The 42,821-nt window shown below is 67.0% G+C and carries 38 protein-coding genes and 1 pseudogene (1 of these 39 cut by a window edge); 17 read left to right on the forward strand and 22 right to left on the reverse strand.

Annotated features, from left to right (window positions below; genetic code table 11):
* Positions 1 to 851, reverse strand: partial view of an ROK family protein gene (locus MRBLMI13_RS18175; RefSeq protein ID WP_367824412.1) — the 5' portion only. 52 nt of this gene lie to the left of the window's left edge; only the first 851 of its 903 coding nucleotides appear in the window; the start codon lies at positions 849 to 851; its stop codon lies off the left edge, out of view.
* On the reverse strand, positions 848 to 1,408 hold the full coding sequence (pyrE, locus tag MRBLMI13_RS18180; protein ID WP_367824414.1) for an orotate phosphoribosyltransferase: 561 nt from the start codon (positions 1,406 to 1,408) through the stop codon (positions 848 to 850). The genes MRBLMI13_RS18175 and pyrE overlap by 4 nt, the downstream gene beginning before the upstream one ends.
* A 37-nt stretch (positions 1,409 to 1,445) precedes the next feature.
* Between pyrE and MRBLMI13_RS18185 the strand changes: the two genes are divergently transcribed.
* Positions 1,446 to 2,294, forward strand: coding sequence for an exodeoxyribonuclease III (locus MRBLMI13_RS18185; protein WP_367824416.1), 849 nt, complete (start codon positions 1,446 to 1,448; stop codon positions 2,292 to 2,294).
* Positions 2,295 to 2,332: 38 nt separating this feature from the next.
* Positions 2,333 to 3,142 (forward strand): Cof-type HAD-IIB family hydrolase, encoded by an 810-nt coding sequence (locus tag MRBLMI13_RS18190; protein WP_367824418.1) that lies wholly within the window; start codon positions 2,333 to 2,335, stop codon positions 3,140 to 3,142.
* Positions 3,143 to 3,163: 21 nt separating this feature from the next.
* Here the strand turns inward: MRBLMI13_RS18190 and MRBLMI13_RS18195 are convergent, their stop codons facing one another.
* Positions 3,164 to 3,397: a hypothetical protein gene (locus tag MRBLMI13_RS18195; RefSeq protein WP_367824420.1), complete on the reverse strand. Its 234-nt coding sequence runs from the start codon at positions 3,395 to 3,397 to the stop codon at positions 3,164 to 3,166.
* A gap of 306 nt (positions 3,398 to 3,703) precedes the next feature.
* On the opposite strand from MRBLMI13_RS18195, the gene MRBLMI13_RS18200 reads away from it, so the two are divergent.
* Positions 3,704 to 3,976, forward strand: coding sequence for a hypothetical protein (locus MRBLMI13_RS18200; protein WP_367824422.1), 273 nt, complete (start codon positions 3,704 to 3,706; stop codon positions 3,974 to 3,976).
* 614 nt (positions 3,977 to 4,590) lie between these two features.
* Here the strand turns inward: MRBLMI13_RS18200 and MRBLMI13_RS18205 are convergent.
* From MRBLMI13_RS18205 to MRBLMI13_RS18225, 5 genes are all read right to left on the reverse strand, one after another.
* Positions 4,591 to 5,055, reverse strand: coding sequence for a hypothetical protein (locus tag MRBLMI13_RS18205; protein ID WP_367824424.1), 465 nt, complete (start codon positions 5,053 to 5,055; stop codon positions 4,591 to 4,593).
* Positions 5,056 to 5,250: 195 nt separating this feature from the next.
* A complete protein-coding gene (locus MRBLMI13_RS18210) occupies positions 5,251 to 5,517 on the reverse strand; it encodes a hypothetical protein (RefSeq protein WP_367824426.1) in 267 nt (88 codons plus the stop codon).
* 72 nt (positions 5,518 to 5,589) lie between these two features.
* Positions 5,590 to 5,721: a hypothetical protein gene (locus MRBLMI13_RS18215; RefSeq protein ID WP_367824428.1), complete on the reverse strand. Its 132-nt coding sequence runs from the start codon at positions 5,719 to 5,721 to the stop codon at positions 5,590 to 5,592.
* A gap of 25 nt (positions 5,722 to 5,746) precedes the next feature.
* Entirely contained in the window at positions 5,747 to 6,013 is a 267-nt protein-coding gene (locus MRBLMI13_RS18220) for a hypothetical protein (RefSeq protein WP_367824430.1), read from the reverse strand.
* A 4-nt stretch (positions 6,014 to 6,017) separates the two neighbouring features.
* The gene (locus tag MRBLMI13_RS18225; RefSeq protein ID WP_367824480.1) at positions 6,018 to 6,824 is read right to left on the reverse strand and encodes an RHS repeat-associated core domain-containing protein; all 807 of its coding nucleotides are present in this window, start codon (positions 6,822 to 6,824) and stop codon (positions 6,018 to 6,020) included.
* On the opposite strand from MRBLMI13_RS18225, the gene MRBLMI13_RS18230 reads away from it, so the two are divergent.
* Positions 6,721 to 7,077, forward strand: coding sequence for a hypothetical protein (locus MRBLMI13_RS18230; protein ID WP_367824483.1), 357 nt, complete (start codon positions 6,721 to 6,723; stop codon positions 7,075 to 7,077). The two genes, MRBLMI13_RS18225 and MRBLMI13_RS18230, sit on opposite strands and share 104 nt — an antisense overlap.
* 475 nt (positions 7,078 to 7,552) lie before the next feature.
* On the opposite strand, the gene MRBLMI13_RS18235 is transcribed toward MRBLMI13_RS18230, so the two are convergent.
* From MRBLMI13_RS18235 to MRBLMI13_RS18260, 6 genes are all read right to left on the reverse strand, one after another.
* Entirely contained in the window at positions 7,553 to 14,107 is a 6,555-nt protein-coding gene (locus MRBLMI13_RS18235) for an RHS repeat-associated core domain-containing protein (RefSeq protein ID WP_367824432.1), read from the reverse strand.
* 24 nt (positions 14,108 to 14,131) lie between these two features.
* A complete protein-coding gene (locus MRBLMI13_RS18240) occupies positions 14,132 to 16,840 on the reverse strand; it encodes a LamG-like jellyroll fold domain-containing protein (protein ID WP_367824434.1) in 2,709 nt (902 codons plus the stop codon).
* Positions 16,841 to 17,069: 229 nt separating this feature from the next.
* Positions 17,070 to 17,528, reverse strand: coding sequence for an RNA polymerase sigma factor (locus MRBLMI13_RS18245; protein ID WP_367824436.1), 459 nt, complete (start codon positions 17,526 to 17,528; stop codon positions 17,070 to 17,072).
* A gap of 196 nt (positions 17,529 to 17,724) precedes the next feature.
* Positions 17,725 to 18,351, reverse strand: coding sequence for a dihydrofolate reductase family protein (locus MRBLMI13_RS18250; protein WP_367824438.1), 627 nt, complete (start codon positions 18,349 to 18,351; stop codon positions 17,725 to 17,727).
* A 70-nt stretch (positions 18,352 to 18,421) separates the two neighbouring features.
* Positions 18,422 to 18,700, reverse strand: coding sequence for a winged helix-turn-helix transcriptional regulator (locus tag MRBLMI13_RS18255; protein ID WP_367824440.1), 279 nt, complete (start codon positions 18,698 to 18,700; stop codon positions 18,422 to 18,424).
* Positions 18,697 to 19,101, reverse strand: a complete 405-nt coding sequence (locus MRBLMI13_RS18260) for a VOC family protein (protein ID WP_367824442.1) — start codon at positions 19,099 to 19,101, stop codon at positions 18,697 to 18,699. The genes MRBLMI13_RS18255 and MRBLMI13_RS18260 overlap by 4 nt, the downstream gene beginning before the upstream one ends.
* A gap of 110 nt (positions 19,102 to 19,211) precedes the next feature.
* Between MRBLMI13_RS18260 and MRBLMI13_RS18265 the strand changes: the two genes are divergently transcribed.
* The 6 genes from MRBLMI13_RS18265 (at position 19,212) to MRBLMI13_RS18290 (ending at position 25,931) form a co-directional block, all read left to right on the forward strand.
* Positions 19,212 to 20,534 carry a sensor histidine kinase gene (locus MRBLMI13_RS18265; RefSeq protein WP_367824444.1) on the forward strand — a complete coding sequence of 441 codons (1,323 nt, stop codon included), beginning with the start codon at positions 19,212 to 19,214 and terminating at the stop codon, positions 20,532 to 20,534.
* Entirely contained in the window at positions 20,531 to 21,259 is a 729-nt protein-coding gene (locus MRBLMI13_RS18270) for a response regulator (protein ID WP_367824446.1), read from the forward strand. The genes MRBLMI13_RS18265 and MRBLMI13_RS18270 overlap by 4 nt, the downstream gene beginning before the upstream one ends.
* Before the next feature lie 25 nt (positions 21,260 to 21,284).
* The gene (locus MRBLMI13_RS18275) at positions 21,285 to 22,457 is read left to right on the forward strand and encodes a benzoate/H(+) symporter BenE family transporter (RefSeq protein ID WP_367824448.1); all 1,173 of its coding nucleotides are present in this window, start codon (positions 21,285 to 21,287) and stop codon (positions 22,455 to 22,457) included.
* Between the two features lie 114 nt (positions 22,458 to 22,571).
* Complete coding sequence (locus MRBLMI13_RS18280; protein WP_367824450.1) at positions 22,572 to 23,768, forward strand: hypothetical protein; 1,197 nt, start codon at positions 22,572 to 22,574, stop codon at positions 23,766 to 23,768.
* A gap of 172 nt (positions 23,769 to 23,940) precedes the next feature.
* The gene (locus MRBLMI13_RS18285; RefSeq protein ID WP_079113706.1) at positions 23,941 to 24,837 is read left to right on the forward strand and encodes an ABC transporter ATP-binding protein; all 897 of its coding nucleotides are present in this window, start codon (positions 23,941 to 23,943) and stop codon (positions 24,835 to 24,837) included.
* Positions 24,834 to 25,931 (forward strand): ABC transporter permease, encoded by a 1,098-nt coding sequence (locus tag MRBLMI13_RS18290; protein WP_367824452.1) that lies wholly within the window; start codon positions 24,834 to 24,836, stop codon positions 25,929 to 25,931. The genes MRBLMI13_RS18285 and MRBLMI13_RS18290 overlap by 4 nt, the downstream gene beginning before the upstream one ends.
* Positions 25,932 to 26,028: 97 nt before the next feature.
* Here MRBLMI13_RS18290 and MRBLMI13_RS18295 read toward each other — a convergent pair whose 3' ends face one another.
* On the reverse strand, positions 26,029 to 29,526 hold the full coding sequence (locus MRBLMI13_RS18295; RefSeq protein ID WP_367824454.1) for a proline dehydrogenase family protein: 3,498 nt from the start codon (positions 29,524 to 29,526) through the stop codon (positions 26,029 to 26,031).
* Between the two features lie 147 nt (positions 29,527 to 29,673).
* On the opposite strand from MRBLMI13_RS18295, the gene MRBLMI13_RS18300 reads away from it, so the two are divergent.
* A complete protein-coding gene (locus MRBLMI13_RS18300) occupies positions 29,674 to 30,627 on the forward strand; it encodes a LysR substrate-binding domain-containing protein (RefSeq protein ID WP_367824456.1) in 954 nt (317 codons plus the stop codon).
* A gap of 61 nt (positions 30,628 to 30,688) precedes the next feature.
* Here the strand turns inward: MRBLMI13_RS18300 and ppk2 are convergent, their stop codons facing one another.
* Entirely contained in the window at positions 30,689 to 31,516 is an 828-nt protein-coding gene (gene ppk2 / locus MRBLMI13_RS18305; RefSeq protein WP_042536803.1) for a polyphosphate kinase 2, read from the reverse strand.
* 263 nt (positions 31,517 to 31,779) lie between these two features.
* Here ppk2 and MRBLMI13_RS18310 point away from each other — a divergent pair, with 263 nt between their 5' ends.
* Positions 31,780 to 32,367, forward strand: a complete 588-nt coding sequence (locus MRBLMI13_RS18310) for a nitroreductase family protein (protein ID WP_042536804.1) — start codon at positions 31,780 to 31,782, stop codon at positions 32,365 to 32,367.
* Positions 32,368 to 32,456: 89 nt separating this feature from the next.
* On the opposite strand, the gene MRBLMI13_RS18315 is transcribed toward MRBLMI13_RS18310, so the two are convergent.
* Together MRBLMI13_RS18315 and coaBC are read right to left on the reverse strand one after the other, a co-directional pair.
* Positions 32,457 to 34,679 carry an ATP-dependent Clp protease ATP-binding subunit gene (locus MRBLMI13_RS18315; RefSeq protein WP_367824459.1) on the reverse strand — a complete coding sequence of 741 codons (2,223 nt, stop codon included), beginning with the start codon at positions 34,677 to 34,679 and terminating at the stop codon, positions 32,457 to 32,459.
* Between the two features lie 78 nt (positions 34,680 to 34,757).
* Positions 34,758 to 35,972: a bifunctional phosphopantothenoylcysteine decarboxylase/phosphopantothenate--cysteine ligase CoaBC gene (coaBC, locus tag MRBLMI13_RS18320; protein WP_367824461.1), complete on the reverse strand. Its 1,215-nt coding sequence runs from the start codon at positions 35,970 to 35,972 to the stop codon at positions 34,758 to 34,760.
* Positions 35,973 to 36,042: 70 nt separating this feature from the next.
* Here coaBC and MRBLMI13_RS18325 point away from each other — a divergent pair, with 70 nt between their 5' ends.
* Positions 36,043 to 36,744, forward strand: coding sequence for an NRDE family protein (locus tag MRBLMI13_RS18325; protein ID WP_367824463.1), 702 nt, complete (start codon positions 36,043 to 36,045; stop codon positions 36,742 to 36,744).
* Between the two features lie 85 nt (positions 36,745 to 36,829).
* On the opposite strand, the gene MRBLMI13_RS18330 is transcribed toward MRBLMI13_RS18325, so the two are convergent.
* Entirely contained in the window at positions 36,830 to 37,804 is a 975-nt protein-coding gene (locus tag MRBLMI13_RS18330) for a GlxA family transcriptional regulator (protein WP_194286050.1), read from the reverse strand.
* A gap of 91 nt (positions 37,805 to 37,895) precedes the next feature.
* Between MRBLMI13_RS18330 and MRBLMI13_RS18335 the strand changes: the two genes are divergently transcribed.
* Genes MRBLMI13_RS18335 through MRBLMI13_RS18345 form a run of 3 tightly spaced genes read left to right on the forward strand, consistent with a single transcriptional unit; the run spans position 37,896 to position 39,230 of the window.
* Complete coding sequence (locus tag MRBLMI13_RS18335; protein WP_367824465.1) at positions 37,896 to 38,057, forward strand: hypothetical protein; 162 nt, start codon at positions 37,896 to 37,898, stop codon at positions 38,055 to 38,057.
* Between the two features lie 54 nt (positions 38,058 to 38,111).
* Positions 38,112 to 38,630 carry a hypothetical protein gene (locus MRBLMI13_RS18340; protein WP_367824467.1) on the forward strand — a complete coding sequence of 173 codons (519 nt, stop codon included), beginning with the start codon at positions 38,112 to 38,114 and terminating at the stop codon, positions 38,628 to 38,630.
* A gap of 15 nt (positions 38,631 to 38,645) precedes the next feature.
* Positions 38,646 to 39,230, forward strand: coding sequence for a hypothetical protein (locus tag MRBLMI13_RS18345; protein WP_367824469.1), 585 nt, complete (start codon positions 38,646 to 38,648; stop codon positions 39,228 to 39,230).
* A gap of 9 nt (positions 39,231 to 39,239) precedes the next feature.
* On the opposite strand, the gene MRBLMI13_RS18350 is transcribed toward MRBLMI13_RS18345, so the two are convergent.
* Both MRBLMI13_RS18350 and MRBLMI13_RS18355 read right to left on the reverse strand, forming a co-directional pair.
* Positions 39,240 to 40,460 (reverse strand): glycosyltransferase, encoded by a 1,221-nt coding sequence (locus MRBLMI13_RS18350; protein WP_367824471.1) that lies wholly within the window; start codon positions 40,458 to 40,460, stop codon positions 39,240 to 39,242.
* The gene (locus MRBLMI13_RS18355; RefSeq protein WP_367824473.1) at positions 40,457 to 41,683 is read right to left on the reverse strand and encodes a glycosyltransferase; all 1,227 of its coding nucleotides are present in this window, start codon (positions 41,681 to 41,683) and stop codon (positions 40,457 to 40,459) included. Before MRBLMI13_RS18355 ends, MRBLMI13_RS18350 begins: the two co-directional genes overlap by 4 nt.
* Positions 41,684 to 41,803: 120 nt before the next feature.
* On the opposite strand from MRBLMI13_RS18355, the gene MRBLMI13_RS18360 reads away from it, so the two are divergent.
* A complete protein-coding gene (locus MRBLMI13_RS18360; RefSeq protein WP_042536809.1) occupies positions 41,804 to 42,394 on the forward strand; it encodes a hypothetical protein in 591 nt (196 codons plus the stop codon).
* Positions 42,395 to 42,606: 212 nt separating this feature from the next.
* On the opposite strand, the pseudogene MRBLMI13_RS18365 reads toward MRBLMI13_RS18360, so the two are convergent.
* Positions 42,607 to 42,821: pseudogene (locus MRBLMI13_RS18365) on the reverse strand (hypothetical protein); the annotation flags it as partial.

A 42,821-nucleotide genomic window follows, 5' to 3' on the forward strand; every position in this document is an offset into this window, starting at 1 on the left:
CCCGAGCGCACGACTCGGGTGCGACGCGAGTAGTCGTGCGCCGCGCTCGCGGTGAGGGCCTGCTGCACGAGGTCGATGTAGTCGGCGGAGACCCGAGAGAAACCGCCGCCGATCGCGACGGTGTCGAGGTCGACGAGGGTCGCGGCATCCGCCAGGGCTTCGCCGACGGCCTTCGCCGAACGTTCGATGGCAGCGCGGGCGATGGTGTCGCCCGCCGCAGCATCCCGCGCCAGGTCCTCGCCGGTCGATCCCGTCCAGCCCTGCTGCTGCGCCCAGACGGCACTCGCCGGGCCGGAGGCGATCTCCTCGAGCGTGAGTCCGCCCTCGCGGCGCACCTGGCCCAGGTGTCCGGCATTGCCGGTGGCGCCGGGAATGTATGCGCCGTTGACGACGAACCCTCCACCGACTCCGGTCGAGACGACGATCGACAGTGAGGCGCCGGCGTCCTGCGTGGCACCGAGCCACGACTCGGCGAGCGCGAGCGCCCCGCCGTCGTGGCCGAGAATGGTCGGCACCTCGCGGCCGAGCGCAGCGGATGCCGCAGAGCGCACCGATTCCGCGAGCCCGAATCCCCGCGCAAGCGGCATGTTCACCGGCATGATCGCGCCGGCGCCGCGGTCGATCGGGCCGGCACTGCCCGCTCCCGCACCGACGAGTTCCGCGTCAGCGGGGAGAGCAGCCAGAGCATGCGTGACGATCGCGATGACGGCCAGGTCCAGCGATTCGAGCGTCGCCTCGCGTCCGGTCGCCTGACGCGAGCGGCTGCCGTCGACCAGCACGCCGTGCTCGCTCACGAGCGCGGCCTCCATCTTGGTGCCGCCGACGTCGACGGCGAGTGCGTAGCGGGTCACTGGGGGTCGAGTCCGAGGTCGTCGAGGTCGAAGGCCGCGCGCCATTCGAGACCCTCGGCTTCGATCGCGGCCTGAGCGCCGGTCTTGCGGTCGACGATCACGGCGACGGCGACGATCTCGGCGCCCTCCTCGCGCAGCGCCTCGACGGCCTTGAGCGCGGACTGGCCGGTGGTCGAGGTGTCCTCGAGCACCACGACGCGCTTGCCCTTGACGTCTGCGCCCTCGATCTGGCGGCCGCGGCCGTGATCCTTCGGCTCCTTGCGCACCACGAAGGCATCGAGCGGCTTGTCGGCGGCGACGGAGGCGTGCAGCACCGAGTTGGCGATCGGGTCGGCGCCGAGGGTCAGGCCACCGACCGCCACGACGTCGAGGTCGCCGATCAGGTCGAGCATGATGCGGCCGATCGCGGGAGCGGCGCGGTGGTCGAGGGTGAGCTTGCGCATGTCGACGTAGTACGTCGCTTTCTTGCCGCTCGAGAGCGTGAAGTCTCCGTGGAACACGGCCTCGTCCTTGATCAGGTCGAGGAGGGTCTGGCGGTCAGCGTCGAGTGCGGTCACGGCATCCAGTGTAGGAGGTGGGCCCTAGGCTTGACGCATGCGCTTGGCCACCTGGAACGTCAACTCCATCCGCACCCGCGTCACCCGCACCGTCGAGTTCGCCGTCAGGGAAGACATCGACGTGCTGGCGATGCAGGAGATCAAGTGCAAACCCGAGCAGTTCCCCTATGCTCCGTTCGAAGAGGCCGGCTACCACGTCGAGGTCCACGGACTGAATCAGTGGAACGGCGTCGCGATCGCGAGCCGGCTGCCGATCACCGATGTGCGCACGGCGTTCGACGGCATGCCGGGCTTCGCCAAGGGGCATGAGGGGCCGGATGCTCCGCTCGAGGCTCGCGCCCTCGGTGTGCTCGTCGACGGCGTGCGCGTGTGGAGCCTGTACGTGCCGAACGGCCGCTCGCTCGACGACCCGCACTACGCCTACAAGCTGCACTGGCTCGAAGAGCTGAAGAAGTCGACCGCTGCCGAGCTCGCGGCGAACCCCGATCTGCCCCTCGCCCTGGTGGGCGACTTCAACATCATCCCGTTCGACGCCGACAACGGCGACCCCGACATCGTCGAGGGCGTCTCGACGCACGTCTCGCCGCAGGAGCGCGAGGCCTTCTTCGCGTTCGGCGACGCGGGAGTCACCGACGTCGTGCGCCCGCTGCTTCCTGAGGGCTACACGTACTGGGACTACCAGCGCCTGAAGTTCCCTCGCAACGAGGGCATCCGCATCGACTTCATCCTCGGCTCGAAGACGCTTGCAGAGGCGGTCACCGGCGCATCCATCCACCGGGAAGAGCGCAAGGGCGAGCAGCCCAGCGATCACGTTCCCGTGGTCGTCGAGTTCGACCTCGGCGGTGCCGACGAAGACGACGACGACCTGCCGATGATCTTCTCCTGACTTCCCCGTCGTTGAGCGAGCGAAGCGAGACGTAACGGATGACTCTGCGCCTGATCGCCACGGACCTCGACGGCACTCTGCTGACGTCGGCATCCGAGGTGAGCGTGCGCACGCGCGCGGCGCTCGACGCGGCGCGGGCACGCGGCATCCACGTCGTTCCGGTGACGGCCCGTCAGCCGATCGGCTTGCGCACTCTCGCGAGTGATGCGGGATTCGACGGATGGGCGCTGTGCAGCAACGGCGCCTACGCGACCCACCTCGTCGACGGACGGATGCTGTTCGCCGAAGAGCTACCGGCAGAGACCATCCGCACCCTGGCCGAGGCGCTGCGCGCCAGCATCCCCGGGCTGCTGTTCGCGAGCGTGCGGGAGGGCGGCGAGACGTTCGTGCCCCAGCACGGCTACGCCGAGATCGCCGACCTCGCCGACCACAAGCGCGATCCGCGCACGATGGGCGGCGTCGCCCTCGACCACGTGCTCGCCGCACCGAGCCTCAAGCTGGTGATCCGGCATCCCGAGCTCGCCCCGACAGCGCTGTTCGACGCACTGTGCGCGCTCGAACTCACCGGCTTCGAGGCGACGCTGTCAGGCGCCCCGTTCCTCGAGGTCATGGCCGACGGCGTCACCAAGGCCACCGGGCTGGCTCGCCTCTGCGAGCACCTGGAGATCGAACGCCGCGACGTCATCGCCTTCGGCGATGCCCTCAACGACGTCGAGATGCTGCGCTGGGCCGGCCACGGCGTCGCGATGGCCGGAGCGGCGGACGCCGTGCGGGATGCCGCCGACGAGACCACCGCGTCGAACGACGACGACGGAGTGGCGAGGGTGATCGAGCGGGTGCTCGACTGACCTGAGAACCGGGCAGGCAGGTCAGTCCCGCAGCCACAGAACGTCGAAGATGTTGAATAGGCCAAGCAGCACCATGACGATCCCCGCGAGGACGATCAAGCCGGGTGCGGTTCGCTGGAAGACCATATCGGCAAACGGCTCACCGTGGAATCGCTTCAGACCGGAATGGATCAAGCGGGGAAGCCGTCTCCTGGCGAGAATCAGCGCGGTGCCAGTAAGCACAAGGATGCCGCCAGCGATCAGCGTGGGTTCCATAAGTGTTGACCCTCCCGATCAACAACAGGATCGACGTCGATACTACATCCGCCGCCCACTATGTCACTTTCGATCCAACTGAGATCCCTTCGATGCGTGCAACCCTGAGCAGAGCTCAGTCTCCTCTTCGAAGATGCCGATGCTCACAGCCCACCGCGACCTAGCCGGCACGCACAGCGCCATAAGACGACGGCGACCGCGACGGCGGTCGGATTGATCATCCGCGGCCCGAATCGATTCTCAGTTCATGTCGGAAACGAGCATGAAAGCTCCGAACAACACGAACCCGACGCCGACTATCAGCACGTGGACTGGCGCGGAACCTGGCCTCACCGCGTCGTCAGCGACCGGTTCGCCGAGGAAGATTCGCAGGCCAGCACGAATCAGTTTTGGAATCACTCGGTGGAGGCTCATCAGGACAACGCCAACCAGAATCACGAGAATTCCTATAACACCTTGAGCGGAGATCTCAGGCTCCTTTCTGGAAACATCCCCTTGCTCGGCAGGGTCGAGTCACTCATATTGCCTCCACTCGAAACAACACTCATCACGAACGTCGCGAATCGGGCCGAGCCCTGAACCGAGAGTCATTTCGTTCCGGGGGGTTCGGCGGAACTCGCACGCTCACGTCGAACGATGAGGGCATTGAGAACGAGAAACACGAACATACCCGATGCCGCAAGTGGCGCTAGAGCGAAGAGAATCGTGATGCGACTCCCTGGGGTCTCTGCGATTCCATAAGTCTCGACTGCGCGATTTAGCCAGATCGAAACTAAAGCAAAGCTTGCCCAAGTACCGAATATCAGCCACAGCCGAAGTGGCCATTTTGGAGTTGCAGAGCTCCATCTAGAGATCAAAAATGCGACAACAACGGTCAGGACGCAACCAATCACGGCCAGAACTAGATCATTTCCCAGGCTGGAAGTGTGCCCTTCGGACACCTTCTCCCACGCCAAGCCTCCGGCGGCAGCGAGAGCAATCACAAGACTGGACATCGTCACAAGCGCGCTTACCAAAACCCAAGCGAGCATCTCTCGAATTGGAACGACCCTCACCACGAGCATGCCGCCGAGAACTGATCGGATTCCCAGACTCGGCCCAATGCACCACCGGACCACCCAGGATTAGATGGCCGGGAGGATTCGAGATCCCATGTACCATTCCCGAACGCTTGCTTATTCAACATTCGCCAGCTACCCGGCTTCACAGGAAAAGGTGGCGCCTTCAGCCTGATTAAACCGGACGACTAGGTCTGCCCCCATTTCAAGGGCGCCGTCACGCCACTCAAGAATCACGCCGTCCGCCCCGAACCCAGTACCAGTTTCCTCACGCAACTCCCAATCCTGATACAGATAGATGCGTTCGTTCTGGTCAGAATCGGATACCACTCGGCGTTCCCAAATCACAGGAATTGTTGCGGGCCAACTCTTTGATTCGAAGTCGTATCGAAGATCGTCATTTTCGGCGCTTGCTTCGCAAAGCGTGAACGATCCCGTGTGATCGTCCTTCAACTCGATGATCGAACGGCCGTCCGTCGATACCCAGTTGCCCACATAACTGGACGGTGCTCCTCCTGCGAAAGCACTGCAACCCGACAGAAAGACGAGCGCAACGGACGCCGACCCAATCGGTACGCTGCGCCACATCGACTTAGCCATCTGCATCGTCTCCGTCGGTGCGCAGGAATCGCACGACGTTCTCTTCGCCAGCATCCTCGTCAGCAACGAGGTAGATGATCATGCTCTGCTCTCCGCTGGAGTTGCGCTGAAAATAGATCGGGATGAATGGGCAGGCCGCCTCCGGGGCGAGATAACCGGAGTATGAGGAGTTCTCGAACGTTCGCCATTCCCCCGTCAGAGACACTCGATCAGTCCAGTCCACATCGGCGATACCGACGGCCTGTCCTCGCGGCAGAGCGATGCGGGGAGTTCAGCGTCGAACCTGCCGTCTTCCTGGATCCGAATCGTCGCCGACTCATGATCGCCTGCACGCCACGTTCCCAGTCCGTCCGCACTCTCGAATCCGTAGTCGAAGTCAGAGTTCGCGCTGGCGCACCCAGCGAGGGTAAGCAACGACACGAGGACGATCGCGAATCTCCGCTTGTCGATCGGGTGGTTCATGGGCCGGAATCCTCGCCTTCCAAGTACAGCTGGTTCTGACACTCGAGTCTGGGAAGTTCACCAGCGGCTCTATCAGCCATCATCACTCAATGGCGACCGCAGGGCGAAGTCCGACTCGTGCTCGCCACAGAGATACCAGGAGGGATCCATCCAGTCGAACTCGCCGAAACGACCGATCTCGGCGTGTAGTTCGCCTTCGTTCACGATGGAATCGTAATGCGGAGCACTCTCACGCGCTGACCATCTGCATAATCCCAACCATGCCGAACGTGAACATTGCGACTCCGAGAATCGCTGTAAGAACTCCGACGATGCCCATCATAAAAGGCGTCTGACGACCCGCCGATACACGCGCTGCCTTTTCTCCGAACATTCTTTTTTGCGAGTTATACATGTATTCGTTGAGTGCTCTACGTTTCCAAACGATCGCTATTCCCACACAAAGCAGGCCAATCCCTACGATCAGATTCGGAACAATTGTATCAATCGACACCATTTATCTACGACCCAAATCCTGCGTCAGCCGAACATCCCAAGCCCGCCCCTGCGAAGAAGCCGCCTCCGCCATACGTTAAGGGGCCGTTCTGCTGTATTCCGCCGCTAACGTAGATTCCGGCGGGACCCGCAGAAGCGGCACAGGACCCACCCAAGTATAGACCTCCTGGGGATTCCGATGAAACGCCAGCAGTAAAGGACACACCTGCCTCCAATCCGAACCCTATTCCAATTCGACCCGAGCCATCGTGCCCAAGTGAAGCATTAAGACAAACCCCTGCGCAAATTGACGCTCCAAAGTCAACCGTCCCTTTGTTCTCAGGCTTCCACTCGATGAGTGGCCCCCATTCTGGTCGCGGAGGCTTTTTGTTCGATGTTGTGGGTGTCGGAACCGCCGCCGCCCTGGCAAAGTCGCTGAGCGAGGTGTAGTTGAAGTTCGGCTTTAGCGGCGCGGGGCCCCATGTCGAGTTCGTTACAAGACGCGGTTTGTAATCCGGATTCGGGCGCCGTTGGTAGATAGGCGTTCCATCCGAGAGCGTTTGCACCACCACGTTGACGAAGTAACTTGGCGGCGGGGACGACACGGGCCTCTTACTGCAGTTGACGCCCCACCCGCATCCCTGGTCGAGTCGGAGCCCTGTCGGGTCCATGTACGTGGTCGGGTTGTTGCCCGAGTACGTATAGCCCGTGTTCTGCTGCGGCAGGTTCGTGTCGATCACCGGATCCACAGACAGGAACTTCCCCAACACAGGGTCGTACGTGCGGGCGCCGACCGTCGTCAGCCCCGTCGACGCGGTGACGGGCTTGTTCATATACCCGGTGCCACTCGACCACACACCGTTCGACCCACCGATCGGAGCACCATACGGATCACGCAACATCCGAGTCGTCGTCCCGACGGCGTTCGCGACGGTCTGCACGTCCACCGTCCCCTCCAAGTTCGAGAACAACCACGTCAGCGTCGTCCCCGTGGTCCCGGTCTTCGCCGACTTCTCCGCAATCGGCTTACCCTCCGCACCAGAATATGTCCGCACACCCGACACCACCGAAGAACCCGGCGCCTGAGACGTCGGTTAGGACGCTTTATTCACCCAGACGATCTGCTCATCGGACGCCGTGTCTGGATCTCTCACAGAACCGAGAAAAAGCTTGAGACGGAGGCCGCCGAGGTCACCCACCCACACATCCGAAGACCACGACCCGAGGTCGCAATCACCAGGATCGGGTAAGAACATCAACGAGTAAACTCGATCGTCTTCCGGCGTCTCCCACGTTCCAGAAATCGTAACCGTGTCCGCCCAATCGAGATCATGGATAGTCTCCGCGCCGGGTTCCTCGCACATAAGGTTGGCAGGCCAGTCCTCTGCCACAAAGGAACCGTCTGGATCGAGTGTCAGAGTCAGGCCCTCTTGCGCTACCCACTGGCCAATAACCTGATCCCTCGATACGTCGAATGCAATCTGCGCGGAACACGCGGAAAGAGTGCCAATCAGAATCAGTCCGGCAGCCGTTGACGCAGCCGCACGGCAAGTCAAGCTAGTCACCAACTGATCGTCTCCGTCCAAGAGAATGTGGTCGATACCTCCGAGAAGGCTCCGGTGTCTCCCGGGATGGAGTTCGCGTAACTTCGTATTGGCGAAAGAAGTGAGCCGTACGTCATGGTGTTCCACGCGGTGATCTGCACAACCGCGGAGTTTTCTGTCGGTCGGTCAATCACAGTTCCGAAGTATTGATGTGATCCCGTGAGGGCGAGAGATCGCTCCCAGTTTTCTGCGTCCCCCCACGCGCTTACGGCTACGACATCCCTCTGCACGTTCGGGTTATCCAATCGGAATCCGCCCGCGTCGTAGTACCAGCCACCAACAGGCCTTCCCACGGCGAGCGCCGCCTTGATGCGGCTTCTATATGATGCCGCGGCGGGACCGTCCTGCAGACCTTGTGTGATCAGCGAACTGGAGTCGAACGAAATCGACTTCGGCAACCGCCCTAAGGCCCAAGCACTGAACAACTGGCCCTGCTGGGTCTGCAGGAACCTGCCGGCGTCATACTTGATGTACCCGTCAAGGTGCGCCAGGGTCTCACGGGCCGGGCCGGTAAGCGGATTGAACTTGTTCTGTTTCATCTCCTTTTTCCCCTCCCGCACCAGTTGATTTCCGAACTTGCGAGTCTGATCCGCGCCTGGAATCGCCGTCACCTTCTTGGTACAGCTCACACCCCAACCGCACCCCTGGTCGAGTCGGAGCCCTGTCGGGTCCATGTACGTGGTCGGGTTGTTGCCCGAGTACGTGTAGCCCGTGTTCTGCTGCGGCAGGTTCGTGTCGATCACCGGATCCACAGACAGGAACTTCCCCAACACAGGGTCGTACGTGCGGGCACCAACGGTCGTCAGCCCCGTCGACGCGGTGACCGGCTTGTTCATATACCCGGTGCCACTCGACCACACACCGTTCGACCCACCGATCGGAGCACCATACGGATCACGCAACATCCGAGTCGTCGTCCCGACGGCGTTCGCGACGGTCTGCACGTCCACCGTCCCCTCCAAGTTCGAGAACAACCACGTCAACGTCGTCCCCGTGGTCCCGGTCTTCGCCGACTTCTCCGCAATCGGCTTACCCTCCGCACCAGAATACGTCCGCACACCCGACACCACCGAAGAACCCGGCGCCTGCGACAGCACCGTGTCACCGACGAACAACGACGCACCCTCCTTCGAGCTCTTGCGCAGAAGAAGACTGCCATCGACGTTGTACACGTTGTCTTGCGTCACCGACCCGGTGACGACCTTCGACACCTTGCCGACGTCGTTGAACGTGATCGTCTGCCCCGGACGACCCGTCATATTGCCCGCCGCGTCGTAGGTGTAGGAACCCGGTCCCGTGCCCGCAGGACCCGTCACCGTGTTCACCGAGTGCGGGCGGTCCCCGCCTGCGGCAGGATACGTGTACGCCGCCGTCGATACCGCGCCCATCGTCGACCGCTTCACCAGGCTCGTGCGGTTGCCTGTCTTCGTGTCATAGGTGTAGTCGTGCCAGTACGGCTCCAGCCCGCCCATCGCGCCCGCCGAGGGAGCCGCCGTGCACGCCGTGGCCGCACTCGGCGTCCAGGCTCGCGTCAACTGCCGCAGACCGTCGTAGGTGTAACAGGTCTTCTGCGTGCCGTTCGTCGGCAGCACCGAGTTCATCGTTGCTGACGTCACGTTGCCCACAGCATCCCGCGTATATGCGCGACTGGCGACGCTATGCCCGGTGCCCCCGAAGACAGCGAGGTCGTCGATCGCCATCACAGCACCGGTGGCCTGGTCATAGGCGTAAGTGGAATACGCCGTGGATGTCGAGCCGTTCATACGATTCAACTGCGAGAGCTGACCGATCGGTGAATACACCGTGTTCGCGAGGATGATCGAGGTGCCTCGCACGCCGCTCAGCTTGCCCCAGGTGTCGTAGCTGTATCGGATGAGCTCCGACGGGAGCCCGCCCATCGCGGGCATCTGCTTGGCCTGCAACGACGAATCCGGGTTGTAGTACAGCGTGGTCTTGTAACTCGTCCCCGCGAACGCCGGGGCACCGGCGGGGATCGACAGCGTCGTGTCGAGCGGGTTGCCTGCCGCATCGTAAGCGCCCACCGTCGTCGCGTATGCGAGGCCGGGAGTTCCGGGTGCCGACCCGGTGTACGACGTGGACGTCGTGACCAGACCCTTCTTCACCGAGTCATATGTCCACGACGACAGCATCGACCCCGAAGCCGTGCCGGCGTAGGTCGCCTTCTTGCGATTGAGCTCGTCGTACGTGGTGGTCACCGTCTTGCCACGTGCATCGGTCGTCGACGTCATGTTGCCGACGAGGTCGTAAGTCGCCGTCGAGACGCCCGAGTCCGCATCGTCCTGGCCCACGCGGTTGCCGAGAAGATCGAACGTCCACGTCCAGGCATTGCCCGCAGGGTCGGTCATCTTGGTCATCCGGTTGCCGCCGTCATACGCGAACGTCGTCGACTGCCCCGTCCCGCTGATGGCACCGGTGAGGTACTGCACCAGCTTCGTCTTATGACCCAGAGTGTTGGTGAAGGTGCTTGTCGCCGTGCCGCCGATCGGCGGAGTGGTGTCGACCCGGTCTGCGCCGGCGTATGCGTTGACCGTTTTTGAGTGCAGGGAACCCGTCGTGTTGAGCGTCGAGGTCAGGGGCCGCCCGACAGCGTCGTAGGCCGTGACCACCTGCGACGGCACGTTGTCCTCGGTCACCGGGGTGAAGAACGCCGTTCCGGGTGAGATGGATGCCGTCCAATAGTCGTTGTCGACGAAGTAGACGCGCCCCTGGTCGTCGTAGTTCGTCGTCTTCACGACCGTGCCGCCGCCGACCGCGAGAGTCTGCGTCTGCGTGGCACGCCCGAGCCCATCGAAGAGCTCGAACTTGTCGACAACGCCACCACCCGTGAGTGTGCTGGTCTTGATCGCGTTCGGCGCGGTCTGCGACAGGGTGTAGGAGAACGCCATCGAGGGCGAACTCGGGTTCGTCGCCTGCGGACGCAACGGCAGCCAGACGTTCGTCGTGCGCCCCAGACCGTCGATGGCGATCGTCGTGGTCGAGCCGTTCGGATCCACGACCTTCGATGTGGCGCCGGTGGTCGGCTCGAACGACGTGACGGTCTGCCAGGAGAAGGGAGCGGGTTTCGTCTCGGTCGTCGACAGCAGCGGCTGAGCTGCGGCTGGCGTGTATGCCGTAGAGGTCGTCCGCCCCAGCGCATCCGTCTTCGTGAGCGCTCGCCCGAGCGCGTCGTACGTGCTGGAGCCGGCGTTCACCCAGTGCGGCTGACCGTTCTCGTACTTGTCGACCACCTGCGATGACGTCGCAAGGCCCTTGCTCGGCGCCGCACCCCACGCCAGACCGTCATACGTCGTCTTGACGTCGCTGACGAGATCGCGGGGGAACTGCGCCGCCGCAAGATCCGCGCAGGTCGTGTTGACCGCGCGCTCCTGGCTGGGCAGGCCGATGATCCAGGCCGAGGTGTTCGGTGCCGCATAGGTGGTCGTCACACACTTGCCCGTCGCGTCGGACGGGATCGTGGACACAGTGAGCGGATAGCCATAGGTCGAGTCGAAGGTCGTGCGGGTCTCGAGCGTGCGGTTGCCGCCGGTGGAGAGCGGCTCAGTCACGATCGTCTTCTGAACACCCGTCTTGCGCGCCTGCCGGGTGCCGTCGTTGGCACTGATGCCCGATGCCCACGGCGTGCTGATCTGGTCGGTGACCAGCGCGCCACCGACGCCGTTGAACGTCTGCTGACGATATGTCTGCCCGGCGAACCATCGGTCGTCGGGGATGCTGGTGCCGGTGACGTTCACGGCCTTCGTGCCGCCGGTCGCCGTAGCGCGGTCGCCGTTCATGCCCTGGTAATAGGTGTATTTCGACACCTTCTGCGCGGCAGGCGTGGCGGGGTTGCCTTCGCGGACCTCGACGGCGTCGACACCGGCGAAGACGTTCCACGTTCGCGCGTTCGCGACCGTGAGCGGCGAATCGTTGTAACGCCACTTCGGGGTGCCGTAGAAGTACTGCGTCTGCTGCACCTGACTGAGTGGACCGCCTGTCGCCCCGTTCACGAGGATCGACGACACCGGGTACTTGTGGAACAGGTCCTGTCGACCACCGAGCGGGATCGTCGACTGCGGCACCCACCATTCGGGGAAGCACCATCGGGTGTTGTTCGCGAGGTCAGCGAGGATGGCTGGCGCCTGCGCTGCCGTGCACTGCTGCGGACGGTAGTTGACGCTGATGGCGGCGCCGAGACTCGTCTTGATCGAGGTGAGTCGCCACTTGTCGAGAGGAGCGAGACCATCGACGACCCACACACGGTTCTGCATGGTGGCGCCACTGAAGAGGGTGGGGGGCTCCGCGATCGCTGCCTGACCCGCGGCCGTTCCGGTGCGCTGCACCTTCGTGAGCCAGAGAGCGGCAGAGGTGTTGTCACCTGGGTCGGGGAAGGAGTGCGACAGGACCCACGAGTCGACTGTCGAATAGGCACCCGAGACCTTCGCCTGCGACGTGACCTTCGCCAGGCTCGCGTTCGTGAAGAAGGTCGGCACGATCTGGGATGCCGAACACGATGTACCCGTGCAGAGCTGATCCCAGGGTACGTCGGGGTACTTCGCCGGGTTGGCCGGCGCGACCGCGCCGTCTAGGGTGCCCGTGGTGCACGTGGCACCGGACGCGTCGTTGCACCGCCCCTTCGCGTCGTAGGTGAAGAGCACGCGGTAGCCTGCGGCATTCGCCGCGAAGATCTCAGTCGAGCGGAATCCGTACTCGATGCGGGTGAGGGCACCACCGCGGTGGTATGCCGTGGCGCCGGAACCACCCTTGGCGTACTTGTTCGTCTCCGCCGTGTAGTACATCGTCTGGGCGTTGCCGTGCACATCGACCACGTAGTCGAGGTTCCATCGCCACGCCTGGTTGCACGAGGACGTGGCGAAAGTGGCGGCGTGACACGGTTCGCCCGCATCGTTGCCGAAGACCGGAACGGTCCAGGTCGAGTTCGTGGTCGGCTTGCCGCTCGACCACCCCGGCAGCTGGTTGAGTCCGAAGAAGTATCGAGTGCCGTCGGTCGTCGTCATGCGCCAGCACTCGTTGTTCACGGTTCCGTTGGGCGCACAGCCCTGGGCGGTGCCGACGAGACGCTCGAACCGGGTGCCGTCGTCGTTCTGCAGACGCCACACGCCTGACGCGGCATCCTTGATCAGCGCTCCCGACCGACCTGCCATCGAGACCGTCGCGTTGTCGGTGCGCCAGCAGAGGTCGCCGGACGTCGCGACAGCGCCGCTCGCTCCGTCGTCTTTCGCGCAGGGGATGTAGCTGCGCTCGATGAACCCCGCTCCGGTGAGCTCCCATCCTTCACCGACTGCGGACGGCTGATTGTTCGTGGACGCCGTCAGCCCGTCGACGGAGTGGGAGTTGTACGAGAGCCCGACTGACGGCACCGGTCCTGCTCCGGCGCTCGGCACCCCCATCTCGTAGTTCCATGTGAACGCGCCCGTCTGTTCGGCGACATCCCACGTCGACGACGACTTCAACGGCGTGGCGGCGTAGGACCCGGTTCCACTGCTCGAGCTGGCTCCCGCGAGCGCCGCGAGCAGCATGGGCTCTGCCGAGACCGCAGGCGTGAGCACGAGGCCTTCGTCGGTCGACGCGGTCGCGACGCTCACGGACTCCTTGCGAAGATCCGAGGCCTTCGTGTCGGCCGGCACCTGCACCCATTCGAGCCTGCTGTCGAAGTCCGCCCCGTACGCTGCAGAGAGGAGCTCGTTCGGGAGACGGACCGCGACAGAGTTACCCGTCTCGGGGGCATCGGCGCGCGTCAGTGACAGGACGAGACCGTCCAGGCCTTTCTCGGTTGTCGCCTTCTCATCGAGGACCTCGACGGCGAGCGCGGTAGGGGGCTCGACCTCATCCTCAGCCGCGTCCGGCATCTCCTCGTCCGACTTCTCCGCGTCCGGCTTCTCCTCGTCCGGCTTTTCCTCGTCCGACTTCTCCTCGTCCGACTTCTCCGCGTCCGGCTTCTCCGCATCCGGCTTCTCTTCGTCCGGCTTCTCCGCGTCCGGCTTCTCCGCATCCGGCTTCTCTTCGTCCGGCTTCTCCGCGTCCGGCTTCTCCGCGTCCGGCTTTTGCTCGTCCGGCTTCTCCTCGTCCGACTTCTCTTCGTCCGACTTCTTTTCGTCGGGTTTCTTATCAGGTCGCACGCCCGCCGGCGCAAGTGCGATGCCCGTATCAGCGAGCGGAGTCCATTCACCGATCACGGTCGCCGCGGTGCTGTCCTCTTCCCCTTCCGTGGTCACGCCCACGGAATCCGACGGCGCGAGGGACACCTCTGTGACCTTCAACTGCGGCAGCTCCTGCGCGCTGGGCGTGGCGGCGGTCGTCGACGAGGCAGCATCCTCGCCTGTCTCGACGTCGCCGAGGACACCGCCGGGAACGGGATCTCCGAACACCGGGGTAGGCACAGTCGGGGTCGCATCGGCTATTGCAGCGCCGGGCGCGGCGACCAGTACACCGCAGACCAGCACAGCGGCCACGGCGACGCCCAGAACACGTCGCCCCAAAGAGTAAGTCATCATCGGCTCCGAATAGGTCGAACGTCGTCAGTCGGAAAAGGGGATCTCGAAGGCAGCAAGGCGCGCAAGCTGGAAATGGTCGATCACTCCGGGGACTAGCACCGGATTCGTGAACAGCCCCTCCCACCGGCCGGTCATCGGCGCGGGACCGAACACCAACGGGCCGTGCGCGGACCTGTCGCCCGCGCCGAGGATGTGCCCGTTGATCGCCGTCGGGCTGATGGAGTTGCCCACGTGCAGCCGCAACTGCTGATTCACCGCATCCCACACGCCTGTGACCAGCTGCCACTGCCCCGTCATCTTGCCGCCGGTGGCGCAGTTGCTTGCACGATTCGTGCTCGACGACGACACGTTGTTGTCGCCGAGACAGAAGGCGTAGGTGCCCTCCGGTGTGACTTGGAGCTGGATAGACCCCGCCGCCCCTCCGCCTTGAATCGCGATCTTCTGCGCCGAGCCCGTGCCGGAATATCCGCCCTTGAGCCAGACGCTGAAGGAGAAGCTGTTCGTGGCGTTCACCGGTGGGAGCACCGTGCTCACCTCGAATGCAGTCCCCCCTGCAGTCGAGAGCACGGGAGACACCAACGGCGGATCCGGGAGATCCGTCGACGTCCTGGAGCTGGTCTCGGGGACGAGCAGATCGATCCCGTTCGCCCCGATCCACGGGTTGGAGTCGGGGATCGCGTCCGGGAGCGGACTCGACATCGACGAGAGCTGCCACGCGTGTCCCGCGTCGAGGTTCGCAGAAGCTGCCGGGGTGGTGTCGTTGCCGTTCGGATACAGCGGAAGTCCGACGACTGCGCTCTGATTGCCCGCCCTGTCATATGCCGAGACCCACAGGGTCGACAAGGAGTCAATGGGCGCAACGTTCATCGTCGCCGGTGTGGCTCCGCTCGCGCATTTCCACCGCACCGTGGACCCGGCTCCGATGTTGCAGTCGGGGAGTGCTGCAGCCACGTTGATCGTGCCGTCGACAGGTATCGCCGGCGACGGAGATGTGCGTCGTGTCGGAGTGACCCACGAGACGTATCCGGCAACGTCTGCGGCGGCGGTCAAGGACACCGACACGCCCTTGCCAACGACGTAGGTCGCGCCTCCCGGGGCGGTCACCGCAGGCGCGGCGGGCTTCGTCGTGTCCACCGTGAAGTAGCACCACGCCGTGAACCCGACTCCGTCGAGTCTGTGGTCGCTTCCCCGTGCGCGCCAGGCATACACCTCACCGTTGGTCAAGCCTGTGAATGTGACCGACTTCAACCCCTGATCGCTGAACCCCCCTGCTTTGTCCTGGATCTTCACGCCCAGGTTCGAGGCTTTCGCGAGGTGGAAGTTGGTGTCGACGTTCCCAGGGTCGGGGTCCGTCTGGTGCACCTGCACGACGACGTTCGCCTGGCCGAGAACCGCGGGAGACCCGGCCGTGCCGCACTGCCGGCTCGGCGAGGTGAACACAGGATTGGTCGGGACATTGGGTGCAGAGTTGTAGGTCACGTAGAGCGTCGCCGCCCTGCTGAAGTGGCGGCGAGACAGCGCGTTCTCATCCTGCGGCGCGAGCCCGAGCTGAATGGCGTGCGCTCCGAGACGAGAGCGGACACCTGCAGTGACGTCCCATCCCACGGACTCAGGACCGCTGTTGCACGAGCCCGGATTCTTGGTGTCCAGAACCGGGCCCCACAGTGCGTGGTTTTGCTGGTTCCACCTGAAGCCTGCGGCCTGGAGACCGAAGGTGCGCACCTGCACAGGGCTGTTCGGGCACGCAGCCCACGTGAGTTGCGTCGCACCGAGCTGCGCGGCGACGATCTCCTTGCCGTTCAGTGCGCTGAGGGGAAACTCGAAGAAGGCGTTTCCACGGTTCGTGCTCCACCGCCCCATGCGCAGAACGTCTGAGGCGCTGGCGTTGAGGTATGACTGATTCGGGAACGCCGCATCCGTGTACCAGGACTGGACGCTTCCGGCCGCCCAGTCCGGATCTACGAAGATCGGGTAGGTGACGTCGTCTCCGTCGCGTCGCTCCTCGGCTGCCACCGATGCACCGACATCCAGGGCCACATGGTCATCGCCCACGTCGTGCGCAACCGGCAGGATGGGCTCGATTCCGCCTGGCTCCCGGTATGTGCCGCCGTCCGACGAGTCCCACCACAATGGCTGGCCGGCCACGACCTGCGAACCATCTGCCAGCTCTGCCTCGACGGTGCCGTTCGGGGTCGTGGTGAGGTCGGCATCCTCGATGATCACGTGGAGGTCTTCGAGCTTCGCAGACCGCGCGGCCTTCTCTGTCTTGACGACGTAGATGGATGCCTGGCCGGTCTTCGTGGCGACCATCTTGAGGTCGACATCGGGAAGCACGTCGGGGTATGTGGCGGTGTCGCCGTCGATGATGGGGGCGGGAAGCGTGCCGTACGGCCACCGTTCGGTGATCCACTCACCCGTCTCTGTCTGAACCTGGGCGAGTTCGTCAGTGCCGCCGGGCGAGAACCGCACGGGCGCCGCCGAAGCGACGGGCTCGACCCAGTCTCCGACGCGCACGAGCGTGGTGTCGATCGCGACCCACTCGCCGTTCCGCTCGACGCGCACGGGCACGGTGGTTGCTTCGTACACCATGGTTCCGTCGGGCATTGCGAGAGTCTGCTCGGTCGGCGTGGTCATCCCGTCGACGGCGACGCCTTGCCCCGTAGCCGCGGCCGCGGAGCTCGCCGCGCTGATGGCAGCGCGCTGAACATCGCGGAACGAAGTCGCGGGAGCCATTCTGCTGGCTCCCACAGCAGTAGAGATCTGTGCGGCGGATGCCGAGATCGGCGCACCGGCGAACACGATCACAGCCGCGCATACAGCCGCGATGAGACGAACAGATCCAGAGGTGGTGCGAAGGCGAGTCACATACCGAAAGCTATGGTTGCGCTGAGAGCTGCACCAGTATTTAGCGCTCATCAACGATGTTTGTAAGGTATTCGTCGCAGCCGCAATACGTCGGCGATCAGCCCGCGCGGATCATCGACCGCGGGGCGAGCAGCTCTGACCTCGAGCCGACGTCTTGGCCGAGCTCTCCGATGAGCTTGGCGCGAGCTCGGCTGAGGGTAGTGAACACGGAAGCCTGCGAGCAGCGATCGAGTTCGGCGATCTCGCCCGCAGCGAGCCGATCCCAGTAGAAGAAGATGACGAACCGTCTCTCTCGGCGCGTGAGCACCGAGTCGATCGCGTGGCGCACGGCGAGAACATCGAGCACGTCATGTGCTCGTGCCCCCTCGGCCATGCGGCGGACGGCCTCCATGGCCCCTGCCCGAACGCGGAGGGTGCGGTCGCGGTCCTTGAGCTTGTTGTCCGCGGTCCTGAGCAGCCAGATCAACCCCAGAGGCCTCAGTACGTCGAGCTTCACCCAAGCGAGCGAGAACACCTCTGACACAAGGTCCGAGACCTCATCATCGTCATCCAGCACGCACTCCACATGGTGTCGAACCGCCCCCCAGTGCGCGACGAAGATCTCATTGAACACGCCCACGCGCTCCGCGTGAGCGACTTCCCCCCGGGTGCGCACATGGAGGATCGTACTGCGACCGCGTCGGCTCGGACAGTAGTCGAAAGTCGCTATCTCAGACCCCTCGGGGAACGTTGGGGCCGGGTTGCGCGAGGCCTCAGTCCTCGAACGTCCCGACCTCCGGCACCCGATCCGTTCGTCCGTAGCGCAGCAGCATCACGCCGCTGTCGTCGACGACCGGCGGCTCGAGCAGGCGCAGCACCGACGGCATGGCACCGTCGTCGAACACCTTCTTGCCCGTGCCGAGCAGGATCGGATACACCCACAGGGTGAGCTCGTCGAACAGCCCGTCGGCGAGCAGCGAGTGCACGAAGTCGATGCTGCCGATCACGTGCACCTCGTCGTGCTGCGCTCTCAGTTCGGCGATCTCGGCGGCGAGATCGTCCCCGACGCGGTGACTGTTCTGCCACGAGAGCGCGACGTCAGGGTTCCGCGACGCGACATACTTCGGCACCCGGTCGAAGAGCCTGCCGATCTCCCCCGACGGGCCTTCCGTGTGATGCGGCCAGTACGACGCGAAGATGTCGTAGGTGCGGCGGCCGAGCAGCAGGGCGTCGAGCCGCTGCATCCCCTGCGAGACGGTCTCTCCCATGCCCGACGACGGATACCCCGCCTGCCAGCCGCTGAACTCGAACCCTCCGGACGGATCCTCGTCGGTGCCGCCCGGGCCCTGGGCGACGCCGTCGAGGGTCATGAAGAGGTCGATCAGGATGCGTCCGGTCATCAGAGTGCTCCTTTGCGCAAGAGGGCGGCGATGTTCCCCAGTATGCGCTCGTGCGATGCCGTCGCGCCGTCTACCCTTCTGCACCCCAGCGACCGAGCTGCTCGATGGCCTCGCGCAGCTCGAGACCACGATCGGTGAGCGCGTAGGCACGCGTGTTGTGTCGCAGTGGAAGCCGACTCAAGACCCCGGCCGCTTCGAGCTCGCGCAGACGGGTCGCGAGGATGTTGGTCGGCACCCCGAGCTCACGCTGCAGGTCGCCGTATCTCTGCGGCCCAGCGAGCAGCTGCTCGACGATGAGCAGCGCCCACCGGGCGCCGACGATGTCGAGAGCGGCAGCGAGGTCGCTCACGCGTTCTGATCGGAATCCGACTTCATCCAGAACGGCGAGTAGTGATACCCGTCGGGGTCGTCGAACTGACGCTGATACATGAACGAGTAGTCGTCGGTGTCGCCGATCCTGCCACCGGCGGCAGCGGCACGCTCGACGAGCTCATCGACGGCCTCGCGGCTGCCGAGATCGAACGAGACCGTGACCTTCGACGGCGTATCGGGTCCACCGATCACGTCCTCGGTGCCGCCGACGCTCGCATACATCTCGCGGCTGCCGAGCATGACGTACTGCTCGGGCGCGATCGCGAAGCACGACACGTTGTGATCGGACATCTCGGCATTGAGGGTCCAGCCGAGAGCGGTGTAGAAGGCGGTGGCCCGGTCGACGCTCTCGACGGGGCAGGTGAGGAAGATGCTCATGCGCCCACACTTGCAAAATACAAGTAACACGTCAAGAGGTCTCCGCGGCGATCACACGATCCCCCGTGCGGGGGATGCCACCGCATCCGCCCCGGCTCTACGGTGGGGGGATGCCTGCAGCGCCGTTCACCCGCATCCCCAGCGTCCGCGAGCAGCGCGGCGATATCGTGCTCGCTGCGGTCATGTTCGTCGGCGCTGTTCTGAGCGCCGCACTCTCGACGGTGGCCGAGATCTACGGCGACACCAGGGCAGAGCCGTGGACCGCGCTGGTCTACGCGGTCGCCGTCACCGCGCCGCTCGCCGTGCGCCGGCGCTGGCCCGCCCCGGTCGCCGTCGCCATCTCGCTCGCGTACTTCCTCGCGATCACGTTCCAGGTGCCCGAGATCTACGTCGGCAACATCGCGATGTTCGTGTCGCTGTACACGGTGGGCGCGTGGATGAACAACCGCAGAGCCGCAATGATCGTGCGCGTCTCGATCATCGTCGGCATGTTCGTCTGGCTGATCATCACGATGTACCGACAGGCGATCGAAGAGGCCGACAAGGCCGAGGTCGCGGCGGGCCTCCTCTCGCCCTATCTCGCCTTCATGCTCATCCAGCTGCTGCTGAACGTGCTGTACTTCGGCGGTGCCTACTACTTCGGGGAGCGCTCGTGGCACGCCGCACAGGAGCGAGCGGTGCTGGAGCAGCGCACGGCCGAGCTCGAGAAGGAGCGCGAGGTCACCGCTGCCCAGGCCGTCGCGCTCGACCGCGTGCGCATCGCCCGAGAGCTGCACGACGTCGTCGCCCACCATGTGTCGGTGATGGGCGTGCAGGCGGGAGCCGCCCGGCTCGTGATCGATCAGGATCCGGAGAAGTCCAAGAGCATCCTCACGGGGATCGAGACATCGGCGCGTGATGCGATCCACGAGCTGCGGCAGCTGCTCGAGACCCTCCGCACCCCTGGCGGCGAGACGACGGATGTCGCATCGACGGTGACGCTCGACGACATCCGCTCGCTGGTCGAGGCGTCGACGGAAGCGGGCCTGCCCACGCACTACGTCGTGATCGGCGAGCCGGTGCCCGTGCCCTCGATCGTCGCCGTGAATCTGTATCGCATCGCCCAGGAGTCGCTCACGAACGCCCGCCGTCACGCCGGCGTCGGCGCCACCGCCGATGTGCGCGTGCGTTACGACGACGACGGCGTCGAGGTCGAGATCGTCAACACCGGCCGCGCAGTGGCCGTGCTGCGCCCCGGGCTCGGCCAGCTCGGCATGCGCGAGCGCGCCGCCGCATCCGGGGGCACGCTCGACGTCGCTCCGCGTGCGGCGGGAGGGCTGCGCGTGCGGGCACGCGTTCCCCTGACCGGCGACGGCAGCCAGACCGAGCCCACGGCCCCTACCGCCCCCGCGGCGCCCACCGAGACGTTGATCGAGACGAGCACCACCTCATGAGCCAGACCGATGCGCCGATCCGAGTCCTGCTCGTCGACGATCATGCGATGCTGCGAGCAGGATTCCGGACCATCCTCGACACGCAACCCGACATCACGGTGGTCGGCGAGGCGGCAACCGGCGCCGAGGCGGTCGCCCAGGCGTCCGCCCTGCGCCCCGACGTGATCACGATGGACGTGCAGATGCCCGACATGGACGGCATCGAGGCCACCAGGCGGATCGTCGCCGACGCGGGCGTCGGAGCGGCCATCGCGATCGTGACGACGTTCGACCGCGACGACTACCTCTACCAGGCGCTGGATGCCGGAGCGAGCGGCTTCCTGCTCAAGAACGCCGGTGCGGAGGATCTCATCGCGGCGGTCCGGGCTCTCGCAGCGGGCGACGGGATGCTGGCGCCCGAGGTCACGCGTCGGGTGCTGGCTCGATTCACGACAGCATCCTCTCGGGCATCCGGCCCGGCATCCGCTTCGGCATCCGCCGGGGAATCGACGCCGACCGCCGCGCCGTCACAGGTCGCCCCGACCGTGCTCCTCGACCCGCTCACCGAGCGCGAGGCCGAGGTGCTGGTGCTGCTGGCCGACGCCCGCAGCAACGCCGAGATCGCCGGCGCCCTGTTCATCGGAGAGGCCACCGTGAAGACCCACGTCTCGCGGATCCTGCAGAAGCTCGGTGCGCGTGATCGCGTGCAGGCCGTGGTGCTCGCGCACCGGATGGGACTCACGTAACGCCGACCCCGATACCCTCGGATCCATGACCACCGCCGCACCTCTGTCTCGACCGATCCTGGCCGGGGTGGTCACCGCACTGGTCGGATTCACGAGTTCGTTCGCCGTCGTGCTCACGGGTCTCGGCGCCGTCGGCGCCACACCTGCGCAGGCGGCCAGCGGACTGCTCGCCGTCAGCCTCACGATGGGACTCGCCTGCATCGTGCTCGCCTGGCGGTATCGGATGCCGATCACCGTCGCCTGGTCGACCCCCGGCGCCGCACTCCTCGCCGCGACCGGAGTGGTCGACGGCGGATGGCCTGCCGCCGTCGGCGCGTTCCTCGTCGCGTCCGCGCTCATCCTGCTCACGGCGCTCTGGCCGGCGCTCGGTGCGCTGATCGCCCGCATCCCGCCGTCCATCGCGCAGGCGATGCTCGCCGGAGTGCTGCTGCCACTGTGTCTCGCGCCGATCACCGGCCTCGTGGCGAACCCGTGGGGCGTGGTTCCGGTCGTGCTGACGTGGCTGGTGTTCGCACGCCTCGCGCCGCGGTGGGCCGTCCCCCTCGCCTTCGTCGCCGCAGCGGCCGTGGTGGCCGTCTCGCTGATCCAGGAGCGCTCAGCAGTCGACGCCGGACTCCTCGTGCCCCGGCTCGAACTCACCGCCCCCACCTTCACGGTCGGCGCTCTCGTCGGTCTGGCTCTGCCGCTGTTCATCGTCACGATGGCCTCGCAGAACGTCCCCGGCATCGCCATCATGCGCAGCTTCGGCTACGAGGTCCCCTGGCGTCCTGCGATGCTCGTGACGGGTGTCGGAACGGCGGTCGGCGCGACCGCCGGCGGCCATGCCATCAATCTCGCGGCGATCAGCGCCGCCCTCGCCGCCTCGCCCGACGCCGACCCCGATCCGAAGCGCCGCTGGGTCGCCGGGGTCTCGACCGGAGTCTCGTACCTGGTGCTCGGCGGGTTCTCGGCGGCCTTCGCCACGCTCGTGCTCCTGGCCCCCGAGGCGGTGATCCCTGCGGTGGCAGGTCTCGCGCTGTTCGCCGCGTTCGGGTCGTCCGTGCAGCAGGCGATCGACGACCCGGGCGAGCGCATCCCCGCGGTCGTGACCTTCCTTGTCGCGGCCTCCGGCATCGCGGTGCTGGGAGTCAGCGCCGCCTTCTGGGCTCTCGTCGCGGGCCTCGTCGTGCGCACGGCGCTGCATGCCGGGCGCCGCTGACCCCGGCCAGCACTGACACCGGCCAGCACTGACACCGGCCAGCACTGACACCGACCAGCACTGGCACCGCACGGCGCCGGCACCTCAAGGAACGCCCTCGGCTACCGTGGACGCGTGACAGTTCCCACGCCTGCTCCTGTGCCGTCGGCCGGTGCGCCAGTCGGATACTTCGACGCACGTGCACTGCTCGACCCGGTGAATCCCGCCGAGGTCGACGCCTTCGCCCGAGCGCAGCGCGCGGCGAACCCCACGCCGGCCGGTCGGATCGTCACGTGGGTGGTCGCGGGGTTCGCCCTGCTGTGCGTGGTGCCGGTCCTCGCGATCATGATCCTGGGCCTGGGCTATGCGATCGGTCGTGAGACGGGGGTCGCGGTCGCCGCTCTGCTCGGACTGATGCTGCTCGCGGGCCTCGTCATCGGGATCGTGATGCTGGTGCGTCGCAGCATCCGTCTGCGCAATCTCACCCGATTCCGCCTCGCGCGCTTCGCCGGGGCGAACGCGATGAGCTACATCGAGCGGATCGACGACCCGCCGTTGCCCGGCATGATCTTCTCGTCGGGGTCGAGCCGCATGTCGACCGACGTGCTGCGAGGGGTCGAACCGCGCTTCGTCGAGTTCGGCAACTACCAGTACACGACCAGCAACGGCAAGCAGTCGACGACCCACCGCTGGGGATACGTCGCGGTGAAGCTCGACGTGCCGCTGCCGAACATCGTGCTCGACGCGCTCGGCAACAACACTCTCGGCAGCACGCTCGCGGCCGCGTTCCGCAGCGACCAGCGGCTCTCGCTCGAGGGCGACTTCGACCGGTACTTCTCGTTGTACTGCCCGACCGGATACGAGGTCGACGCCCTGTATCTGTTCACCCCCGACGTCATGGCGCGGTTCATCGACCACGCGGCGCAGCTCGACGTCGAGATCGTCGACGACTGGCTCTTCCTCTATGCGCGCCGCAACCTGTCGACACTCGACCCCGCGACCTGGGCGTGGCTCTTCGGCGCGGTCGGGGCGCTGCTCACCAAGCTCGATCAGTGGGCGCGCTGGCGCGACGACAGGCTGCGGCTCGCGGCGCAGCATCCGTCCCTCCCGACCTACGGCGCCCCGGCTCCGGCGCCTGCCGGAGCACCCGCCTTGCCGTTCGCCGCTCCGGCGGGGATGCTGACCCCTCCGCCCATCGGCATCGCCCCGCCCGGTCAGCGCCTCAGGCGACGCAGTCCCTGGCTGATCGTCGGGATCATCCTGGGGATCACGTTCGTCGTGACCGCGGCGCCGTTCGCGCTCGGGATCTTCTCGGTGCTGTTCCTGCGCTGAGCACTTCGCTCTCCCGCGCGCGCTTCACCGCTCTCCCCCGCGCGGCTGACGACTGCCACGCGGGGCACTCGCAGATCCCCCGCACGGATCCGCCGCAGGGGGGATGCCGAGGCCGATCACCGCGCCATAGCGTGAGGGCATGCGATGCACTGAGCGAACGGAGTAAGTCGAAGTGACCACAGGAAAGCTCGTACTCACCGGCATCACCAAGAGCTACGGCTCTCGGCGCGTGCTCGACGACGTCTCGTTCGAGGTGTCCCCCGGGCGCCTCACCGGGTTCGTCGGCGGCAACGGCGCCGGCAAGACCACGACGATGCGCATCGTGCTGGGCCTGCTCGGCTCCGACGGCGGACGCGTCGAACTCGACGGCGTCGCCCTGACCAGCGCAGACCGCCGTCTCTTCGGCTACATGCCCGAGGAGCGTGGCCTGTACCCCAAGATGAAGGTGCTCGAGCAGATCGTGTACCTCGCCCGACTGCACGGGATGAGCAAGGCGGATGCCACGGCACGGGCGACCGCGCTGCTCACCGAACTCGGGCTCGAGGAGCGCCTCGACGACACGATCGAATCGCTGTCGCTCGGCAACCAGCAGCGCGCGCAGATCGCCGCAGCGCTCGTGCACGACCCCGAGGTGCTGATCCTCGACGAGCCGTTCTCGGGCCTCGACCCGCTCGCCGTCGACGTCGTCGCGTCGGTGCTGCAGGCGAGCGCCGCCAAGGGTGCGTCGATCCTGTTCTCGTCTCACCAGCTCGACGTCGTCGAGCGGCTCTGCGACGACCTCGTGATCCTCGCCGGAGGCACGATCCGCGCGTCCGGCTCCCGTGACGGGCTGCGCGCGCAGCACGCCGGCAACCGGTACGAGCTCGTCTCGGCAGGGGATGCCGGATGGCTGCGCGCCGAACCCGGCGTCACCGTCGTCGACTTCGAGGGCGGCTACGCCCTGTTCGACGCCGACGACGTCGATACCGCCCAGCGCGTCCTGCGCACCGCCGTCGACCGCGGCGATGTCGCGAGCTTCGCACCCAAGCATCCGTCCCTCGCCCAGATCTTCAAGGAGGTCATCCAGTGAGCACCTCGAACACCATCGGCTCGCCGTCGCAGGCATCGCTGATCTGGCTCGTCGCCGAGCGGGAGATCGGATCGAAGCTGCGCAGCAAGGCCTTCCTGATCTCGACCGGCATCCTGCTGTTCCTCGCCCTCGCCGCCATCGTGATCGGCGGCTTCGCGAGCAAGAACACCGACGCGATGCCCGTGGCCGTGACCTCTGAGACCGCATCCGCGGTGTCTGCCCTGCCCGATCTCGAGATCACCGAGGTGGCCGACCAGGCCGCGGCCGAAGAGCTCGTGCGCTCGGAGAAGGTCGACGCCGCGGTCGTCCCCGGCGAGGGCCCGACCGGGGTCACGATCGTCGCCCTCAAGGACGCGCCGACCGGTCTCGTGTCTGCGCTCTCGCAGGCTCCGGACATCGAGATCCTCGAGCCCGCGACGACGAACCCGCTGCTGCGGTACTTCATCGCGATCGCATTCGGCGCCGTGTTCATGGGTGCGGCCGCGACCTTCGGCGGCACGATCGCGCAGAGCGTCGTCGAAGAGAAGCAGACCCGCGTCGTCGAGATCCTGCTGTCGACCATCTCGGCCCGCACCCTGCTCGCCGGCAAGGTGATCGGCAACACGATCCTCGCGATGGGGCAGATCCTCGCCCTGGCGGCGGTCGCGACGATAGGGCTCATAGCGACGGGTCAACGCGAGGTGCTGTCGACCCTCGGCGCCCCCATCATCTGGTTCGCGGTGTTCTTCCTGTTCGGGTTCATCCTGCTCGCGGCCCTGTTCGCCGCCGCCGCATCGATGGTGTCGCGTCAGGAGGACATCGGCTCGACCACGACTCCGATCACGATGCTGATCATGGCGCCCTACGTGCTCGTGATCGTCTTCAACGACAACCCGCTGGTGCTGACGATCATGTCGTACGTGCCGTTCTCGGCTCCGGTCGGCATGCCGATGCGGCTCTTCGTGGGCGAGGCGCAGTGGTGGGAGCCGCTGCTCAGCCTCGTGATCCTGCTGGCCAGCTGTGTCGCGGCGATCGTGATCGGCGCGAAGATCTACGAGAACTCGCTGCTGCGCATGGGTTCGCGGGTCAAGCTGGGCGAGGCGCTGCGCGGCTGATCACAGCCCCGCCCCGGACGCCCGCTCCGACGACGAGGCCCCACCCTGCAGATGTCTGCGGGGTGGGGCCTCGTCGTTCAGATGGTCACGGACCGGTTCAGATCAGGCCGTCCGACAGGGTGGTGGGGTTGCCGAACCGGTGGTTGGTGATCGACACGGCCTGCTCGTGCAGGAACGGCAGCATCTCGACGCGACCGGCACCCGTGACCGCATGCGACCAGACGGCGACATCGGGCGTGCCGCCGAGCGCCTCGAACAGCGCAGCCGCATCGCCGCCGACGAGACGCACGCGCTGCCAGCTGTGCTCGGCCTTCGCCGCCGCCTTCGCGTAGCGCTTGACCCAGGCGGCGTCGTTCTCCAGCTTCGGAGTCACGCCCTGGGCGCGCAGCGCCTTCTCGACCCGCGAGGGCAGGGCCGATGCGGACACCGTGAACGGGCTGCCGCTGCGCAGGGCCGCGGCGATCACGCGGATGCCGTCGGCGAGCGGTGTGTCCTCGGCGATGCGCACGTCGACGGCGACCGGGCGGTACCGGAACACGTTGCGCTCGACGCCGAGACCCGACTTGTCGCTCACGGCGCCGAACTCGTCGACCCAGGCGCGCTCGTCGGAGGCGGCGGCACGGTGCAGCCACTCGATCTCGACGGCGCCGAGGTCGGAGCCGGCCGCGCTGAGCACCGCCTCGACCGAGGGGTTCACCGCAGCCCCGGGAGCCGCGGCGGGGAGCTCGGCCGGAGCCCACTCGCCGAGACCGAACAGGTAGTTCGGGCCTCCGGCCTTGGCGCCGGCGCCGACGGCCGACCGCTTCCAGCCGCCGAACGGCTGGCGCTGCACGATCGCGCCGGTGATGCCGCGGTTGACATAGAGGTTGCCGGCCTCGACGCGGTCGAGCCAGGTGGCGACCTCGTCGGAGTCGAGTGAGTGGATGCCGGCGGTGAGGCCGTAGTCCACGGCGTTCTGCAGGCGGATCGCCTCGTCGAGGTCCTTGGCGTGCATGATCCCGAGCACCGGTCCGAAGAACTCGGTCAGGTGGGTCGTCGAACCGGGGGCGACGCCGATCTTGACGCCCGGCGTCCACTGCGTGCCCTCGTCGTCGAGCTTCTTCGGCTCGACGAGCCAGCGCTCGCCCTTCTCGAGGGTCGTCAGCGCGGTGAGCAGCTTGCCGTTCGCCGGCTCGATGATCGGCCCCATCTGCGTGGCGGGGTCTTCGGGCAGTCCGACGCGCATCGAGGTGACCGCATCGACGAGCTGACGCTCGAACCGCTGCGAGTCGGCGACCGAGCCGACGAGGATCGCGAGCGATGCGGCCGAGCACTTCTGCCCGGCGTGGCCGAATGCACTGCGGGCCACATCGGCGGCCGCCAGGTCGAGGTCGGCCGAGGGTGTGACGATGATCGCGTTCTTGCCGCTCGTCTCGGCGAGCAGCGGCAGGTCGGAGCGGAACGAGCGGAACAGCTGCGCCGTCTCGTATGCACCGGTGAGGATCACGCGGTCGACCACGGGGCTGGCGACGAGGCGGGTGCCGAGGTCGCGGTTCGCGAGATCGACCAGTGCGAGAAGGTCGCGCGGAACGCCCGCGGCCCACAGCGCCTCGACCATGACCGCGCCGCAGCGCTGCGTCAGCTTGGCCGGCTTGATGATCACGCCGGAGCCGGAGGCGAGACCCGCGAGCACGCCACCGGCGGGGATCGCGACCGGGAAGTTCCACGGCGGGGTGACGACGGTCACCTTCGACGGCACGAACTCGGCACCCGAGATGTTCTCGAGGTCGAGGGCGCGCTCGGCGTAGTAGTGCGCGAAGTCGATCGCCTCGGAGACCTCGGGGTCGGCCTCGGCGATGGTCTTGCCCGCCTCGTGCGCCATGATCTCGATCAGCTGACCACGGCGGGCGGCGAGCTCATCACCCGCGCGGTGCAGCACGGCGGCACGCTCGGCGGCAGGAAGCGCCGCCCATCGAGCGGCGGCGGCGGATGCGGCGGCGAAGATCCCGTCGAGCTCGTCGGTCGTCTCGACCTTGGCCAGAGCGATCGAGTCCAGACCCAGCGTCGAATCGACCGAGCGCTGCAGGATCTCACGACCCCAGGTGCGGTTCACGGCGATCGCCGGGTCGCTGTCGGGCTGATTCTCGAAGCCGGTGGTGACGGCCCCGCCCGCACCGGCAGCCGCCTCAGCGGCGCGGTCCTGCACGCGGTTCGACGAGGGCACCGAGCGGTCGGCCTCGAGGCCGGCGAGCGAGCGCTCGAACCGCTCGCGCTCCCGGGTGAGCAGCGCCGGGTCGGAGGCCAGCTCGAACACGGCAGACATGAAGTTCTCGGGGCTGGCGTTCTCTTCGAGGCGACGCACGAGGTAGGCGATGGCCACGTCGAACTCGGCCGGGTTCACGACGGGTGTGTAGAGCAGCAGCTGGCCGACGTCCTTGCGCACGGCCTCCGCCTGGCCGGTCGCCATGCCCAGGAGCATCTCGTACTCGACGGCATCCGTCACGCCACGCGCCTGCGCGAGCAGCCACGTGTAGGCGATGTCGAACAGGTTGTGGCCTGCGACGCCGATGCGCACGGCATCCAGTCGCTCAGGAGTCATCGACCAGTCGAGCACGCGCTTGTAGTTCGTGTCGGAGTCCTGCTTGGTGCCATAGGTCGCCAGCGGCCAGCCGTGCACCTTCGAGTCGACCTCTTCCATCGCCAGGTTCGCGCCCTTGACGACGCGGACCTTGATCGGCGCTCCACCCTTCGCGCGCCGGGCGGCGGCCCACTCCTGCAGGTGCTGCATCGCGCCGAGCGCGTCGGGCAGATAGGCCTGCAGCACGATGCCGGCCCCGAGCTTCTCGAGACCCGCCTGGTCGAGGATGCTGGTGAACGCCGCAATCGTCAGGTCGAGGTCGCGGAACTCCTCCATGTCGAGGTTGATGAACTTCGTCTTGCCGGCGGCCTCCGAGGTCGCCGCGAGCTCGTAGAGCGGGGTGAGCTTCTCGACGACGTCGGCCACGGCCTCGTCGAACGACCACATCGACAGCTGGCTGACGACGCTCGAGACCTTGATCGACACGTAGTCGACGTCCTTGCGGGCGAGGAAGTCGTAGGTGCCCTGCAGGCGACGACCGGCCTCGCGCTCACCGAGCACGGCCTCGCCGAGGAGGTTGAGGTTGAGGCGGTTGCCGCTCTTGCGCAGCTTCGCGATCGCGGGGCCGAGCTTCGACGGGGTCGCGTCGAGCACGAGGTGTCCGACCATGGCGCGCAGCACGCGCCGCGAGATCGGCACCACGACGCCGGGGAGCTTCGGCGCCCAGAACCCGCCCGTCTTGATGGCGGCACGCAGGTATCCGGGCAGCAGCGAGGGGGTGATCTCCGAGAGGTCGGCGAGGGCACGGCCCGCGACGCTGAGGTCTTCGGGACGCATCACGCCGTCGACGAAGCCGACGGTGAACGCGAGTCCGTTCGGGTCCTTGAGGACCTCCGACAGGCGCTGGGCGGCGGGCTCGACGGGGTGGGTCTCGCTCTCGGCGAGCCAGCGCTGCACGAGGGCGGCGACCTCTTCCGTGCGGGGGGTGGCGCCGCGGGAGGTGGCGTCGGGGGTGGTGGTGTCGGCGGCGACAGTCATCGGGGAACCTTCCAGGGGGATCGCACACCCGGGTACGTGTGCGGCTCGATCATTGTCAGGCGCGCGAGTAGGCTACGTCTATCAACCGATTCGCGAGCATTCTGTTCATTCAGAGTGAACGATTCGAACCACTCGGAAAGGGAGCGGATGCTCGACGTCAACCGACTGCGGATGCTGGTCGAACTGTCGCGTCGAGGAACCCTCTCAGCCGTCGCCGACGCGCTCTCCTACAGCAAGGCCTCGGTGTCTCAGCAGCTCAGCGCGCTCGAACGGGACGTGGGAGTCCCGCTGCTCCGCCGCGTCGGGCGAGGCGTGCAGTTCACCCCGCAGGGCAACGTGCTCGTGGGTGAGGCCATCGGCATCCTCGATCAGCTCGAGCACGCCGAGGTCGCCGTCGCAGAATCGCTGACGGAGGTGACCGGAACGGTGCACCTCGCCGTCTTCCAGTCCACGGCGCACTCCCTGCTGCCCGGCGCGCTCAACACGCTGCGTGAGCAGCATCCCGCGCTCCGCGTCGAGGTGACCGAGAGCGACCCCGAGACCGGACTCGTGGGCGTCTCGAGCCGCGACTTCGATCTGATCCTCGCCGAGCAGTACCCCGGTCGCACCCGCCCGATCCACGCCGACCTCGACCGGGTGGTGCTCGTGCACGACTCGATCGCTCTCGCCCGGCGCCCGGGCACGCCGAAGTCTGCCGCTGCCACAGCTGCCGCTGCCACAACTGCCCTTGTCACAGCCGCCGAGGCCACTGCGGCGCTGTGGTCGACGAGAGACGAGCCGTGGGTGCTCGAGCCTGCAGGCACAGCGTCACGAGCCTGGGCCGAGCAGCTGTGCCGCACGGCCGGCTTCGAACCCGACGTGCGCTTCGAGGTCGCCGACCTCACCGCGCACGTGCGCCTCATCCGCGCGGGCCTCGCCGTCGGTCTACTGCCCGAGCTCGTGTGGGCCGGCGAGGCGCCCACCGTGGCGCTCACGCCCTTGCCCGATGAGCCGCGTCGGGAGATCTTCTCGTCGGCTCGCCGGGTGTCGGCCGCCGCCCCGTCGATCCGCGCGGTGCGCCGCGCGCTCGCATCCGCCGCATCCCGCAACCTGCTGGACTGAGCCGACGCGTCGGGCACGGATGCGCACGCTCGGGCGTACGTGGGGTGCGACGTCAGGTCGCCTACAGGGTCGCTGCGTGATCGGGCACGAATGCGTGCTCGTCGATCGGCGGGCGCGGAGCTCCGGACGCCGCGGGACGATCGGGAAAGTGGACCTCTTCGGGGTCGAGCCGGCGATAGGGGATCTGGCTCAGAAGGTGGTGGATGGTGTTGAGCCTGGCGGCCTTCTTGTCGTCGCTGTCGATCGACCACCAGGGCGCTCTCTCGCGATCGGTGACGTCGAACATCGCGTCCTTGGCCTGGGAGTAGTCCTCCCAGCGGGAGATGGAGGCCAGGTCGGTGTCTGAGAGCTTCCAGCGTCGCATCGGGTCGTTCAGGCGCGATCGGAATCTCTTCTCCTGCTCGATGTCGGATACGGAGTACCAGTACTTCAGCAGGATGATCCCGTCGTCGACGAGCATCTGCTCGACGACGGGAACCTGCGCGAGGAAGCGATCGTATTCCTCGTCGGTGCAGTAGCCCATCACCTTCTCGACGCCGGCGCGGTTGTACCACGAGCGATCCATCAGCACGATCTCGCCCTTGGTGGGCAGCCGTTCGATGTAGCGCTGGAAGTACCACTGGCCCTTCTCCCGCTCGGACGGCTGCGGCAGGGCGACCACCCGGGCGTGCCGTGGGTTGAGGTACTGCATCACACGCTTGATCGCACCGCCCTTGCCCGCAGCATCGCGGCCCTCGAAGATCACCAGAATCCGCGCGTCAGCCGCGATGACCCACTGCTGCATGCTGACGAGCTCGATCTGCAGGCGCCGCAACTCCTTCTCATAGAGCTTCTTGTCGATGCGAGCGTGCTTCTGCTTCTTCTTCTTGTCATGGGTCTTGCTGGCCATCTTGTTCTTCCGTCCGTGGCGTGGGTGAAGGGCGGCCGCCCCACGCCTGATCTCGAGAGACAACCAGACCTCGGTCGACCGGAGAAGCCCCTTGCTTTCGGGCAGCGCAGCGGATCGCGCGCCGAACACGGACGCCGCGATGCCCGGTGACAGACGAGCTGGACGTCACGCGGCGTCATCGGGAATATGCATTCACATGCATCTGTTGAGATCCTCGTACCCGGACGAAGGAGTCCGATCGATTCCTTCTGAAAGGCACTTCCGTGAGCACTCCCGTGATCGACCGCACCGCCCCCACCGAGCACCCCGTCCTCGACGTCCTCGCCGGGCGCTGGAGCCCGCGCGCGTACGACGCCGAGAACTCGATCGACGACGCCAAGCTGAATGCCGCCCTCGAGGCCGCTCGCTGGTCGCCCTCCGCCTACAACCTGCAGCCGTGGCGCTTCATCGTCGCTCGGCGCGGCACCGCTCTGTTCGACCAGGTCGTCGACTCCCTGGTCGAGTTCAACCAGCTCTGGGCCTCGAAGGCCTCGGCTCTGATCGTCGCGATCGCCGAGACCGAGTCCGAAGACGGCAAGGCCATCAGTCACGCCGTCTACGACCTCGGCCAGGCCGTGGCGCACTTCTCGGTGCAGGCCCACCACGAGGGTCTCCTCGTGCACCAGATGAGCGGTTTCGACCCCGAGGCCGTCCGCGAGTTCGCCGACCTGTCGCCGCGGTTCTCCGCCATCACCGTGATCGCGGTTGGCGAGCTCGGCGACGCTTCGGGCCTTCCGGAGGGCCTCCAGCAGGGCGAGACGGCGCCGCGCGTGCGTCGCCCGATCGCCGAGACGGTCATCCTCAGCGCCTGACACAGCGCCAGACACAGCAGTCGCCCCCGGCCCGGGGCACACAAGCGGGGCGGATGCCGCAGCATCCGCCCCTCTTGTCGTACCCGGTTCTACTCGTCGAGCAGCTCGGCCTCGATCACGTCGTCGTCTTCGCCGGATCCCAGGTCGGGTTCGGGCTCGGGCGAGGTCGACGTGAGCACGAGGCCCGCGCCGTCGACCGCGACATCGACCCTCACCAGGTCGCCGTCGCGCACGCCGCCCGAGAGCAGCGCCGTGGCCAGCTTGTTCTGCACCTCGGTCTGGATGAGACGGCGCAGCGGGCGAGCACCGAACATCGGGTCGTATCCGCGCTCGGCGAGCCACGCCCGAGCATCGGGAGTGACCGCGAGCGTGAGTCGCCGGTCGCGCAGCCGGTCGTGCAGCTGATCGATCGACAGCTCGACGATCTGGGCCAGATCGTCTTGGCTGAGCGCCGAGAACATCACGATGTCGTCGAGACGGTTGAGGAACTCGGGCCGGAACGCCTGGTGCACGAGAGCCATCACCTGCTCGCGCTTCTCATCGGGAGACAGCGTCGGGTCGATGAGGATCGGTGAACCGAGGTTCGAGGTCAGGATCAGGATCACGTTCGTGAAATCGACCGTTCGCCCCTGCCCGTCGGTCAGACGACCGTCGTCGAGAACCTGCAGCAGCACGTCGAACACCTCGGGGTGCGCCTTCTCGACCTCGTCGAGCAGCACGACGCTGTACGGACGCCGCCGCACGGCCTCGGTGAGCTGCCCGCCCTGCTCGTAGCCGACGTATCCCGGAGGGGCGCCGACGAGCCGCGAGACCGAGTGCTTCTCGCCGTACTCCGACATGTCGATGCGCACCATGGCGCGCTCGTCGTCGAACAGGAAGTCGGCCAGAGCCTTCGCCAGCTCGGTCTTTCCGACGCCTGTCGGCCCGAGGAACAGGAACGATCCGGTCGGCCGACCGGGGTCGCTGATGCCCGCCCGCGAACGGCGGACCGCATCGGACACCGCCTTGACGGCATCCTTCTGCCCGATGAGGCGCTTTCCGAGCTCGGATTCGAGGTGCAGCAGCCGCTCGCTCTCACCCTGCAGCAGTCGACCGACGGGGATGCCGGTCCACGCGGCGATCACGGCGGCGATGTCCTCGTCGGTGACCTGCTCGTTGACCATGCGCCCCTCTGTCGAGACCGCGGCCTCGGCCTGCTCGGCTTCGGCGATGTCGCGCTCGAGGCGCTTGATCGTCTCGTATTCGAGCTTCGAGGCACGCGTGTAGTCGGCCTCGCGCATGGCGAGGTCGCGCTGCGTGATCGCGTCGTCGAGCTGCTTCTTGAGCTCTCCGACCCGGTTCAGCCCCTGGCGCTCGCGTGCCCAGCGGGCTTCGAGCTCGGCCAGCTGCGCTTCCATGCCCACGAGCTGCTCGCGGAGAGCCGCGAGTCGCTCTTTCGAGGCGGCATCCTTCTCGCGCTTGAGAGCGAGCTCTTCGAGCTTCATGCGGTCGACCTGGCGCTTGAGCTGGTCGATCTCGACGGGAGACGAATCGATCTCCATCTTGAGACGCGACATCGACTCGTCGATCAGGTCGATCGCCTTGTCGGGGAGCTGCCGCGCGGGCAGGTACCGGTTCGACAGTGCAGCGGCGGCGACCAGCGCGCTGTCGGCGATCGTCACCCCGTGGTGCGCCTCGTAGCGCCCCTTGAGCCCTCGCAGGATCGCGATGGTGTCTTCGACCGTGGGCTCGCCGACGTAGACCTGCTGGAAGCGCCGCTCGAGAGCGGCATCCTTCTCGATGAACTCGCGGTACTCGTTGAGGGTCGTCGCGCCGATCAGTCGCAGCTCACCCCTGGCGAGCATGGGCTTGAGCATGTTCGACGCGGCCACCGAGCCTTCACCACCGCCGGCGCCCATCAGCACGTGCAGCTCGTCGATGAAGGTGATGATCTGCCCGTCGGATTCGGTGATCTCCTTGAGCACGCTCTTCAGCCGCTCTTCGAACTGCCCGCGGTACATGGCCCCGGCGACGAGGGCCGAGATGTCGAGCGACACCAGCTCCTTGTCCTTGAGCGACTCTGCGACGTCGCCCGCGACGATGCGCTGGGCGAGGCCCTCGACGACGGCGGTCTTGCCTACGCCCGGCTCGCCGATCAGCACCGGGTTGTTCTTCGTGCGGCGCGTGAGCACCTGACTGACGCGGCGGATCTCGCTGTCGCGTCCGATCACGGGGTCGAGCTTGCCCTGGCGGGCGCGGTCGGTGAGGTTGATCCCGAACTGCTCGAGGGCGGACTGCTGGTCGTCGTTCTGCGTGCTCTGTGGGCTGGGCATGGGTTCCTCCTGGGGAGACTCCTTCTGATCACTGTCTTGTTGTCATGGTCCGCAAAGTTGAGTGGACTTGACTCAAGTTTAGCGCATACTGCGCACGGCATCCAGGATCGCTCGTGCGACCGCGTGCTTAGAGCCTGACGCGGATGACACGACGGCGCCACCCCCTCCTACGATCTCGACGGCGTTGTCCCTCTTCTCGAAACCGTGATCGGCATTCGCGAGGTTGACGGCGAGCAGATCGACGCCCTTGCGCTCCCGCTTGCGGCGAGCACGTTCCCGGCGCTCGACCGGATCCTCCGAGGTCTCGGCGGCGAAGGCGACGATCGTCTGGCCCTGCGGCGCTCGGCCGTCGGCGCGCGATGCGGCGAGCGCCGCGACCACGTCTTCGTTCTCGACCAGATCGAGGCGCGTCAGCACGCCCTGCTCCTTGGTGAGCTTGTGCTCGGACACCGTCGCGGGGCGATAGTCGGCGACGGCTGCGGCCATGATCACGATGTCGGCCGCCCGCGCCGCCTCCTTCATCGCGTCGGCGAGCTCCGCTGCGGTGCCGACCGGGACGACTCTGATGGACGGATGCCGCGCATCGGCGAGCACGTCGGCCGAGATGTTCGCAGCGACCACCGTCACGTCGGCGCCGCGCGCCGCGGCATCCGCGGCGAGCGCGATGCCCTGCCGACCACTCGACCGATTGCCGAGGAAGCGCACCGGATCGATCGGCTCACGCGTGCCGCCCGCCGAGACGACGACCCGAAGCCCTTCGAGGTCGCGCGGCGCGAGCAGCGCGAGGGCCGCCTCGAGGATCTGCTCGGGCTCTGCCATGCGGCCGGGTCCGCTGTCGCCGCCGGCGAGCTCGCCGTCGGCCGGGCCGACGAGGTGCACCCCGCGCGAGGTCAGCGTCGCGATGTTCGCCTGCGTGGCGGCGTTGCGCCACATCTCGGCGTGCATCGCCGGCGCGAGCAGCACCGGCGCTTCGGTGGCGAGCAGCGTGGTGCCGAGCAGGTCGTCGGCGATGCCCGCGGTGATCTTCGCGATCGAGTTGGCCGTCGCAGGGGCGACGATCACGAGGTCGGCACCCTGACCCAGCGCGACGTGCCGCACGCGGGCGACGTCGTCATGCACGCTGGTCGTGACCGGATGCCGACTGAGCGCCTCCCAGGTGGGGGTGCCGACGAATCGCAGCGCGTCCTCGGTCGGAACCACGGTCACATCGTGTCCCGCCTTGGTCAGCAGACGCACCAGGTGCACTGTCTTGTATGCGGCGATGCCACCCGTAACCCCGACGACGATGTTCACGGTTCGATTCTGCCCCAGCATGCGAGGCCGCGGGCCCGAGACTGCTCGACCCGCTTCTAGACTGAGACGCGTGTGCACCGTGGTGATCGATGTGGCCGGCCCCGAGACCGCGCGGCTGCTCGCGGTGCGAGATGAAGACCCTCAGCGTGAGTGGGACGCCCTCGGCGAATGGTGGCCCGACGCCTACCCCGGAGTCTCGGGCATCCGCGACCGGCGGGCGGGCGGCGCCTGGCTCGCGGTGAACCCCGCTGAGCGACGACTCGCGGTGCTCCTCAACCGCGCCGACGTCGTCGACCTCGCCGCCGACGTCGCGGTGTCGCGCGGTTCGCTCGCCCTGGAGTCGGTCATGGGCCGCTCGCCGGCCGCTCCGCTGCCCATGCACGGCTTCAACCTGCTCGAGGTGCGGCCGGAGGGAACGCGCGTGCTCAGCTGGGACGGCGCCGAACTGCGAGAGACATCGCTCGCCGACGGCATCCACATGATCGCGCACGATGACCTCGACGATCTCGACACTCCGCGCATCGCCGCCTGGCTGCCCGAGTTCCGCGCTCTGGGCGCGACCGCCGACAGCCCCGACTGGTCAGGTGCGTGGACCTCGCTGCTCGCCTCGTCCGCTCGGCTCGACCCAGAGGATGATCGGGCGATCATCCGCGACAACCGTCCGCATGGCTATCCGACGCAGTCGCTGCTGTACTGCACCGCGTCGGTCACCCCCGCGGGCGTCGACGTGGACTATCGCGCCCTCCCGAGCCCAGGACACTGGGACCACTGAGCGCAGCGCTCGTGACAGCGCTCTTCACGGGGCTCGTCGAGCGCTCGTTTGCTCGCTCGTCACCGCGCGGCAGGCGATCGAGCGGTCACGCCGCAGACGACTCCGATTCCTCCGCGCACGAGAAGCGCGCGCGGTAGGCCGTCGGGGTGGTTCCGAGCACCCGCGAGAAGTTCTGCCGCAGCACCGCGGCCGACCCGAAGCCGCATTCGTCAGCGATCTGCTCGAGCGACAGATCGCTGCGCTCGAGCATCCGCTGAGCGTGCAGCACGCGCTGTCGCGCGAGCCAGGCCGCAGGAGTCGCGCCGTACTCAGCCTTGAACCGGCGGGCGAAGGTGCGGGGAGACATGAGAGCGCGGGCCGCGAGCTGATCGACGCCCAGGTCGTCGCGCAGATGCTCGACCGCCCAATCGGCGACGGCAGCGAGCGAGTCGTTCTGGGCGACCGGGATCGGGCGGTCGATGAACTGCGCCTGACCGCCGTCGCGCTGCGGCGGAACGACCATGCGGCGGGCGATGCGATTGGTGAGCTCGGCGCCGAGCTCGATGCGCAGCAGATGCAGGCACGCGTCGATGCCGGCCGCGGTGCCGGCGCTCGTGATGATCCGGTCGTCCTGCACGAAGAGCACGTCGGGGTCGATGTCGATCTGGGGATACATCTCGGCCATGACCTCGGAGTACATCCAGTGCGTGGTCGCGCGTCGCCCGTCGAGCACACCGGCGGCACCGAGGATGAACGATCCGCTGCAGATGGTCAGCACCCAGGCCCCCCGCGCCACCGCGTCGCGCGCGACCTCGAGAAGCAGCGGATCGATCTGCGTCCAGTACTCGCGAGGCACGGGGCAGAAGATGACGAGGTCGGCCTCGTAGGCGAAGGACAGGTCGTGCTCGACGTTGATCGAGAAGCCCAGCTTCGACGTCACGACGCCGGGATGCGGCGCGATGACCCGGAAGTCGAAGTTCGGCACGCCGTCGTTCGACCGGTCGAGGCCGAAAGCCTCGCAGGCGAGACCGAACTCGAACGGCGCGAATCCGTCTTGGACGATGCAGGCGACGGTCTTCATCATGGCTCTCTCCCGGCTTTGGCAGTTTTCCTACGAGGAGAGTCTATTCTGCCACTCGTGGCAGATCAAGAGTGATCGTAGCGTTTCTGCCATGATCCTCCTCATCGCACTTCTCACCCTCGCTGTCTGGGCCATCGTCGCCACCGTCATCGAACTCCGCCGCGACGGACATCGACGCGTTCCCACCGACTGGACTCGCGTCGCCGAAAGGGATGCCCTCGACCGCGCGGAGGCCGGCCACGTCTATCGGTGACCCGGGGCGAGCAATCTCCCCCATCCGACGACGCGCGCGGCTACGCTCGGGAGCATGAGCGAGCCTCAGCAGCCTCCCGCGCAGCCACACGGAACTCCCCCGCAGTTCGCGGGCTCGCACTATCCGCCGCAGCCGTCCCAGCCGTCCCAGCCGTCCCAGCCGTCCCAGCCGGACACCGGCCAGCCCTACGGTGGGCAGGCGTACGCGGGGCATCCATACCCGGCGCAGCCATATCCTGAGCCACAGCGTCCGGCTTCCTCTGGCAGCTCAGGACTCGGTCGTCTCGCCTTCCTCCTCGCCGTGATCTCGCTCGGGATCGGACTCCTCGTCATGCTGTCGTTTCCGCTGATGTACCGGATGATGGGCGATCCATCAGCCATCGGCGCGTTCGGAGCGGTCGGCAACGGGCTCGTGCTGATCATCGCCGTCGTGGGGCTCATCCTCGGTCTGATGTCGGTGCGGCGACCAGGGCCGCAGATCCTCGCGGGCATCGCGATCGGCGTCACCGCCTCGCAGCTCGCCGGGATCGTCATCTCGTGGGTGTCGAACCTCTTCTACGCGTTTTCCTTCTGATCGTCCGGAGAATCGATGAGCGAGCAGCAGCAGAATCCAGACCGGCCGCAGAACGACGGACAGATCCCGTATCCGCCGCAGCAGCCCGGCCAGCCGTATGCCCACCCCGGCCAGCCCTACACGCAACCCGGCCAGCCGTACGCACAACCCGGCCAGCCCTACACGCAACCCGGCCAGCCGTACGCACAACCCGGCCAGCCCTACACGCAACCCGGTCAGCCGTACGCACAACCCGGTCAGCCCGATGGAGTCGCGGCGGCGGCCTATGCTCCAGGCCAGGCGACCGCACGCCGTTCCGGAGGTCTCGGTCGCACGGCATTGGTGATCGCTGTGGGCGCCGTGGCGATCGGGCTGCTCTGGCAGCTCGTCACCCCGTTCCTGTATTCGAGCGTCGGCTTCGGCGTCGTCGACCTGCTGTCGAACCTCGTGAACCTGCTCGTGATGGCAGGCGCAGGTGTCGCCCTGGTGCTCGGAATCATCGCGCTTCGACGCCCGGCGCCTCATCTGCTCCCGGCGATCGCCGTCGGCGTGGGAGGCAGCACGGTCATCGGCACACTCGTCGCGTGGGTGTCGAACGTGTTCTACTACTTCGGGTTCTGAGTCCGAGGATCAGCCCGCGAGCACGCGCTCGTAGATCTCGATCATCGCCGCGGTGCGCGACGACTGGCGGAACGACTCCGAGACTTCGCGCATCGGCTGCGGTGCGATGCCGGCGGCGATGTCGGATGCCGCGCGGCGCAGAGTCTCGACGAGACCCGCTCGTCGCTGATCCTCGGCGCCGGCTGCCCCGGGCGCGGCCCAGAGTCCACCCCCGAGCTCTGCCGCGATGTCGGGGTCGCTGATCACCGACGGCGTGCCGAGGGTGGCCGCCTCGAACGGCGTCATGCCCTGCGTCTCGAAGCCGATCGACGTCTGCACGAGTGCGTCGGCGGCGGCGATGCGGGCGAGAGTGTCTGCGTAGCTGAGCTTGCCGGCGAAGTGCACGTTCGACAGGCCCGAGACGATCTTCTCGGCGGCGGCGCGCTGAGCGCCGCCCCCGATGATCTCGAGGTCGGCGTCGATGTCCGACTCGACGAAGGCCTCGAGGAACGGCAGCAGGCGCTTCTCGGGGCTCATGCGCCCGAGCCAGACGAAGCGGGGACGCCCGGGTGCGCGTTCGGTCGGTGCGGCGGCGAGCGTCGCCTCGCGCACGTCGTCGTCGATGCCGTTCCACACCACGTCGACGGGACTGAAGACCCCGTGCTCTTCGAGGCGGCGTGCGAAATGCGTCGAGGGTGCGGTCACGGCCGACGAGCCGCTCGCGATGCCACGCAGGAAGGCCCAGCCGTCGTTCCCGCGCATCTGCTCCGCGGCGCCTCGCAGCGCTCGGCGGCGCCAGAGGTTGAGTGCTCGAAGCACCGGGCCGTGCAGCGGCGTGACGGCGGCGATCCCGACATCGACGCGGTTGTGCATGGTGTGGACGACGGGGATGCCGTGACGAGCCGCATACCGGTGGCCGATGAAAGCACCCCAGAAGTCGGCCTGGACATGCACCAGATCGACCGGAGGGCGGTGCGTCATCGCGCGGTCGAGCGCACGGTCGGTGGCGCGGCCGGGCCAGCTCATCGAGTACTCGCGGTCGGTGGTGATCGGCACGGACGGCAGATCGACGTTCGACGAGTCGGCGACGCGTGAGGCGCGAGCCCCGTGCATCTTCGGTGCGACGACGGTCACCGTGTGGCCGGCGCGCTCGAGGAACTCCCGCTGCAGCCGCATCGACACCTGAGCTCCGCCGAGGGAGTCCAGGTGCTGATCGCCGAAGAAGACGATGTGCATGACGGGCGTCGTCACTCGGGAAGCGGCTCGTCGCGGTACAGCGCCTCGAACGTGTCGAGCGTGCGGTTGATGTCGTGGATCGCGACGCCGTCGAGCGATGCCTGCTGCATCCGCGCGTACTCGCCTGGCGATGCGGTGAGCACGTCGGTCAATCGCGCGGCGAGGGCATCCGCGTTGCCCGGCTCGAACAGGTAGCCGTTCTCACCGTCGTGCACGAGGTGCGGCAGGGCGACGGCATCCGCTGCGACGATCGGCAGCGCCGAGGCCATCGCCTCCATGGTCGCGATCGACTGCAGCTCGGCGATCGAGGCGATGGTGAACACCGAGGCGCGCGACAGCAGTGCACGCAGCTGCTCATCCGTCGTGCGGCCGTGGAAGGTGACACGGTCGGCGATGCCCAGCTGAGTCGCCAGGTTCTCGAGCTGCTTGCGCTGGTCGCCGCCGCCGACGATGTCGAACGTCGCATCGAGCGCCGGGTCGAGCTTCGTCATCGCCTCGAGGATGACCTCGACCTGCTTCTCGGCGGTCAGGCGTCCGACGAAGATGATGCGGTTCTTGTCGCGAGGAGCGATCACCGGGGTGTACTGCGTGCGGTCGATGCCACAGCTGACCGGGATGACGCCCGTGACTTCCACCGTGCGCTCGAGGAAGTCCGCCGCCCGACGGGTCGGTGTCGTGATGGCGCGCACCAGACCGAACGTGCGCTTCGCGTCGGCCCAGGCGAACCGCAGCACGAGATCGTCGATGAACTTCGGCATCGTGGTGTGGTCGAGGATGTTCTCGGCCATCACGTGGTTCGTGGCGATCACCGGGATGCCACGTTCGTGCGCGATGCGAGAGAGGCCGCGGCCGATCACGATGTGCGACTGGATGTGCACGATGTCGGGCTGCACGCTGTCGAAGATCTTGCGGGCATAGTGTTTCACCCGCCACGGCCACACGAACCGCAGCCAGTCGTGGGGTGCCCAGCGCACCGACGGCAGCCGGTGCAGGGTCATCGGCTCGCCCTCGATCACCTCGGTGCGCGGTGCAGCTCGGCGGTAGGCCTGGTTCGGTGCGACGACATGCACGTCGTGACCGCGCTGCACGAGTCCGGCCGCGAGACGCTCGGCGAAGCGGGCGGCGCCGTTGATGTCGGGCGCGAAGGTGTCGCAGCCGATCAGGATGCGAAGCGGACGCTGCCCGGAGTCGGGGGCGACGTCGGGAGCGCTCGTCGGATCGGAGGTAGAGGAGGACATTCTGCCTTACGGTACGGCGGTCAAAGAGCCCGATCGGGCGCTGGCCACTCTACCTGAGCGGCCTGATCGGGCCGCCGAGGCATACCGGCATCCCTCAGCCTCACCCCCTAGCGTGGAGGCATGCGACTGACTGCCGACGCCGACCCCCGGTTGTGGATCCCCGTCACCGATTCGCTCGGCTGGAAGGGGCGCCGGCACCGCAAGGCCGCCATCCGGATGCTGTTGGGGCAGGTGAACTCGGCGATCGGCGTCACCGAGCGCCCGGGTTCGCGGATCGGCGCGTGGGCGATGAGCCAGGCCGCGCCGATGCTGATGCGCCGGGCAGACGGGCGCGTGCTCGTGTGGACGTGGAAGGCTGATCCGGAGCTGGTCGTCGCGATGGCGACCGTGCAGGCGTTGACTCCGCAGGTGCGGGTCGCTCGCGCGTCGATGCCGATGGACTATGACGACACCCAGTCGTTCTCGAGCCGGTGGCTGGGCACGGGAGAGAAGCTCGTGGTCGCGATGCCGCCGTCGCCCGCGTCACCGCCTTTCGCCACCTACACCTGGGACACCGGCACGCATCTGGTGACACTGACCGCGATGTGCAGCGACCGCGAACGCTTCGGCACGCTCGACGGCGCTCTCGACGACCTGGCGCGCAGCATCCGCGTCGCCGACGAGGTCGCGGGAGGCGAGTCGCCTGAGGTGCTGAGGCTCGACCCGGCCTGACCTCCACCCGGGGTGCGCGGCGTTTCCGCTGGGTGCGCCTGGTTCCCCTGGCACGCCTGGTTCCCTTGGGTGCGCCTGGTTCCCCTGGGTGCGGGGTGTTCCCTGGGCACAACTGGTTCCCCTGGGTGCGCGTCGATCGCCTGGGTGCGCGGCGTTTCCGCCGGGTGCGCGTCGTTCCACCCGGGCGTGGGTGGTTTCCATTCGGGCGCGCGTCAGACGCGAAGTGAGGTGCGGCGCACTCGAGCGGGTGACGGCAGGCTGAGTCGTGGGGTGCGCCAGTGCTGGTCGGGGTCCCACCATGCCGGGCCGCGCACCTGCGGGAGGCCGTCATTCATCCGGATCTCCCACCCCGAGGTGCCGAGGGACCGGTGATGCCACCAGCACAACGGCACACCGTTATCCGTATGCGTCGGGCCGCCCCGGGCGT

This window comes from Microbacterium sp. LMI13-1-1.1, from assembly GCF_040815625.1.
Lineage (GTDB): Bacteria > Actinomycetota > Actinomycetes > Actinomycetales > Microbacteriaceae > Microbacterium > Microbacterium forte.

What these genes read in the sequence shown, in the direction of transcription:
- MRBLMI13_RS18185 (WP_367824416.1), top strand. Translation starts at nt 1,446, where the DNA reads ATGCGCTTGGCCACCTGGAACGTCAACTCCATCCGCACCCGCGTCACC.
- MRBLMI13_RS18190 (WP_367824418.1), top strand. Translation starts at nt 2,333, where the DNA reads ATGACTCTGCGCCTGATCGCCACGGACCTCGACGGCACTCTGCTGACG.
- MRBLMI13_RS18195 (WP_367824420.1), bottom strand. Translation starts at nt 3,397, where the DNA reads ATGGAACCCACGCTGATCGCTGGCGGCATCCTTGTGCTTACTGGCACC.
- MRBLMI13_RS18205 (WP_367824424.1), bottom strand. Translation starts at nt 5,055, where the DNA reads ATGGCTAAGTCGATGTGGCGCAGCGTACCGATTGGGTCGGCGTCCGTT.
- MRBLMI13_RS18210 (WP_367824426.1), bottom strand. Translation starts at nt 5,517, where the DNA reads ATGAACCACCCGATCGACAAGCGGAGATTCGCGATCGTCCTCGTGTCG.
- MRBLMI13_RS18220 (WP_367824430.1), bottom strand. Translation starts at nt 6,013, where the DNA reads ATGGTGTCGATTGATACAATTGTTCCGAATCTGATCGTAGGGATTGGC.
- MRBLMI13_RS18225 (WP_367824480.1), bottom strand. Translation starts at nt 6,824, where the DNA reads ATGAACAAGCCCGTCACCGCGTCGACGGGGCTGACGACGGTCGGCGCC.
- MRBLMI13_RS18235 (WP_367824432.1), bottom strand. Translation starts at nt 14,107, where the DNA reads ATGATGACTTACTCTTTGGGGCGACGTGTTCTGGGCGTCGCCGTGGCC.
- MRBLMI13_RS18240 (WP_367824434.1), bottom strand. Translation starts at nt 16,840, where the DNA reads ATGGCTCCCGCGACTTCGTTCCGCGATGTTCAGCGCGCTGCCATCAGC.
- MRBLMI13_RS18250 (WP_367824438.1), bottom strand. Translation starts at nt 18,351, where the DNA reads ATGACCGGACGCATCCTGATCGACCTCTTCATGACCCTCGACGGCGTC.
- MRBLMI13_RS18260 (WP_367824442.1), bottom strand. Translation starts at nt 19,101, where the DNA reads ATGAGCATCTTCCTCACCTGCCCCGTCGAGAGCGTCGACCGGGCCACC.
- MRBLMI13_RS18265 (WP_367824444.1), top strand. Translation starts at nt 19,212, where the DNA reads ATGCCTGCAGCGCCGTTCACCCGCATCCCCAGCGTCCGCGAGCAGCGC.
- MRBLMI13_RS18270 (WP_367824446.1), top strand. Translation starts at nt 20,531, where the DNA reads ATGAGCCAGACCGATGCGCCGATCCGAGTCCTGCTCGTCGACGATCAT.
- MRBLMI13_RS18275 (WP_367824448.1), top strand. Translation starts at nt 21,285, where the DNA reads ATGACCACCGCCGCACCTCTGTCTCGACCGATCCTGGCCGGGGTGGTC.
- MRBLMI13_RS18295 (WP_367824454.1), bottom strand. Translation starts at nt 29,526, where the DNA reads ATGACTGTCGCCGCCGACACCACCACCCCCGACGCCACCTCCCGCGGC.
- MRBLMI13_RS18300 (WP_367824456.1), top strand. Translation starts at nt 29,674, where the DNA reads ATGCTCGACGTCAACCGACTGCGGATGCTGGTCGAACTGTCGCGTCGA.
- ppk2 (WP_042536803.1), bottom strand. Translation starts at nt 31,516, where the DNA reads ATGGCCAGCAAGACCCATGACAAGAAGAAGAAGCAGAAGCACGCTCGC.
- MRBLMI13_RS18315 (WP_367824459.1), bottom strand. Translation starts at nt 34,679, where the DNA reads ATGCCCAGCCCACAGAGCACGCAGAACGACGACCAGCAGTCCGCCCTC.
- MRBLMI13_RS18330 (WP_194286050.1), bottom strand. Translation starts at nt 37,804, where the DNA reads ATGAAGACCGTCGCCTGCATCGTCCAAGACGGATTCGCGCCGTTCGAG.
- MRBLMI13_RS18335 (WP_367824465.1), top strand. Translation starts at nt 37,896, where the DNA reads ATGATCCTCCTCATCGCACTTCTCACCCTCGCTGTCTGGGCCATCGTC.
- MRBLMI13_RS18340 (WP_367824467.1), top strand. Translation starts at nt 38,112, where the DNA reads ATGAGCGAGCCTCAGCAGCCTCCCGCGCAGCCACACGGAACTCCCCCG.
- MRBLMI13_RS18345 (WP_367824469.1), top strand. Translation starts at nt 38,646, where the DNA reads ATGAGCGAGCAGCAGCAGAATCCAGACCGGCCGCAGAACGACGGACAG.
- MRBLMI13_RS18355 (WP_367824473.1), bottom strand. Translation starts at nt 41,683, where the DNA reads ATGTCCTCCTCTACCTCCGATCCGACGAGCGCTCCCGACGTCGCCCCC.
- MRBLMI13_RS18360 (WP_042536809.1), top strand. Translation starts at nt 41,804, where the DNA reads ATGCGACTGACTGCCGACGCCGACCCCCGGTTGTGGATCCCCGTCACC.